Source organism: Novosphingobium sp. DS6-6 (genome assembly GCF_057784975.1).
This window is the reverse complement of the sequence record NZ_JBYNTS010000013.1, coordinates 1-53,818: the sequence shown is the minus strand read 5'-3', so window position 1 is coordinate 53,818 and position 53,818 is coordinate 1. Positions and strand designations below refer to the sequence as shown.

Here is a 53,818-nt window from a genome sequence, read left to right as displayed (position 1 = left end):
GAGCAAAGGTTTTCGGCGGTTGACCCGCCAGGTCCGCGTCGTGGGCGCGCGGGTGATCGGGATGAGGCGCCATCCGGCAAGGGCGGGGCCGGGGCCATGGCCGCACGGCGCACTATTTTCCACATTATGCGGGGGGAATGCGGTGCCTTGCGCCATGCTTGCTTGATTGGCACGGCGGCATGAGGCACAGGGCTGCGATGCCGGAATCCGGCAACCGTCGCTTGAGGCGGAACATGACGATTTCAGACGGGATGGCGCTTGGTGATGAATGAACGGTACGCGAGCCTGACCGCCCCCGCTTCCATGCGGGCATCGGTCCCGGCGACGGCGCGGGTTTCTACTCTCGCGGTGGCGCTGCTTGCCTCCACCACGCTCGCCCATCCCGCCTTCGCCCAGGTCGCGCCAGGGCAGCCCGCCGCGGCGCCGCCTACCGCCACCCCGGCCCCCGCTTCGGCCCCCGCTTCGGCCCCGGCTTCGGCAGCATCCGCCACCCCGCCGGCGCCCGTCGAACTCGTGCGCTCGATCACGATCGACGGGGCACAGCGCCTGGAGCCCGATACGATTCGGTCCTACATCCGTCTGCGCGAAGGCGATCGCTATACCCAGGCCGCCGCCGACCAGGTGCTGAAAGACCTGTTCGCCACCGAGCTTTTCGCCGATGTCCAAGTCCGCAACAATGCCGGCGCGGTGACGATCCAGGTCAAGGAAAACCCGGTCGTCAACCGCATCATTCTGGAAGGCAACAAGCGGCTCAAGGAAGACAAGATCCTACCCGAGATCAAGCTTGCGGCCCGGCAGATCTTCACGCGATCCAAAGTGCGCGCCGACGTGTCGCGCATTATCGAACTGTACAAGCGCCAGGGCCGATTCGCGGCGTCGGTCGAGCCCAAGATGGTCCTGCTCGATCAGAACCGCGTCGATATCGTGTTCGAGATCAGCGAAGGGCCGAAGTCCAAGGTTCGCCAGATCAACATCATCGGCAACCAGCAGTTTTCCGATACCGTGCTGCGCACCGAAATGGTAACCAAGCAATCGCGCGCTTTTCGCGTGTTCTCGTCGGGCACCAGCTATGACCCTGACCGGCTGGCGTTCGACCAGCAGAAGCTGCGCCAGTTTTATCTTACCAAGGGCTATGCCGATTTCCGCGTGGTTTCGGCCGTGGCCGAACTGACGCCGGACAAGAAGGACTTCATCATCACCTACGTGGTGGAAGAAGGGAAGCGGTACAAGTTCGGCGACATCAAAGTGGACAGCCAGCTGCGCGAGATCGACGGCGACAGCCTCGTCAAGAAGCTGTCGATGAAGCCGGGTGACTGGTACAACGCCAAGCTGGTCGAAGATACGGTCGACAGCCTGAGCGAGACCGCAGGCAGCCTTGGCTATGCCTTTGCCAACGTGCAGCCCGATTTCGCGCGCAGCAAAGACGAACTGACCATGGGCATCAACTTCCGCATCGCGGAAGCGCCGCGCGTCTATGTCGAGCGGGTCGAAGTCAACGGCAACACCCTGACCCAGGACAAGGTCATTCGCCGCGAGTTCCGCCTGGCCGAAGGCGACGCATTCAACTCCTATCAGATCAAGCGCTCGTCCAACCGCATCAAGTCGCTCGGCTATTTCCAGGAAAAGTTCGAGGTCGAGCAGAAGCCGGGCACCACGCCCGATCGCATTGCGCTGGAAGCCAACGTGGAGGAAAAGCCCACCGGGCAGTTGCAGCTTTCGGCCGGCTTTTCCAGCCTCGAAAGCTTCATTTTCCAGGCCTCAATCCGGCAGGACAATTTTCGCGGCCGCGGGCAGACGATCGGCCTCTCGGTCGATTATTCGCGCTATACCCGCAGCGTCCAGGTCAGCTTTACCGAACCCTATCTGTTCGACCGCAACATCTCGATGGGCGTCGATGTCTATCGGCGCGATTTCAACAGCTTCAACTATCTCAACAACAACCGCAACACGACCTACAAGCAGATCACCACCGGCTTCCAGATCCGCGCCGGCGTGCCGCTCACCGAATATATGTCGCTGATCGGCCGCTACACGTTCAACATCGACGACGTGACGCTGGACCGGGATACCTATTACCTCAACGACGAGTGCAGCCCGCTGCTTGCCGGCCGCTATCTGTGCGATGCCATCGGCAACCGCACCAGCTCCATCCTCGGGGCCTCGCTGGTCTATGATGCGCTCGACAACCGTCTGCGTCCGACGAAAGGCACGTCGTGGCTGCTCAGTTCCGATATTGCCGGCCTTGGCGGTTCGGTCAGGTTCGCGCGCATCACCGGCAATGCCGCGCATTACTGGCCGGTGGGCCGCGGTTTCGTGTTCAGCCTGCGTGCCGAAGGCGGGGCGATCCAGCCGCTTGCCAGCCGCTCCACCGATCCCTCCATCGACGATGTGCGCCTGACCGACCGTTTCTTCCTGGGTCAGCCGCAGATGCGCGGTTTCGACATTCGCGGCGTCGGTCCGCGCGTTCTGCGCAAGTATTACAGCCGCAATTCCAACGGCACGTTCGGGGCGATCACCACCGATCGCAATTCGTGGGCCGACGATGCGCTCGGCGGCCGTTACTACTATATCGGCCATGCCGAAATGGAGATCCCACTCGGCTCGGGCGCGCGCGAGCTGGGCCTGCGCCCGTCGATCTTCATGGATGCCGGCGCGGTGTGGGGCGTGCGCCGTCCCACCACCAGCGCGGGCGTGGTCCTGTACACCGACGCGATTACCGGCCGGATCACCACGTCGCCCAACGCGACCGATGGCACGACCAACAGCACGTATCAGAAGTACGACGAAGTCTTCGTCGGCAATTCGCCGCAGCCGCGCATTTCCATCGGCGTCGGCGTCAACTGGAACTCGCCTTTCGGCCCGTTCCGCATCGACTTCGCCAGAGTCTTGAAGAAGGTCGACGGCGACGACACCCAGCCCATCACTTTCAACGTGGGAACCCAGTTCTGATGAAACTCCGCATTGCCTCGGCCCTTATCGCGGGCCTGATGATTTCGGCCGCGCCTGCAGCCATGGCCCAGTCCCGCGCTGCCGCTCCGGCCGCTCCGTCTTCGGCGCCCGTCGCCAACGGCATCGCCTATGCCAATCCGCAGGCGATCGTCGGCTCGTCGTCGGCCTATCAGACCGCGATGCAGCAGCGCCCGGTCACCTACAAGGCCCAGCTCGATCAGGCCAAGACCCGCAGCGACCAGATCAACGCGCAACTCAAGCCGCTGGCCGACAAGTTCCAGGCCGATCAGAAGAATCCCAAGGCCGATCGCGGGGCGCTTCAGGCCCAGGTGGATCAAATCCAGCAGATCCAGGAAGACGGCAAGCGCGAGATCCAGCAAATCCTGGCCCCGCTGAACCTGGCCGAACAGTATGTGGTCGAACAGATCAGCGACAAGCTGGACGATGCCACCCAGCGCGCGATGGCCAAGCGCCGTGCGACGGTCGTGCTGGATGTGCAATCCGTGGTCAAGGGCGATCCGGCATCGAACATCAGCCAGGATATCCTGACCGAACTCAATGCCCTGATCCCCACTGCGCAACTGGTCCCGCCGGCCGGCTGGATGCCCCGCGCCCAGCGCGAGGCGATGGCGCAGCAGCAGGCCCAGCAGCAGCAGGCAGCCCCGGCCCAGGCAGGCGCAAGGCAGCCGGAAGGCCGCTGAGGCGAGGCTCGAGGGGGGAAGATGACCGAAGAAGCAGGGGCCGCCTCGGCCACGCCGCTATCGTTCGACGTGACCGGTGTGATGGCGGCCTTGCCGCATCGTTATCCGTTGCTGCTGGTCGATCGCGTTGTCGCGCTCGTGCCGGGCGAGCGCATCCACGCGATCAAGGCGGTGACCATGAACGAACAGTTCTTCCAGGGTCATTTCCCCGGCCGGCCGATCATGCCGGGTGTTCTCCAGATCGAAGCGCTGGCCCAGGCGGCCGGCGTTCTCGCGGTGGAGACGCTTGGCCTGGCCGGCACCGGCAAGCTCGTCTATTTTATGGCTATCGAGGAAGCCAAGTTCCGCACGCCGGTCGAGCCGGGATGCCTGCTCGATCTGCACGTGGTATTCACGCAGAAGCGTTCGCGGGTGTGCAAGTTCGCCGGCAAGGCCATGCTTGGCGACAGGATCGCCACCGAATGCAGCTTTACCGCGATGATCGCCGATAACTGATCACGGGCAGTTGATGACCGGGCGCGATCGCCGGCCGGCCAATGCCGGACTCGACAAGCGCCGCCCTTTGCATTAGGGGCGCCGCTTTCGAGGTTTCCCTACCGTTTCCCAGTTGCCGGTCGGAACCGGCAGCGTATCGGAGCAATCCCATGAAAGCCAACATCCACCCCGACTATCACTTCATCAAGGTGCAGATGACCGACGGCACCGTGTTCGAAACCCGCTCCACCTGGGGCAAGGAAGGCGACACGATGACGCTCGACATCGATCCCACGTCGCACCCGGCATGGACGGGCGGCAACCAGCGCCTGCTGGATCAGGGTGGCCGCGTGGCGCAGTTCAACAAGCGCTTCGGCGGGCTCACGCTCAAGAAGGGCTGAACGCTCGCTCGGCAGTGGCCGCCTGGCCATGTCGATGCTGCACGGAAGGGCGGCCCAGCCGCCCTTTTTCGTGTGCGCCGCCTTTTTCCGTGCGCTGTCTACAGGCACGTGCCATCGGGTGGTTGGCCCGGGCTTTTCGCTCCCCGGTGGCCTCAAAAAGTGGTCAGCCGTGCAAGTTTCCCCTTTTCAAGCGGGCAGGATTGTTGCAAGGGCAGCCACCCGCACGAAGCGCTTCGGGCGTGCCGTCGGGATGCGGAAAACCGGCCTCTGGCCGCCGCCGTGGCGATCGTAGCTCAGTTGGTTAGAGCGCCGGTTTGTGGTACCGGAGGTCGAGGGTTCGAACCCCTTCGGTCGCCCCATCTTTCCCCCGTAATCGTGTTCCAGGATTGTGGCCCGGGATTGTTTTCCGGCCAGGGCGGCCCGATCCCCGGATCGGGCGATGTCCCGCTGTTTCGCTTGCCCTTGTTCTGGCGCGATGGCACAGGACAACGGCTGCGCCGCGCCCGGCCAGAAGGACCCCAAGTTCGCCCTCATGCACGGTTTTGCCAATCCCGCCCGTTTCCTGCGTCTCGCCCGCTGGCTCATGCCGCTGCTGCTTGGGGTGGGCGTCGTGCTGGCGTTCGGTGCCTTGGCCTGGGGCCTGCTGATCGTGCCGCCCGATCGCCTGATGGGGCAGACCGTGCGCATCCTGTTCATTCACGTGCCCTGCGCCTGGTTGGGCATGGCCGGGTGGAGCACGCTTGCCATCGCCAGTTTCGTCGAACTGGTCTGGCGCCATCCGCTGGCAGCGATCGCCGCGCGCGGGGCCGCGGTGCCGGGCGCCGCGTTCACCGCGCTCTGCCTGATCACCGGATCGATCTGGGCGCGGCCTACCTGGGGCACCTGGTGGGTGTGGGACGGCCGGCTGACAAGCTATCTGATCCTGCTCTTCCTCTATTTCGGCTATATCGCCCTTGCCGGGGCCGCACAGCGCGATGCGGCGGCCGGCGATGGCGCCGGCCGGGTTGCGGCGATCTTCGGTCTGGTGGGGGCGATCAACATTCCGATCATCAACCGCTCGGTGGTGTGGTGGAACAGCCTGCACCAGCCCGCTTCCATCACGTTGGGCAAGTCTTCGATCGATGCCGTGTTCCTCTGGCCGTTGCTGATCAGCGCGCTGGGCTTTTCCTGCATATTCGCGGGGGTGGTGCTGGCGCGCATGCGCATGCTTCTGGCCGATATCCAGGCCGAGGCGCGCCTGCGCCGCAAGGCCATGGCCTGAGCCGGGACGGAACCGACCTTCATGCACGAACGGCTCGACCAATGGCATTATGTGGCCGCCGCGCTGGCCATCGGGGTGGTGGGAACGCTGCTGCTCGTGGCGATCTCGCTCTGGTCGATGCGGCGGGCCGAGGCGCGCCGCGATGCGGTGCGCGGCAAGCGGAACGACCAGGCATGAGCGCGATCAAGGCCAAGCATCAACGGCTGGTTTTGCTGGCGATCGCGCTTGTGGTCCTCATCGGCGCGGGGCTGCTGGCCGCATGGGCGCTTTCAAAGCAGGCAAGCTATTTCTATGTTCCCAGCGATCTCGTCGCGCATCCGCCCGAGCCGGGCCGCGCCGTGCGTTTGGGGGGCATGGTTCAGCGCGGCTCGATCAGGACCATGCCCGATGGCGTGACGATCACGTTCGTGGTGGGCGATGGCAAGGCCAGCGTGCCGGTGCGCTATTCCGGCATCACGCCCGATCTGTTCGTCGAGGGATCGGGGGTCGTGGCCGAGGGACGCATGGAGGGACGGACTTTCGTGGCCGACAATCTTCTGGCCAAGCATGACGAGAAATACGTCCCGCGCGAAATGAAGGACATGACGGCCGCCCAGGCCAAGGCCGTGGTGGCGCAAACGCAATGATTGCCGAACTCGGTCTTGCCGCCCTGTGGATGGCAGCGGCCCTTGCCGTGCTGCAACTGGTGGCCGGCGCTCTGGCGCTGCGGCCGCAAGGCGCGGCGATGCTGGGGGTGGTGCGCCCGGTGGCCATGATGCAAGGGCTGCTGGCGGGCCTGGCCTTTTGCGCCCTGATCTGGCTCTTCGTCGTCACCGATCTGTCGGTGCGGCTGGTGGCCGCCAACAGTCATTCGGCCAAACCCCTGATTTTCAAGATTGCCGGTACCTGGGGCAACCACGAAGGCTCGATGCTGCTGTGGGTCGCGATCATGAGCCTGGCCGGTGCTTTCGTGGCGCTGGTGGAAAGGCGGCTCGCTGAAAAGACGTTGATGGCGACGCTTGCGGCCCAGGCGTTCGTCAGCCTGGGCTTCTACGCGTTCCTGCTCGTTGCCTCCAATCCCTTTGCCCGTCTGGCCGAACCCGCGGCGGAAGGCGCCGGACTCAATCCGCTGCTGCAGGACATCGGCCTCGCGTTTCACCCGCCCACGCTTTATGTCGGCTATGTCGGGCTGTCGGTCGCATTCAGCTTTGCCGTGGGCGCGCTCGTCACGCGTGACGTGGGGCCCGCTTTTGCCCGGGCCATGCGCCCGTGGGTGCTCGGCGCCTGGATATTCCTGACGATCGGGATCACCGCCGGTTCCTATTGGGCCTATTACACTCTCGGCTGGGGCGGCTGGTGGTTCTGGGATCCGGTGGAAAACGCCTCGCTCATGCCATGGCTGGCGGCAACCGCGCTGCTGCATTCGGTTTCCGTGCTGGCAGCGCGCAATGCCCTGCGCGCCTGGACGGTGATGTTGGGCGTGATCGCCTTTTCGATGTCGATGGTCGGCACGTTCCTGGTGCGCTCTGGCATTCTCACCTCGGTCCATGCTTTTGCCGTCGATCCCACGCGGGGCAGCTTCATCCTGGCACTGCTGGCGATCTATATCGGCGGGGCGCTGCTGCTGTTCGCACTGCGGGCGGGCACCGTGACGGAAGGGGCGCGGTTCGCTTTCGTCAGCCGCGAGGCAGCGCTGGTGTTCAACAACGTGATGCTCTGCGGCATTCTCGGCATCGTGCTGGTGGGCACGCTCTATCCGCTGCTGACAGAGGCATTCGGAGTCAAGGTTTCGGTGGGGCCGCCCTATTTCAACCCGGTTTCGGCCATGTTCGCTTTCCCCATGATAGCGGTCATGGCGATAGGGCCGCTGTTGCGCTGGAAAGATGACCATGGCGGGCGCGTGGCCCCGGTCATGGTCGTGCCCGCCTTGCTTGCCGTGGGCGTGGCGGGCGCTGCCTTTGCCAACGGCGTCCACACCCTGCCGGCGCTTGGTCTGGGGCTGGGCGCCGGGCTTGCGCTCGCCAGCCTGCTGCCCTTGCGGGCGCGCGCCTTGCGCCGCACGCCGCTGCCGATCTGGGGCATGGTCGTCAGCCACTTCGGCCTTGCCGTGGCAGTCACCGGCATGGCCAGCGAAAGCGCGTTCTCGATCGAAAAGCTTGCCGCGCTGACCCCGGGGGAAACCCGCCAGGTCGGCCCCTATGCCCTCACGCTCGACCGCATCGATCCCGTGGCCGGCCCTAACTGGACGGCGCTGCAAGCCACGGTTTCGGCCCGCTATGCCGGGGGCGGTGCGGTGCTGCTCGTGCCGCAGGCCCGGGTTTTCGCCAACCCGCCGGGAACCCGCACCGAATCCGCGCTCAAAACCCGCTGGAACGGCCAGCTCTACGTGGTGCTGGGGGAAGAGGCCGACAACAACCGCTGGCAGATGCGCTTCTGGTGGAAGCCGTTCGTACCGCTGATCTGGCTTGGTGGCCTGCTGGTGGGACTGGGTGGGGTGCTGGCGCTGATCGGCCGCGTGGCGCGCGATGTGAAGCGCCTGATCGCCATCGACAAGATTGCCTTCCGCCGCGAAAGGCAGGGCCGGTGAGCGCGGCGGACAGCGCGGGGCGGGACAAGCCCGGGCGGGGCAGGCCGGGCTTGGCGCTGTGGCTGCCGCTGGCGCTGTTCGGCGGCTTCCTGGCGCTGGTGGTCTACGGGCTGCTGCGCCCGGACAATCGCGAGGTGGCCAGCGCGTTTATCGGCAAGCCTGTCCCGGCGTTCGATCTCCCCCCGGCCAGCGTCGACAGGCCCGGCCTTTCGAGTGCGCGTTTCGTGGGGCAGCGGCCGCGCCTGCTCAACATCTTTGCTTCGTGGTGCGGCCCCTGCGCCGTGGAGGCACCGCAGCTGGCAAAGCTGGCGGCCCTGGGGGTCGAGATCGACGGTGTGGCCATCCGCGACCGCAAGGACGATCTGGCGCGCTTTCTGGCGGCCAACGGCAATCCCTTTGCCCGCATCGGCCAGGACGATCTATCCAAGGTGCAGATGGGCATCGGCTCGTCCGGCGTTCCGGAAACCTTCGTCGTCGATGCCCGCGGGGTGATCCGCTATCAGCATATCGGGGCGATCATGCCTGATGACGTGCCGATCATCCTGGGCAAGCTGCAGGAGGCGGCGCAATGAAACGACTTCGTTTCATTATTCCGGCCATGGCCGCGACTGTCTGTTTTGTCCGGCCGCTGGCCGCGCAGGACAGCATGCCGCCCGCGCCTTACGCCTATCGCCAACTGCCCGATCCGGCGCAGGAGGCCAAGGCGCAGGCGCTGATGGAAACGCTGCGCTGTCTCAAGTGTCAGAGCCAGTCGATCGCCGATTCCGATGCATCGATGGCGGGGGACATGCGCAACGCAGTGCGCGTCCGCATCGCCGCGGGAGAGGAACCCGAAGCGATCCGTCAGTGGCTGGTCGATCGCTATGGCGATTATGTGAGCTATGCCCCGCAGGTAAAACCGCTGACCTGGCCGCTTTTCGCCGCGCCGCTCGTGTTCCTGGTGCTTGCCGGCCTGCTGCTGCGCGGGCGCTTTCGCCGCAGTGCGTCGGGCAAGAACGTCTCATGACCTGGATCGCCATCCTCGGGCTGGCGGGGGCCGTCTTCGCCGCGCTGGTATTGGTCTGCCGCCTGCCGCGCCGCGGCTGGGAAGTGGCGGGTGCGGCGCTGTTGTTCGGCCTGGCCGGCTATGCCCTGCAAGGCCACCCCGGCCTGCCCGGCGCGCCCACGCCCGATACGGAAAGCCCGGCCGTTGCCGACGCCGCGCTGCTCAAGGAACGGCAGCAGATGGGCAATGCCTTTGCCAAGGGGCGCAGCTGGTTGATCCTGGCCGATGGCCTGACGCGCCAGGGTCAATACCGCGCGGCGGCCGATGTGCTGGGAAGGGCGGCGCGCGAAAACCCGGACGACGCCGATATCGCGGTCGCGCTGGGCAATGCCCTGGTAGACCACAGCGAGGGGCTGATCACCCCGGCGGCGCAATATGCGTTTCGCCGGGCGGCCGCGATCGATCCCGCCCATCCCGGCCCGCCGTTTTTCATGGGGCTGGCGCTGGCGCAATCGGGCCGGCTGGCCGATGCCCGCGCGATGTGGGCCGATCTCCTGGCACGCTCGCCGGCCGATGCGCCCTATCGCCCCGACCTGACATTGCGCCTGGCGCGGCTCGACCAGATCCTGGGAACAGCCGGCAAGGCACCCCCCGCGTTGCCCGTTCCGGCACCAGGGCCAGGCGCCGGCGGGCCGGCGAGCCAATGAAAAGTCGGGAACCGCATGCCACAGCCGGCGGTTTGGGCACCATTGCTTCAGATCGGGCGCGGGTGCTAAGCGCCGCCCCGATTCGACCCTATTGCGGGCCGGATGCAGAAATGGGGCCGATGCGGCCGGGGGCACGTTTGCCATGAAAAATGCCGCGGATGATGCCTTGGGGGCGACTGGATCTGCCGGAAATCCCGATGCCTCCAATGCCGTCTCTCCTGCCGGAACGCAGACCGACGGGCATCGTCCCGGCCATGGCCAGGCTGGCGTGGTCAAGATGGCTGTGGGCGCGGTGGGCGTGGTGTTCGGCGATATCGGCACCAGCCCGCTCTATGCCTTGCGCGACACCTTTGCCGGGCACCATCGCCTGCCGCTGGACCAGACGCACGTCTACGGCATCATCAGCCTGATGTTCTGGTCGATGATGATCATCGTGACGCTCAAGTACGTTTCGGTGATCATGCGGGCCGACAACAAGGGCGAGGGCGGCAGCCTGGCGCTGCTGGCGCTGATCAACCAGCATACCGCCGGCAAGCGCTGGGGACGCGGCATCGTTCTTCTGGGCGTGTTCGCCACCGCGCTGTTCTATGGCGATTCGATGATTACCCCGGCCGTTTCGGTGATGGGCGCAATCGAGGGACTGGCCGTCTACCAACCCAGCCTGCAACGCCTGGTCGTGCCGATGGTGGTGGCCATCCTGATTGCCCTGTTCCTGATCCAGAGCCGCGGGACGGCGCGCGTCGCCACGTTCTTCGGCCCGATCATGCTGGTCTATTTCGCCACGATCGCGGTGCTCGGTGCGGTCAGCATAGCCTTGCTGCCCGGAGTGATCGGCGCGCTGTCGCCCCATCATGCGGTAACGATGTTCGCCGCCGACCCGTTTCGCGGCTTCCTGGCCATGGGCGCGGCGGTGCTGGCTGTTACCGGGGCCGAAGCGCTCTATGCCGATATGGGCCATTTCGGCCGCAATCCCATCCGCGTTTCGTGGCTGGCCCTGGTGCTGCCGGCCCTGGTGCTGAACTATCTGGGCCAGGCTTCCTTGCTGATGCGCGAGGGGCAGGCCGCGCTGGTAAGCCCGTTTTACTACCTTGCGCCCGACTGGTTCCAGTGGCCGTTGCTGATCATCGCCAGCCTTGCCGCGGTGATTGCCAGCCAGGCGGTCATATCGGGTGCCTTTTCCGTTACCCAGCAGGCTATCCAGCTGGGCTTCATTCCGCGCATGACGATCCGCCACACCAGCACATCGGCCGGGCAGATCTATATTCCGGTGATCAATTCGGCGCTGATGGTGGCGGTGATCCTGCTGGTGCTGATGTTCCGCCACTCGTCGAACCTGACCGCAGCCTATGGCATTGCCGTGACCGGCGCGATGATGATCGACAATCTGCTGCTGGGCGTGGTGCTGATCAAGCTGTGGCACTGGCGCCCGATGCTCGCCGCCAGCCTGCTGGCGTTGTTCATGGCGATCGACCTTGGGTACCTGGGCGCCAATCTCACCAAAATTCCCGACGGCGGCTGGGTGCCGCTGGTCATGGGCGTCACGATCTTCACGTTGCTCACCACGTGGTCACGCGGGCGGGCGCTGATGCGGGCGGGCATGGCCGAGGGATCGATCCCGCTCGAAGTGTTCACGAAATCAGCCCACTCCAGCGCCGCGCGCGTGGCCGGCACGGCCATCTTCATGTCATCGGCATCCAACGGCGTGCCTTCGGCGCTGCTGCACAATATCAAGCACAACAAGGTTCTGCACAATCGCGTCATCATTCTTACGGTGCAGATCCAGGACGAACCCTATGTCGATCCGGAGCGCCGGTCGGACGTCAAGGATTTCGGCAACGGATTCTACCGCCTCACGCTGCGTTTCGGCTTTCTTGAGGAAACCGACGTGCCGGCCGCGCTCAAGACCATCACCACCTGCGGCGAACCGTTCGACATGATGAAGACCAGCTTCTTCCTTTCGCGCCAGACGCTGATCCCTTCCGACAAACCCGGCATGGCGCTGTGGCGGGAAAAGCTTTTCGCCTGGATGCTGCGCAATGCGGCCAGCGCCATGGAGTTCTTTCGCCTGCCGACCAACCGCGTGGTGGAACTGGGCAGCCAGCTACGTATTTGATCGCTAACGGTCCGGATGGTTTGTTGCTGCTTGCGCAGCGCCTGCGAACCTGCAAGATCGGGTTGCTTTTTCGCGCTACAGGAGGGGCAGATCGCGCATGAACGAAGCCGATATCCTGCGCGATATTCTTGATGCGCAACTGGACATGGTTTGTCGTTTCACTAGCGAGGGCACCATTCTTTTCGCCAATCCGGCCTATGCGCAGACTGTGGCCCAGCCGCGCGAAGTGCTGATCGGGCGCAACGTCTGGGATTTCATTCCCGCCAGCGAACATGCCGGCATCCGCGCCGAACTGGCGCAGCTTACCCTCCAGAATCCTGCGCGCACGATCGAGAACCGGCTGGAGCTGAGCGACGGCAGCGTGCGCTGGACCCTGTGGCGCAACCATGCCCTGGATTTCGACGAAAGCGGGCAGTGGCTGGTGGCCCAGTCGACGGGCATCGACATCACCGAACGCAAGAACCTGGAAGATCGGCTGCATCTTCTGGTGGAGGAACTGAATCACCGCGTGAAGAACACGCTGATGGTGGTGCAGGCCATGGCCTGGCAATCTTTTCGCGGCAATCACGCCCCGGCCGATGCGTTGGAGAATTTCAACGCCCGCCTGCACGCCCTGGCCGCGGCGCACACGATTCTGAGCCGGGGGCAGTGGGCCGGGGCGCCGCTGGCCGACGTGGTGCGCCAGGGCTTGACAGTATGGAGCGGCGGGGAACCCCGCTGGGGCAGCGCGCAGCGCGTGACCGTTTCGGGGCCGGATCTGCGTCTTGCCGCCGCGCCCACGGTATCGCTGGTGATGGTGCTGCACGAATTGGCCACCAACGCGATCAAGTACGGCGCCTTGTCCAACGCTGCCGGCAACGTGACGATCCGGTGGGCGGTTGAAGAGGATGGGGATGTGATGCTGGAATGGCACGAGGAAGGCGGACCGCCAGTGGCGCCGCCCACGCGCAGCGGTTTCGGCACGCGGTTGATCCGCGATGCGATCACCCGCCAACTGGCCGGAGAAGCGGCGCTGGATCATGCCGTCAGCGGTCTGGTAGCGCGCTTCGTCCTGCCTGCCCCGCTGTTCGATCCCGTCGGCCTTGCGCCTGGCCCCGCTGCCGTGATCGACAGGACGCCATGAACGAACCTTCCATGCCTTTTCTGACCGGGCGCCGCGTGCTGGTGGTGGAAGACGAATTCATCGTCGCGGCCATGCTGGCCGACCTGCTGGAGGACGAAGGCGCCGATGTGATCGGGCCACTGGCCAGCCAGGCAGAAGGATTGGCGGCAGCACGCGACCAGACCATCGATGTGGCGGTGCTGGATTGGAATCTCAACGGTGAACCGGGTGCGCCGGTGGCGCGCGCCTTGCTGGAGCGGAACGTGCCTTTCGTGATCGCCACGGGCTATGGTGCGGTGGAAGCCGAATTTGCCGCCGTGCCGGTTCTGCCCAAGCCCTATGCGCCGGCTACGCTGATGAATTGCCTGGCCGCCCTGCTACGATCGTGACTCTGGCGTCGTGAAGGGGGCCGTCAACGCGCAGCAGCGATGACGGCCCATCATGCTTGCGGTTGCGCGGGGTTACTGCTTGAGCGTGTCAGACGCTTCGTCGGCGCCCTGCTTCACCCGGTTGCCGAACTTGTCGGCAGCGGTGTCGGCCTTGTCTGCAGCCTTGTCCAGCTTGCGACCGGCATCGTCGGCGGCTTTGTCGGCCGCCCGGCTGGCGTTGTCGACGGCCTTGGACGCCGCATCGGAAAGGTTGTCGGCGGCCTTGTCGGCCGCGCGGCCGGCATCCCGGGCGGCGTTCTGCGCGTCGTCTGCGGCGGAACCGGCCGCGGCGGCGGTCTGGTCCTGGGTCTTTTCTGAACAGGCGGCAAGGCTGGCCCCGGCCAGCAGCAACGCGGGAACGGCAAGGAAAGTACGGCGCATGAGACGGTCACTCCCATTGATGGTGATTGATCTGGCCAACGCCGGGTGACTGTGCCGGTTCCCCGGCCGGGGTGCGCGCTAATCGTGCGGGGTGGTGGTTTCGGCCTCTTCCACGGCCTGTTCGCTGCCCAGCCCGTGGCGCAGCAGCATGGGAATCTGGGTGAACGTGAACAGAAACGACAGCGCGCTGACGCCCCACAGCTTGGCGGAAAGCCAGCCATCGAACGTCAGGACATGGCGCAGCACTTCGTTGAGCACAGCCAGGAACAGAAAGAACCAGGCCCAGTTGCGCGAAAGCTTGCGCCAGCCTTCGGCATCGAGCCCGTCGAACGCGCTTTGCAGCAGCAGGCGCAGCACGGCTTTGCCGCGCGCCAGGCCGATGAACAGCCCGCCGGCGAACAGCAGATAGATCACCGTCGGCTTGATCTGGATCCAGAACGGATCGCCCAGAAACACCGTCAAGGTGCCGAAACCCAGGATCAGCGAGGTGGACAGCCACAGCATGGGCGACACCTTGCCCAGCCGCCATTTCGATACGATCAGTGCCACGACCGTCGCCGCCATGAACGCCATCGTGCTTTTGGTGATCGCCAGCACCGCGCCCAGCCCGGCATCGGCGGCCTGGCCTGGGCTGAAATGGCGATAGGCCAGGAAGAACACGAGCAGCGGCCCGTAATCGACCGCCAGATTGATCCATGAAGACCGGGGTGCCGCTTTGCCTTGCGCCGTGTTCATTGAAATACCCCTGCAATCACCTTGGCCACCAGATCGGGATCGAACGGGCGAAGGTCGTCGATGGTTTCGCCAACCCCGATGGCGTGAATCGGCAGCCCGTACTGTTCGGCCGCGGCAACCAGCACGCCACCCCGGGCCGTGCCGTCAAGCTTGGTCATGATCAGGCCGGTAACGCCTGCCACGTCCTTGAATATCTCGATCTGGGAAAGCGCGTTCTGTCCATTGGTGGCATCGAGCACCAGCACCACGTCGTGCGGGGCCTGCGGGTTGAGGCGGCCGAGCACGCGGCGTACTTTGGCCAGTTCGTCCATCAACTCGCGCTTGTTCTGCAAACGGCCGGCGGTGTCCACGATCAGTACGTCGGTGCCCGCCTCCGTGGCGGCCTTGACCGCATCGAAGACGATCGAGGCCGGATCGCCGCCTTCCGGACCGGTGACGACCGGAACGCCCAGCCGGTCTGCCCAGACCTTGAGCTGTCCGATCGCCGCGGCCCGGAACGTATCTCCGGCAGCCACCATCACCGAATAGTCCAGTTCCTGAAACAGGTGCGCCAGCTTGGCGATCGTGGTGGTCTTGCCCGAACCGTTGACCCCGATCACCAGGATTACCTGGGGCCGGGGAAAAGCCACGATATCGAGCGGCTTGGCCACGCCGCGCAGGATCGCGGCGATTTCGTCGGCCACCGCGTTGCGCAGGGCGAGATCGTCGAGCCCGGCCTCGAACCGGGCTGCGGCCAGCGTGTGGCGCACGCGGGCCGCGGCGCGCGGTCCCAGGTCCGCCATGATCAGCGCGTCCTCGATCTCGTCAAGCTGCGCATCGGACAGGCGCGTGGCCCCGCCAAAGCCCGCCAGGCTGCCGGCCAGGCGTTCCGACGTCTTGCGCAGCCCGCCGATCAGGCGGTCCGACCAGCTGTCGCTACTCATGCCAGCATTCCTTCTTCGATTCCCCGTGGGGTGAGCGTGACGAGGCTGCCGGGCGTGGTGCCCGGGGGCAGGCGATAGGGCGCGAAATCGGGGCCATGGCCGGTGCCGTCGCGTTCGGCAAGCACCTGGGCCTGCCGGCCTACCAGGCCTTGCAGCCAGCCTTTGCGGTTCTGCGCCACGGCATCGCGCAACTCTGCGGCGCGTTCACGCACCAGCGGGGGTGGCACCTGCGGCATGCGCGCAGCCGGCGTGCCTGGCCGGGGCGAATAGGGAAAGACATGGCCATGAACGATACCCGCTGCGGCCACGATCGACAGGTTGTCGGCGTGCATGGCCGCATCCTCGGTCGGAAAGCCGGCGATCAGATCCGCGCCGATCGCGATGTCGGGCCGGCGCGCGTGCAGGGTTTCCACCAGCGCGAGGGCCTGGGCCCGGGTGTGGCGGCGCTTCATCCGCTTGAGCACCATGTCTGCGCCCGATTGCAGGGAAAGATGCACATGCGGCATCACGCGCGGTTCGTGGCACAGCAGATCGAACAGCAGCGGGTCGATTTCCACGCCATCGACCGAGGACAGCCGCACGCGGGGCAAAGCGGGAAACGCACGGAGGATCGCGGCCACCAGATCGCCCAGGCGGGCAGGCTCGGGCAGATCGGCACCCCAGCTGGTCAGATCCACGCCCGTCAGCACCACTTCGCGCACGCCATGTGCGAGATGCCCGGCCAGCGTATGCAGAACCTGCGCGACGGGGATGGATCGGCTGGCGCCGCGCCCGGCGGGAATGATGCAGAACGTGCAGGCATGATCGCAGCCGTTCTGCACCGAAACGAACGCGCGCGTGTGCCGCTCCGAAGGCGCCGCGGGCAGGGCCGGGGCCGGCACCTGCCAGCGCGCGGGATCGAGCTTGGCCGCGTTGGGCACGATCCCGTCCACCTCGGCCATGGCCGCGAAACCGGCGGGATCGATCGTGGCGGCGCAGCCCGTCACCAGCAGGCGCGCGTCGGGATGGTCCCGCCGGAGGCGGCGCACGGCGCGGCGTGACTGGCGCACGGCTTCGGCCGTAACGGCACAGGAATTGACCACGACCGTCGGCGTCGGCGCGGCGGCCAGCAGGGCGCGGATCGACTCGCTTTCGGAGAGGTTCATGCGGCAGCCCAGCGTGACGACCTCGGGCAGGGGCATGGTGGCGAAATCGGGCAAGGCGGCCAGCGTCAGAGCGGATAGAGCGCGTCGTCGAAAGCGCCTTCGAAACTGGTGGTGGCAGGGCCGGTCATGATCATCGGCCCCCCTTCCGGCCAATCGATGCGCAACTGCCCGCCGGGCAGGTCCACCGCCACGCTGCGGCCCACCAGCTTGCGCCGGATCGCGGCCACTGCCGTCGCGCAGGCGCCGGTTCCGCAGGCGCGGGTAAGGCCCACACCGCGTTCCCACACCCGCAGGGCCAGATGGTCGGGGCCGATCAGGCTGGCGACGTTGACATTGACTCGTTCGGTGAAAACCGGATCGTTCTCGATCAGCGGGCCAAGCCGCGCAAGATCGACCGTTTGCGCATCGGGCACGAAGAATACGGCATGAGGATTTCCGACGTTGACCGCCACCGGGTTTTCCAGCGTCTCCCAGGCAAGCGGCATCATCAGCGTATCCATCGGATAGGCAAGGGGGATCGCATCCCAGGCGAACCGCGGGGCGCCCATGTCGACAGCGATGCCGGCATCGGTGGCCTGCGCTTCGATCAGGCCGCCACCGGTCTCAATGCGGGTGCGCCCGGATCGTTCGGCGCCCAGCAGCAGACCCACCGCCCGGCTGGCATTGCCGCAGGCGCCCACTTCGCTGCCATCGTGATTGAACACGCGCATCCGCAAGTCAGCGAGAGTTGATGTCTCCAGCACGATCAATTGATCGCAGCCGATGCCGGTGTGGCGATCGGCAAGCGCACTTGCCCGCGCGGGCGAAAGCGGCAGCGCGCGCGCGCGGGCATCGATCACCACGAAATCGTTGCCCAGGCCGTGCATCTTGACGAAAGGAATGCGCATGGCCGGCGATCTAGGCGCCAAAGGCCCCATGCGCAATGGCCCCATGCGCAATGGCCTGCGCGGATGTCAGCCGTTGGCGGCGCGATCCTGATTGCTGCTTTCGGGCGCGGGGCCGCGTGGCTCGTGTTCGCCGCCCGCCAGCAGGCTCTCCTGGGCAAGCGAGGCCCTCACGGTCTGTGCATCCTGCGGCTGGCCATAAAGGAACCCCTGGCCCTTGAACGAGCCCAGCTTGCGCAGTTCGCGCAGCACGCCCTCGGTCTCGATGCCTTCGGCCGTCAGCGGCAGCGCCAGGCCCTGGCCCAGCGAAGTGATCGCCGCGACGATCGTGGCGCTGTCCTTGCAGCTATCGAGCGTGGAGATGAAGCTGCGATCGATCTTGATGCGATCGAACGGCAGCGAGCGGAGCTGGGCGATCGAACTGTATCCCGTGCCGAAATCGTCGAGACTGACGCGGATGCCCTGGTTCTTGAGGCTGGCGACGAGCGAGCGCACCAGTGGCAGGTTTTCGTGCAGGCAGGTTTCGGTGATTTCCACATCCAGCCGGTGGGGCGGAAAATTGGCCTCGACCAGAAGCTTGAGCAGGCGCTGGGCGAACCACGGGTCGCGCAGCTGCAAAGGCGAGATGTTGACCGAGAGTGTCAGCGAAGAATCCCAGTCACGCGCATCGGCCAGGGCCTGGCGGATCAGATTTTCGGACAGTTCGGCGATCACGCCGATTTCCTCGGCCACGGGGATGAATACGTCGGGCGCGATCAGGCCATGACGCGGCGATTGCCACCGCGCGAGCATTTCAAAGCCGGAAAGGCGGCCGGTATCGATGTCGATCTGCTTTTCGTAATAGGGTACGAATTCGCCGCGCGCGATGCCCTCGCGAATGCCGCTTTCCAGCTCGGCGCGAAACCGCAGCTCCTTTTCCATGGCCGGATCGAACCAGCAGAACCGGTTACGCCCCCCGCTTTTGGCCTGGTACATCGCCAGATCGGCATGGTGCTGCAGACGCGCGGTCACTTTCGCGTCGTCAGCATCGGCCGGGATCAACGCGCCGTCACTGCGGGCCAGGCCGATCGAACCGGATATCTCCACTTCGCATTCGGGCAGGATCACCGGCTCTGCCAGCGCGGCGTTGAGCTGGCTGGCCACGTGTTCCACCAGGGCCGGGCGCGCCGGATCGAAGCGCATCGCGCAAGTGAACTCGTCGCCGCCGATGCGGGCGATGATCGTGCCTTGGGGCAGGATGGCACGCAGCCGGCCGGCCGTTGCCACCAGCACCGCATCGCCGGTCTGGTGACCGTGAAGATCGTTGGCGCGCTTGAACTTGTCGAGATCGATCATCAGCAAGGCGACCGCATCACCCTGCGCGCGGGCATCGTGCACGAGCGTTTCGATAGCGGCGTCCAGGCTGCGACGGTTGAGGCAGCCGGTAAGCGGATCGGTGAAAGCCAGGGTGCGGGCGGTCTGTTCGGCCCGGCGGCGCTCGCGCACTTCGCTGGTCAGTTCCACGTAACGGCGCCAGCCGAAAATGATCAACGCGATGTTGAGCAGAAGGGCATTGGCAAGAACCGCATCGACGCTGGCTTCCCCGAACAGCGCATGGCGCACCACCCGGGTCAGCACGGCAGAGCCCGACCCGACGAAAAGGATGATCGCTGCGGTAATGATGCCCAGCGCAATGACATCGCGTTCGGCGCGGGCGAATCCCGGCTGTCCGGATGCGGGTTTACCGCCGTCAATTACCGCGCTTGCCATACCCATACCTGTACGTGTCGCCCCCGGGTGACCTGGAAGGCCCCTCTGTTTCCCGCTCCGGGAACTTTTATGGCGGGCTATTGAAATATTGGTTAAGGCCGCCCGTCCGCCGGAAACGCGGCTTTTCCCGTCGCGCCGGGGTTGCAATCCGGCAGGGTGGCGGGTATGGGCCGCGCTCTGCATGGGCGGGCAGTTGCCGGCCCCGGCGCAGATTCGTTTCGTACGCCTCTTGTCGATGGCGCACGCTGGTCGGCGAGGTTTCGCCCACCGGCGTTTTTCGCGTTATCGGTCCGTGGCGTCTGTTTTGGCATTGGAGCAGCGCGTGTTCGACAGTCTTTCCGACCGGCTTGGCGGTGTATTCGACCGCCTGCGCGGGCGCGGCGCGCTTTCCGAGGACGACGTGCGCGCCGCCATGCGCGAAGTGCGCATTGCCTTGCTGGAGGCCGACGTGGCCCTGCCGGTGGTGCGCCGCTTCATCGACCGCGTGACCGAGCAGGCGATAGGCCAGTCGGTGCTCCGGTCGGTGACGCCCGGGCAGCAGGTCGTCAAGATCGTCAACGATGCCCTGGTCGAAATGCTGGGCAGCGAGACGGCCGACCTCGACCTTGCGGCAACCCCGCCGGTGGTGATCATGATGGTCGGCCTGCAGGGTTCGGGCAAGACCACCAGCACGGCCAAGATCGGCAAGCTGATCAAGGAAAAGCGCGGTAAGAAGGTGTTGATGGCGTCGCTCGACGTCAATCGTCCGGCCGCGCAGGAGCAGCTCAAGGTGCTGGGCGAGCAGGCCGGCGTTGCCACCCTGCCGATCGTGCCGGGGCAGTCTCCGGTGGAGATCGCCACCCGCGCGGTGCATGCGGCCAGGCTTCAGGCGGTGGACGTACTGCTGCTCGATACCGCCGGGCGCCTCCATGTCGATCAGGCGCTGATGAGCGAAATGAAGGCCGTGGCCGCCATTTCGGTGCCGAAGGAAACCCTGCTCGTCGTCGACTCGCTGACCGGCCAGGACGCGGTCAACGTGGCGCAGGCCTTTGCCGGTGAAGTCGATCTGACCGGCGTGGTGCTGACCCGCATGGACGGCGATGCCCGCGGCGGCGCGGCGCTTTCCATGCGCGCGGTGACGGGCAAGCCGATCAAGTTCGCCGCCACGGGCGAAAAGCTCGACGCCATCGAACAGTTCCAGCCCGAGCGCGTGGCGGGCCGCATCCTGGGCATGGGCGATATCGTCTCGATCGTCGAAAAGGCGGCCGCGACGATCCAGCACGACGAAGCCGAAAAGCTTGCCGCGCGCATGGCCAAGGGCCAGTTCGACATGAACGACCTGCGCATGCAGCTGCAGCAGATGCAGCGCATGGGCGGCCTCGGCGCGCTTGCCGGCCTGATGCCCGGCATGAAAAAGGCCAAGCAGGCGATGGCCGCGTCGGGCATGGACGACAAGGTGTTGCTGCACATGGATGCGATCATCGGATCGATGACGATCAAGGAACGCGCCAGGCCCGAACTGCTCAATGCCAAGCGCAAGATCCGCGTGGCCAAGGGATCGGGCACGACCGTGCAGGACGTCAACAAACTTCTGAAAATGCATATGGAAATGGCCAAGGCCATGAAGCAGATCAAGAAGATGGGTGGCCTCAAGGGCCTGGGGGCGCTGTTCGGCAAGGGCGGCCTTGGCGCGGCCATGCCGGGGCTTGACCAGATGGGCGGCCTTGGTGGTGGCCTGAGCGGTATGGGCGGCGGTGGTATGGGCGGCGGCGGTGCCGGTGGCCTGCCGGGGCTGGGCAATGGTGGCCTGCCCTCCAATCTGGCGGACCTGCTCAAGAAGAAATGATTTTTTGCGGATTTTGCGTTTAGTCGAAAGGTAATCGAATGTCTGTTTCTCTGCGTCTGTCGCGTGGCGGTTCCAAGAAGCGCCCCTATTACAAGATCGTCGCGTCCAACAGCCGCGCCCCGCGCGATGGCAAGTATCTTGAACAGGTGGGCACCTACAATCCGCTGCTTGGCAAGGACGCCGCGGATCGCGTGCGCCTGGTCGAGGACCGCGTGCGCTACTGGCTTGGCGTTGGCGCCCAGCCGACCGATCGCGTTGCCCGCCTGCTGGACAAGGCCGGCATCAAGGAGCGCGCCGCCACCAGCAACCCGCAAAAGGGTGAGCCCGGCAAGAAGGCCAAGGAACGCGCCGAGGACAAGGCTGAAAAGGCTGCCACTGCGGCCGAAGCCGCCGCCGCTGCCAGCGCCGAACCGACGGCTGACGCTGCCGAAACCGCTGAAGCCCCGGAAGCCACAGAAGCCACCGAAGCCTGAGGCTGAAACCGGCGACATGACGCACGATCGCCCGGTCACGCTTGCCGCCATCGCCGGCGCGCATGGCGTGGCCGGCGAAGTGCGTCTCAAGCTGTTTGGAGACGGCGTGGCCGCGTTGAAAGCTTACAAGGCGTTCAACGGCGGCACGCTTACGCTGCAAAAACTGCGCGACGACGGCAAGGGTGGCGCGATCGCGCGCTTTGCCGAAGTGACCACGCGCAACGCCGCCGAAGCCCTGCGCGGGACCGCGCTCACCGTGCCGCGCTCGGCCCTGCCGCCGCTTGGCGAGGGCGAGTATTATCACGCCGACCTGATCGGACTGCCCGCCCATTCCACCGACGGCACCGTGCTCGGCACCTGCGTGGGCGTGGACAACTATGGCGCGGGCGACGTGCTTGATATCGAACGCCCCGACGGCAAACGCTTCATGGTGCCCATGCGCGTGGAAGCCGTGCCGGAGTGGAATGCAAGCCGCCTGGTGATTGACGCACTTTACGCGGAATAGTATATCCGCTCGGGATATATGGAGGCTGTGACGGCGGAGCAATTCACGGTCCGAAGCTTCAAGTCCGGCAATTCGGTGGCCCTGCGCCTGCCAAAGGGGCTTGGCATCGAGGCGGGCGAGGAACTCGTCGTGGTTCCGCATGCCGATGGCAGCATGACCGCCTGGCGGAAAGCGCAATCGCGAGAGGCTTTCCTGCGGCTTTTCGGCAGCGTGTCCGAAGGCTTCATGGCGCAGGGGCGCGGCGATACCGAGCAGGGCGGCTATGACTGGCCCGAAACGGACTGGCCCGAAACGCCCGGGCATCCCGCAGCAGCCTGATGTACCTGCTCGACACCAACGCCTGCATCGATTTTCTGGCCGGGCGCAGCGAGCCACTCGCCGCGCGCATGGGTGAGAATTTCGGCAAGCTGTTCGTTTCCATGATATCGGTTGCGGAATTGATGGCCGGCATCCGCACTTCGACCGATCCTGGGCGGGATGCACAGAAGATCGATATCTTCGTGGCCGGCGTGGCAAAGCTCGATTTCGACATGGCCTGCGCGCGGCGCCATGGCGAGATCGTGCGTGCCATTGGCGTGCGGGGCAAAAGCTTTGATCGGCTTGTCGGGGTTCAGGCTGTGCATCACGGACTGACGCTGGTGACGCGCAATGCGCGCGATTTTGCCGATGTGCCGGGGTTGAAGATCGAGAACTGGGCGGAGTGATGATTGCGCTGTCTGTCTTGGCCGGCCTTTTTGGAATTCTGCTGGCGTTTCAGTTTATTGTTATGCGCATAGTGGCGGGGAAGCGTCCGAGTTGGTCGGTGCGTCGCCTGGTGGGTTTGGGGATTGCACTCGTTCCAATGGCCCTAACCTTGTTGTGGTTAGTGGGATTGATTGCGCTATTGGCACAACCTTCCGGTTCTCTTGATGATGCACCGCAGCGCTCGTTTGCCGTGCTGACGCCTCTGTCGTTGCTTATAATGTTGATTGCCGCGCCAAGTGGTGGAATGGCCGGCTGGCATGCTGGACGGTGCCACCCACGGCTTGAACCGCACGACACGTTTTCGTGATGTGTCGCTGTCAGGCAGCGAAATCGAACGAGAATTTTCCATGACCTTCCACGCTGCCGTTCTCACGCTATATCCCGAGATGTTTCCCGGGCCGCTGGGGGTGAGCCTGGCGGGGCGGGCGCTGGCGGAGGGCAAGTGGACGCTCGATCCCGTGCAAATCAGGGATTTTGCCGCCGACAGGCATCGCACCGTGGACGATACGCCGGCCGGTGGCGGGGCGGGGATGGTATTGCGCGTGGATGTGCTGGCCAGGGCGATCGACCATGCGCGCGAGATGATGGCGGAAAAGATCCTCCCTGATGCGGGGAGGGGGGCCAGAGCTGCAGGCGGTGGTGGAGGGGACTCTCCGCCTGAAACGGCGCTTGAGGATGCGAATCCCCTCCACCAGCCTGTGACTGGCCCCCCTCTCCGGGGCGGGGGGGAAACACCCGTCATCGCCATGACACCGCGCGGGCGACCATTGACGCAGGCGCGGGTGCGCGAACTGGCGGCGGGGCCGGGGGTGATCGTGGTGTGCGGGCGGTTCGAGGGGTTTGACGAGCGCATTTTCGCAGGGCGGCAGGTGGAGGAAGTCTCGGTTGGCGACATTATCCTTTCGGGTGGCGAATGTGCCGCGCTGATGCTGCTGGATGCTTGCATTCGCCTGCTTCCCGGCGTAATGGGCGCGGCTTCCAGTGGGCATGAAGAGTCGTTCGAAAACGGGCTGCTCGAATATCCCCACTATACCCGCCCCCAGGAATGGGAAGGGCGCACGATCCCGCAAGTGCTGCGATCGGGGGATCATGCGAAGATCGCTGCCTGGCGCCAAGCCGTGGCAGAGAACGATACACGGTTACGCAGGCCGGACCTTTGGGAGCGCCATGTCGGCGTTCGGGCCCAGCCTGCCTCTGGCGCGCGGCAAAAAGTGCAGGACGTTTGAAAAATGAACCTGATTCAGCAGCTTGAAGCTGAAGCCATCGCCGAATTCAAGGCGAACAAGTCCATTCCCGAATTCCGCGCCGGCGACACCGTCCGTGTGGGCGTGCGCGTTGTCGAAGGCGACCGCACCCGCGTTCAGGCCTATGAAGGCGTGGTGATCGCGCGTTCCAACCGTGGCCTGGGCTCGAACTTCACCGTGCGCAAGATTTCGTTCGGCGAAGGCGTGGAGCGCGTGTTCCCGCTCTATTCGCCCAACATCGATTCGATTACCGTCGTCCGTCGGGGCGTGGTGCGTCGTGCGAAGCTTTATTACCTTCGCGGCCGCACCGGCAAAAGCGCCCGCATTGCCGAACGGCGCGAAGTACGCGCCGGCCAGGAAGGCTGAGAAGCCACCGCCGCGACACGGAAAAGACCGTGAGAAAGGCGTCCTGGCAGATCCGCCAGGGCGCCTTTTTTGCTTATCGGGAACAGCCCATTGCCATGCGTTTTCGTCTCTCCCTGCTGGCCGCGGCGCTCGCCTGTGCGCCCGCTTGTGCTGATGCCGCCCCGGCGGACGCCCCGCCCGTGACCGCGGCCCGGTCCCCGGCGCTGACGTTCGAGCGCGTTTTCGCCAGCCCTTCGCTTAACGGGCCGAGCCCGCGCGGCGTGCAGGTTTCGCCCGACGGGCGTTATCTCACTTTGCTCAGGAACCGCAGCGACGACCGCCAGCGATTCGACCTGTGGGGCTTCGACCGCCAGACCGGCACATGGTCGATGCTGGTCGATTCGCTCAAGCTCTCGTCCGGCCGCGTGCTGAGCGAGGCGGAAAAGATGCAACGTGAGCGCCAGCGCATCGGCGATCTGAAAGGCATCGTCAGCTATGACTGGGCCAGCGATAGCAAGAGCGTGCTGGTTCCCCTCGATGGCGATCTGCTGCTTGCCGGGCTCGATGGCACGGTGCGCCGCATTGGCGGCACGACGGGCAACGAACTGAACCCGCGCCTGGGACCGCTGGCAAAGCATCTGGCTTTCGTGCGCGACCGGCGGCTGTGGACCGCGCCGGTGGATGGCAAGGATGCGCCGCGTGCGATCACCCCTGCGGAAACCGCCGATACCGTGCACTGGGGCGAAGCCGAATTCGTGGCCCAGGAAGAGCTTGGCCGCATGACCGGATTCTGGTGGGCGCCCGATGAACAGCGCCTGGCGGTGGAACGGTTCGACGAGGCGGCGGTGGGCGTGGTAACGCGTGCGGCGATCGGGGCCGACGGTACGCGTACTTACGACCAGCGCTATCCCGCCGCAGGGCAGGCCAATGCCGATGTCTCGCTGTGGCTGATGGACGCCGATGGTGACCACCGGGTGCCGGTGGATCTTGGCGCCGGCCTCGATCAAGGCGGCCAGGACATCTATCTGGCGCGGGTCGACTGGGCGCGCGATGGCAAGACGCTCTATGTCCAGCGGCTCAACCGCGCGCAGACCAGGCTCGACATGCTGGCTGTCGACCCGGCGACGGGCAGCGCGCGCATGCTGTTTACCGAGCGGGCGCGCGAGAAGAGCTGGATCAACCTGTCCAGCAATTATCGTTTCCTGCAGGACGGCAGCCTGATCTGGTGGTCGGAACGCGATGGCTTTGGCCATCTCTATCATTTCAGCAACGGGAAGTGGCGGCAGCTTACCAGCGGCGACTGGGTAGTGACCGATCTGGTCGGCGTGGACCAGAAGGCCGGGCGCGTGTTCTTTGCCGGCACCCGCGATGACGTGCTGGCCGGCCAGATCTATGCCCTGTCGCTGAAGAATCCCGAAAAGATCACGCGGCTGACCGACCCTGCCTTCGACAACGCGGCAAGCATGGACAGCAAGGGGCGGACTCTCATCGTCACGCGCAGCGCCGACACGCAGCCGCCGCAATCCTATCTGGCCGACGCGGACGGCAAGCGCCTGGCCTGGATCGAGGAAAACAGGCTGGATGGCGGCCACGCCTATGCCCCCTATCTGGCGGCGCATCGCCCGGCCACTTTCGGCACGATCCCCGCTGCCGACGGCACGCCGTTGCACTACATGATGATTGCCCCGCCGATGGAAGCCGGCAGACGTTACCCGGTGTTCACGTTTCATTACGGCGGCCCCAGCGCCAACGTGGTGCACAAGGGATGGCAGGGTGCGCTGGCCCAGGCGATCGTCGCCAAGGGCTATATCTATTTCGCGCTGGACAATCGCGGGTCGGAAAACCGCGGCGTCGATTTCGCCAGCCCGATCTGGCATGCGATGGGCACGGTGGAAGTGGAAGACCAGCTCGCCGGCGCGCAATGGCTGAAACGCCAGTCCTATGTAGACCCGGCGCGGGTGAGCACGTTCGGCTGGTCCTATGGCGGCTACATGACGATCAAGATGCTGGAAGCGCATCCCGGTGTCTGGGCGGCGGGCATTGCCGTCGCGCCCGTTACCCGGTGGGAGCTTTACGATACGGCCTATACCGAGCGTTACCTGGGCAATCCGCAAGAGGTTCCCGAGGTTTACCGGGCGGCCGGCGCGCTGGAGCAGACCGGGCAGATCCGCGATCCGCTGCTGCTGGTGCATGGCATGGCCGATGACAACGTGGTGTTCGAGAACAGTTCGGTGCTGATCGCCAGGATGCAGGCGCAGGCCGTGCCGTTCGAAATGATGCTCTATCCTGGCTATACCCACCGTATCAGCGGGCCCAAGGTAAGCCAGCATCTTTACGAAACCATGTTCCGCTTCCTCGACAGGAACGGTGCAGGGACAGGCAAATGACACGTTTCCAGGGCAATAGGCCCTTTCGCTTGGCTGGTTGGCACCAGCCGCTAAGGAACGGGCGCGCGCAAGGCGCCCGCAAGGGAGTGTAAGTTACCATGGGTTATCGGGTTGTAGTGGTGGGTGCGACGGGCAATGTCGGCCGCGAGATGCTCAACATCCTGGCCGAGCGCGAATTCCCGATCGACGAGATCGCCGCGCTGGCCTCTTCGCGCTCGCAGGGGACCGAGATCGATTTCGGCGAGACCGGCAGGAAGCTGAAAGTCCAGAACGTCGAGCATTTCGATTTCACCGGCTGGGACATCGCGCTGTTCGCCGCAGGCTCGGCGCCGACCAAGATCTATGCGCCCAAGGCCGCTGCGCAAGGTTGCGTGGTGATCGACAACTCGTCGCTCTACCGCATGGACCCGGACGTGCCGCTGATCGTGCCCGAAGTGAACCCCGACGCGATCGACGGCTATACCGCGCGCAACATCATTGCCAATCCCAACTGCTCGACCGCGCAGATGGTGGTGGCGCTCAAGCCGCTGCACGACAAGGCCAGGATCAAGCGGGTGGTCGTCGCCACCTATCAATCGGTTTCCGGTGCCGGCAAGGACGGCATGGACGAGCTGTTCGAACAGAGCCGTGCGATCTTCGTGGGTGACCAGGTGGAGCCCAGAAAGTTCACCAAGCAGATCGCGTTCAACGTGATCCCGCACATCGACACGTTCCTGGACGATGGATCGACCAAGGAAGAGTGGAAGATGGTGGCCGAAACCAAGAAGATCCTCGATCCGAAAATCAAGGTGACGGCAACCTGCGTGCGCGTGCCGGTGTTCATCGGCCATTCCGAGGCGATCAATCTCGAATTCGAAGACGAGATTTCGGCAACCGAAGCCCAGGACATCCTGCGTGAGGCACCGGGCGTCATGCTGGTCGATAAGCGCGAGAACGGCGGCTATGTCACGCCGATCGAATGCGTGGGCGATTATGCCACGTATGTCTCGCGCGTGCGCGAAGACCCGACGGTTGATTCCGGCCTGTCGTTGTGGTGCGTTTCCGACAACCTGCGCAAGGGCGCCGCGCTCAATGCCGTGCAGATCGCCGAATTGCTGGGGCGCCGGCATCTGAAGAAAGGCTGAGCGGGCCACAGCCAGCGTGAAAAGCCCCGGTACCCGCAAGTCACCGGGGCTTTTCGACCGCCTTTGCAAGAAGCGATCTGCCTTACTGGCTGATCCGCGTCGTCGTCGTCACCGTGCCGGCCGCCGAAGCTGTACGGCGCGCGGTTTTCTTGACGGTCACTTTCTTGGCAGGCGCGCGGGCAGCGCCCTGTGTGGTCACGGTGGTTTCGACCGTGGCCGGCGCGGGCTGCGGGGCCGTCAGTGCCACGGCTGCTGCCTGGCGGGCGGCGGCGGCATCGGCGGCAGACGACTGCGCCGCAACGGCGGCAGCGTCGGCCCGGGCGTTGGCCGCGTCAGCCTGCTGCTGCGCCACGGCGGCCTGCGTCTGCGCATTGGCGACAGCGGCGGCTGCAGCCGCCTGGTTGTCCGCCATTTCGGCCTTGCGCTTCTGCAAGAGGCCGATTGCGGTATCGGCAAGCGCCTGCGCGCGGATCGCCTCGTCGATCGCTTCGGGCTTCTGGCCTGCCGCCAGATTTTCCCTGGCATGGGCGAGCGCCGCCTTGGCTTCGGCGGTTTCGCCCGGATGATATTCCGCGGTGCCGAGCTGTTCGGCCGTGTCGATCTTGGCCTGGGCCGCGGCAATCGCCTGGCGGGCGCGTTCCGCCTTGCCGGCGGCGTGGGCAGGTGCCGAGTAACCGGCGATCAGTGCGCTGGCCGCCAGCAACGGCGCGACAAGCTTCGTCTTGGTCATGGGACCTCTCCATCTGTGGTGGGCATTGCAGCCATCGTGGGCGGAGAACCGCAACGCGGGCCGAACCGTTCCCCCGGCTTTTCGCTTTGTCTCCAGGGCGGGGCAGGCGGGCGCGGCGCCGTTTTCGGGGTGCGGTGAGCCGTTGGCGGCCGTGGTGTCAGGCGCGCCGCAAAAGAAAGAATGCCAACCCCCAAACTAGAGATTGATGCATCAGGCATTGCCCAGGCACACTCTGCCCCCGTATGGCCGCAGGCCAAGGGTCGGACCGGTCCTTGCACGTTGCGGGAGGCATAATGCTGGAACACTTCGACGCCCTGCATGCGGTTGCCGGCTTGCTGGTCGGCACGCTGGTGGGCCTTACGGGTGTGGGCGGCGGCTCGCTGATGACGCCGATCCTGGTGCTGATCTTCGGGGTCAATCCCGGAACGGCGGTGGGCACCGACCTGCTGTTCGCCTCGATCACCAAAGTGGTCGGTTCGGCGGTGCACGGCAAGCGTGCCAGCGTGGACTGGCGCATCGTGGCGCGGCTCGCTTCTGGCAGCGTGCCGGCGGCGGTGATCACTCTGGCGGTCATTTCCAGCCTGGGCAAGCCGCCGGAAGCCGCCAACAAGATCATGTTGCTGGTGTTGGGCGTGATGTTGATCCTCACTTCGCTGGCAACGCTGTTCCAAAAGCAGATCGCCGCTTTCGCGCGCCACCGCGAAAGCGAGGATGCAGCCGCTGCTCGTGCGCCGTGGGCCACGGTGCTGCTGGGCATGATGCTGGGGGTGGCGGTTACGCTGTCGTCCGTCGGCGCCGGCGCCATCGGGGTGACGGCGCTGCTTCTGCTTTATCCCGGTCTGCGCGTCGGCCGCATCGTGGGCAGCGACATCGCCCACGCCGTGCCGCTGACACTGGTCGGCGGCTTTGGCCATTGGCTTATGGGCGGCGTCAACCTGCCGTTGCTGGGGGCCTTGCTTCTGGGCTCCATTCCCGGCGTGATCATCGGCAGCCTGTTGTCCACCCGCGCACCGGATCGTATTCTGCGCCCGGCGCTTGCCGCGGTACTGCTGGTTTCCGGGATTCGGTTGCTGAGCTGATGGAACAGACCACCACTTCGTTCGAAAGTTTCGATGGCGCCATGCTGGCGCTGCACGAGATTGCCGCTCAGGCGGGGGCGGGGGCGGGGCGGCCGGTCGTCCTGCTGCATGGCCTGTTTTCCTCGGCCGAAATCAACTGGATCAAGTTCGGCACGGCCGCGCGGCTGGCGCAGGCCGGCTTCCGTTGCCTGATGCCCGATCTGCGCGCCCATGGGCAAAGCGCGGCCCCGCATGCGCCGGATGCCTATCCCGCCGATGTGCTGGTTCGCGATGTGCAGGCCCTGATCGGGCATCTGGGCCTCGATGCGTTCGATCTGGTGGGCTTTTCGCTGGGCGCGCGCACGGCGGCACGAGCCGTGATCGCCGGAATGGCCCCGCGCCGCCTGGTGCTGGCCGGCATGGGGCTGGAAGGGTTGGCGGGCTGGAACCGCCGCATGGCCTTCTTCCGTGACGTGATCGACCGGTTCGGCACGATCCGACCGGGCGATCCGGCCTATCTCTCGCAACAGTTCCTGAAAAGCAGCGGTGTGGACCGCGTGGCGGCGCGCCTGCTGCTGGGGGCCATGGAAGATACCGAGCCGGCCGCGCTGGCCGCCATCACCATGCCCACGCTGGTCTTGTGCGGAGACCAGGACAACGACAACGGTTCGGCCGACAAGCTGGCCGAGGTTTTGCCCGATGCGCGCCGGGCCACCATTCCCGGCACGCACCTGGGCTGTGTCACCCGGCCCGAACTGGGCGCGGAACTGGTTTCGTTTTTGGCCGGATCAGCTTGACCTGCCGATAGTTGGACGGCACCCAGCAGCCATGACCGGCCAGGGCCGGCACCCGCTTAGGGAGTGTTCGTTCATGAAAACTTTCGTTTCCACCCTTGCGCTTGCGGCGGCCGCACTGGGCGCACCAGTCGCGCAAGCCGCCACGATCGCCGCGCCTGCTGCGGCAACCCCGGCCGATGTCGATGCCTGGCTGGCCCAGGCGGACAAGGCCTTTGCCGCCCAGACCGTTGCGGCCGGCCGTGCCGACTGGGTTTATGAAACCTATATCAACGGCGATACGGCGCAGATCACTGCCGATGCCGGTGCGGCGACCAGCACGCTTCAGGTTGCCCAGGCCAAACAGGCCGCGGACTTTGCCAGGGTCCCGGGGCTTTCGCCCGAAACGCTGCGCAAGCTGACGATGATCCGCACCCAGATCACCAGCCCGGCGCCTTCGACGCCCGGTGCGGCGGAGGAGTTTTCCGCGCTGGAGGCGCGTGTTCAGGGGATCTACGGCAAAGGTCATGGCACGCTGCGCGGCCAGCCGATCAACGGCAGCGATATCGAGGAAGCGATGGCCACCAATCGCAACCCGGAAGAGCTGAAGGAAATGTGGCTGTCATGGCACGACAACGTCGGCACGCCGATGAAGGCGGACTATGCCCGGATGGTCGAAATTGCCAACGCCGGCGCGCGCGAACTCGGTTATGCCGATACCGGTGCCCTGTGGCGCGCCAACTATGACATGAGCCCCGACCAGTTCGCCGCGCTGACGGAAAAGATCTGGGGCGAAGTGCGCCCGCTCTATCAGCAGTTGCACTGCTATGTCCGCGGCAAGCTGAATGCCAAGTATGGCGATGCGGTGCAGCCTGGCAAGGGGCCGATCCGCGCCGATCTGCTGGGCAACATGTGGGCACAGCAGTGGGGCGGCATCTATGACATCGCCGTGCCGCAGGGCGTGGGCGACATCGGCTATGACCTGACCGGCCTGCTCAGGGACAAGGGTTATGACGCGATCAGGATGGTGAAGGCCGGGGAAGGCTTCTATACCTCGCTGGGGTTCAAGCCCCTGCCGGCCACGTTCTGGCAGCGTTCGCAGTTCACCAAGCCCCGCGATCGCGATGTCGTTTGCCATGCCTCGGCCTGGGACATCGACAATGTCGACGATCTGCGCATCAAGATGTGCATCAAGGTGGACGCAACCGATTTCGCGACGATCCACCACGAACTGGGCCACAACTTCTATCAGCGCGCCTACAATATCCAGCCTTCGCGCTGGTACATGGAAGGGGCCAACGACGGCTTCCACGAGGCGATCGGCGATACCATGGCGCTGTCGATCACGCCCGATTACCTGGTCAAGCTGGGCCTGCTCGATCCGGCCAAGGTGCCGGGGCCGGACAAGGATATCGGCCTTTTGCTCCATCAGGCGATGGACAAGGTGGCGTTCCTGCCTTTCGGTCTGTTGATCGACCGCTGGCGCTGGGGCGTCTTTTCCGGCCAGATCGCGCCGGCCGATTACGAAAAGGCCTGGAACGACATGCGCCTGTCCTATCAGGGCGTGGTGCCACCGGGGCCACGTGGAGCCGACGCCTTTGACCCCGGCGCGAAATACCATGTGCCGGCCGGCGTGCCTTATACCCGCTATTTTCTGGCCGCTATCCTGCAATTCCAGTTCTACGAGGCCGCTTGCAGGGAAGCGGGCTGGAAGGGACCGCTGCATCGTTGCAGCTTCTACGGCAACGCCAGGGTGGGTGCCAAACTCGATGCGATGCTCAAGATGGGTGCGTCGAAGCCGTGGCCCGACGCGCTGGAAGCGTTCGCCGGTACGCGCACGATGAGCGGCGATGCCATGCTGCGCTATTTCGCGCCGTTGTCTGCCTGGCTGAGGAAGCAGAACGCCGGGAAGGACTGCGGCTGGTAAGCCCGGCCGCATCAGGGATCATTGCCGCCGGAAGAGGGCGGGACTCGCTGAAGGGTCCCGCCCTTTTTCATGTCCGCGCTCTAAAGAGCTGGCAGCGCTGTGAATTTACCGGCTTGCCAGCATGGGGCGAATATGAGACCGTGATGTCAATAAATAAGTATGCATAAAGAGGATGCCGGGATGGAGATTAAACTCCCTGCCATAGCCTGTGCTGTCGTTGGCGGCGTCATGATCGCCACCGCGCCGTCTGCGCGGGCGGAAACGGTTTCGGCGATGACGCCGGCCAGCGTCGTCACCGCGCTCAAGGCGCAGGGCTATGATGCCGTGTTGAGTCAGGACCCGTCCGGCGATCCGCTGGTTACCGCGACCATCGGCAACTGGCGTTCGCAAGTGGTGTTCTACGATTGCAACGACGTGACTCACGGCGCCTGCCAGTCACTGCAATTTTCCAGCAGTTTTCATCCCGAACGGCCGTTCGATGCCGAAAAGGCGGTAGCTTTTGTCAACGCCAACCGTTTTGGCGCCGTCTCCGTCGCGGCGGACAAGTCGGTGACCGTTTCATGGGATGTCATCACCGGCAGCGGGATCGATACCTCGGTCTTTGCGATGGTCGTCAAATCCTATCGCATGGCGCTCGATACGATCGGCAGCGAAGTGTTTCCCACTACCGGCCACCCGCAATTGGCCAGCATCGCGCGCTGACCTCTTTTCATTGGCTTACCGGAACGGCGGCTCGTTGAACGCGCGCAACTTGCGGCTGTGCAGCCGCTCGCCTTCGGCGCGCAGCAGAGCGCAGGCGGTCGTGCCGATTTCAAGGTGGGCGGCAATCGCTTCCTCGTAGAACCGGTTGGCCTGGCCTGGCAGCTTGATTTCGCCGTGCAGCGGCTTGTCCGACACGCATAGCAGCGTGCCATAGGGCACGCGGAACCGATAGCCCTGCGCGGCGATCGTGGCGCTTTCCATGTCGATCCCCACCGCCCGGCTCAGGCTGAGGCGGCGGGCGGAATGGGCATAGCGCAGTTCCCAGTTGCGATCGTCGGTGGTCACGATCGTGCCGGTGCGCATGCGGGTCTTGAGATCGGCGCCGCCGCTGCCGCTGACTACTTCGGCCGCCTGGGCCAGCGCAACCTGCACTTCGGCAATGGCCGGCACGGGAATTTCCGGCGGCAGCACATCGTCAAGCACGTGGTCATCGCGCAGATAGGCGTGGGCCAGCACATAGTCGCCGATCTTCTGGGTGGGGCGCAGCCCGCCGCAGTGGCCGATCATCAACCAGGCTTCGGGGCGCAGCACGGCCAGGTGATCGCACACCGTCTTGGCATTGGACGGGCCGACCCCGATGTTGACCAGCGTGATGCCGGAACGATCGGGGCGGATCAGGTGATAGGCCGGCATCTGATGGCGCCGCCAGGCCGTGTCCGACAGCCGGTCACGCGCGTTGGGCGTATGGGCGTCCAGGGCAAGGCCCCCCGCGCCGGTCAGCGCGACGAAATCGTCCTGCCCCAGTTGCCGCCCGGCCCAGTCGACGAATTCGTCGACATAGCGGTGATAGTTGGTGAACAGGATATAGCGCTGGAAATCCGCCGGGTTGGTGCCGGTATAGTGCGCCAGACGCGCCAGGCTGAAATCCGTGCGCAGCCCGTCGAACAGGGCGAGCGGCGCGGCACCGGTGCCGCCATCCAGGCTGGGATCGAGCGCATCGGCGATTTCGTCGCCAATATGCGCGAGGTCCGTCGTCGGGAAATACATGGCCAGTTCGTTGGGCGAAACGGTGCCGAAGCCCAGGCTGCCATCGACGACATAGGGAAAGGGGATTTCCTGCGTCGACGTGGTCACTTCCAGCGTGACGTCGTAATCCACCATCAGCAGGCCCAGCTGCTCTGCCAGGTAATCGGCAAACAGCGTGGGGCGGGTGATCGTCGTCGCATAAGTGCCGGGCCGCGTCAGGCGGCCGAACGCGCGCCCGGCCGCGGTGCCGTGGCTGACCCCGGAAAAGTGCAGCCGCAGTTCGGGATAGCAATAGACCCCGGCCCGGCGCGCAGCAGGATCAGGCAATGTGCCATCCGCGATATAGCGGGTGATATCGGCCCTCAACCGCGCGCAGGCCGCATCGTGGCGGTCTGTCAGTTCGGCGATGATGGCGGAAGGAGAGGCGGCGGTGAAAGTTTCGCTTGCGGTCATCCAGCCGGTTTAGCGCAGCTTGGTGACAGCGCAAGGGCACGCGGCACCAAGAAAAAAGGCGCCCCGCCGGGACGCCTTTTTTTGCCGATACCGGAACGGCAGGAAAGGATCAGGCCTGCGCCTCGCCCTCTTCCAGCAGCTCGGCCGGGATCTCGCCCGGTTCGGCATTGGGATCATATTCTTCGGTAAAGCCGCCGGTCTCGCCTTCGAACATGGCGTCGATCACGTCGACACCCTTCGACTGCAGCTCGGCCTCGTCGGCAGAGCGGGCGACGTTGACCTTGACGTTGACCGACACTTCGGGGTGCAGGGATACGCGCACGTCGAACACGCCGATGCTCTTGATCGGGCGTTCGAGCACGATCATCGACTTGCTGACCTTGGCGCCGGCAGCGACCAGGGCTTCGACGATATCGCGCACCGAAACCGAACCATAAAGCTGGCCGGAATTGGACGAGGCGCGGATGAGCACCACTTCCTTGCCTTCCACCGAGCCGGCTTCGGCCCGGGCCTCGTCGCGGCGAGCGGCGTTTTCGGCCTCGATACGGGCGCGGTTGGCTTCGAAAACCTTGCGGTTGGCGGCGTTGGCGCGCAGCGCCTTCTTGTTCGGCAACAGGAAGTTGCGGGCGTAGCCGTCCTTGACGGACACTTCATCGCCGATGTGGCCGAGCTTTTCGATGCGCTCGAGCAGGATGATCTGCATGGCTGGCGCTCCTTACTTCACGATGTAGGGCAGGAGGCCGATGTGCCGGGCGCGCTTGATCGCCTGGCTCAGCTCACGCTGCTTCTTGGCCGAAACGGCGGTGATGCGCGACGGGACGATCTTGCCACGTTCGGACATGAAGCCCTGAAGCAGGCGCACGTCCTTGTAGTCGATCTTCGGAGCGTTCTTGCCCGAAAACGGGCAGCTCTTGCGACGGCGGAAAAACGGACGAGCCATGGCTTATTCCCCTTCGCGTTCGCGGCGGCGGCTGCGCTCGCGGTCGTTCTTGCGCATCATCACCGACGGGCCGGCTTCGTGTTCTTCGACGCGCACGGTCATGAAGCGGATGACGTCTTCGTTGATCGCGGTCTGGCGTTCCAGCTCGGCCACGACGCCCGCGGGAGCATCGATGTTGAGCATCACGAAATGCGCCTTGCGGTTCTTCTGGATCTTGTAAGCCAGCGAACGGAGACCCCAGGTTTCCGTCTTGGTGACTTTGCCCTGGTTCGATTCCACGATTTCGGTGGCGGTAGCGGCAAGCGCATCGACCTGAGCCTGGCTCAGATCCTGGCGCGCCAGAAACACATGCTCGTAAAGCGGCATGCTTCGCGTCCTTTATCAGTCTAACCGATCGCTGGCTTGTCCGCGGGATTGCGGGGCCCCTCCGGCTTTCTTCGGGTTTCCCGCGGCGATTCGCCGGCCGGGAGAGTGGCCCTTAGCCGTTCCCGGCCGGAATGCAAGACGTTCAGCCCGTAATGGCCGCGCCATCCGCCCGTCTGCGCGCGCCCGGGCGCTGCCCGCTGAACACCACCGAAAACACCGGCACGCGCCGCACCGCCAGGAACAGCAGGATCGAAAGGCCCAGCACCAGCACGCTGAGCGCCATCCATTGCACGGTGGGAAAAGGCCAGCTTGCCGCACCGAGCCTGACGATCGCCAGGATCGTCAGCATCGTCACGATCATGTGGAACAGGTAGATCGTCATCGCCCCGTCGACCAGGAACGAGACGGCACGGCTGGGGCGGTCGAACAGCCGGGCCAGCATGCGGAAGACGGCTAGCGACACGGCATAGCTCAGCGCACTGGCCAGCGCCCCGTCGAGCACGCGCAGCGGCGGGGAGAGATCGGGCGGCCAGCCCAGATGCGGGCGCACCAGCGGATCGAGCAGGAAGTGCCCCAGCAGCAGCGGCGCCGACACGATCCATGGCCAGCGGCCTTCGAATGCGAAAAGACGGTTGCCCAGCGCCAGCCGCCAGCCCAGCGCACCCAGCGTGAAAGCAGGCAGATACTGGCAATAACGCAGCAGGAGTTCCTGTTCGAAAACGGCTTCGTTATCCTGCAGGCCCAGCATCTGGGCTGCCCAGGCCAGCCACGCACCCCAGGCCGCGAGCGCCGCAAGCGCAACCACCCAGGTGCCGCGATCGAGCCCCAGCAGCAGGCGCCAGACGCTGTCGGGCACCCGGGCGCGGGCCGGGCGCAGGGCATAGGTGAAGACAAAGCCGAGGAGGACGATAAGGAACCACAGGTGCTCGAAAGCCAGTGGCCAGCCATAGAGACCCGGCGCCCACAGGTCCGAAAGCGCGACTTTCAGATAGTACTGGATCACCGCCAGGCTGGCGATGCTGGCGATGAGCGGCACGGCCACGCGCAGCATCCGGTCTTTCAGCCAGGGCAGGCGCCCGCGCCGTGCGCTGGCCATGCCCGAAAAATAGCCGGCGAGGATGAAGAAGGCCGACATGCGGAACGTGTGGATCAGCGAAAGGCCGATCCCCAGCAGCGGGTTGGCCACCCAAGCGGGCAGGCCGGGCGACAGCACCATCGTGGCCGTAGTGCCTACGTGATAGGGAATGCCCAGCAGCAGCAGCATGGCACGCGCCGCATCGAGATGATGAAGGCGTTGCATCATCAGAGACGCGGGGCGGGCGGGGCAGGGCGCATGGCCTGCCCCTAACTGCCCCGCGCCCGCGCGTCTATCGTCAAGCAGCGCGCTGCGTCCGATCGTTTGCTGCGGGCGCCGCATCGGCGGGCCGCATATCGGCCAGGGGCGCGGTATCGGCCATGTCGCGCATGCGGCCCATGGCCATGCGCCGATGATGGCCGACAGCGAAATCGCTGATCAGCGCGGCAAACACGGCCTCGTGCAGCGGGTGATCGAATTCCAGGCCCGACGTCATCGGTTCGGACCAGGCGATGAACGCCAGCTTGGGTTTCAACCCCGGCAGCATAAGCGTGATGGGCTCGCCGATGCGCTGCTTTGCCAGCCCCTCGATCCGCGCGCCGTATGGCGTCAGGTCCTTGAGCATGACCGTGCCGCGCACCGCCCCATGCTTGATCCGCACTGGCATCTGCACGCCGATCCGGGGAAAGCGGCGGGTTTGCGCTTCGTCTGCAGACATTGTGGCAGACGCGCCGGGGCCACCCTCACGCAACGCGGATTCGCTCAATTCCTGCTTGCGAAACATGATGTTCTCCGTTGCAAGGTGCGTCGTGCAACGGAAGAACGGCAACGGTGCCGAGCCTTTCAGAGCGGAAAAGCAATAAGGATAGCTGCGTAGCGTGGGGTTAACTTCTGGCAGCGTCCAACTGCTTTTGCACCAGCGCAATGGCCGCGGCGATGGCCGCTTCACGGCCCAGCGCAGACGTGTCGAGCAGCGCCGCATCGGGTGCCTGACGCAACGGTGCGGTGGCGCGGCCGGCATCGCGGGCATCGCGGGCGGCCAGGTCCGCTTCGATCTCTTCCCGGCTGACGCTGCGGCCCTGCGCCGTCATTTCCGCCCAGCGGCGCAGCGCGCGGGCAGCGACGCTGGCGGTGACGAACAGCTTGGCCTGGGCATGCGGCGCGATCACCGTGGCGATATCGCGCCCGTCGAGCACGGCGCCGCCGGGCTGATCGGCAAAGGCCTGCTGCCGCGCCAGCAGGGCGGCCCGCACCCCCGGGTGGATCGATACCCGGCTGGCAAGCCCGCCGGTCTGTTCGGAGCGCAGTTCGGGATCGGCAAGCAGGTTTTCGGGAAAGGCCGTCGCGGCCAGGGCGGCGGCAGGATCGTCGGGGTCGCCGCCGTTCAGCGCCACCTGGCGGCCCACGGCCCGGTAGAGCAGGCCGGTATCGAGGTGCGGCAGCCCGAAATGGGCGGCGAGCGCGCGGGCGATCGTGCCTTTGCCCGAGGCGGTCGGGCCGTCGATGGCGATGATCGTCATGATCGTTTTCCTTGCTCGCGCACCGGAATCATTGCCCGGTGGCCGTGGCGATCAGTTGTTCGAACGCGGGAAAACTGGTGGCGATGGGGCGGGTGTCGTCCACCTCCACGCCATTGGCGCTGGCAAGGCCAGCCACGGCCATGGCCATGGCGATGCGATGATCGAGATGCGTCGCCACCGGCTGGTCGGCACTGCCGCGCAGCGGTTCTCCGCCGCTGCCGTCGATGATCAGGCCGTCTTCGGTTTCGAGAACCCGCGCGCCGGCCTGTTCCAGCGCCACGCGCATCACCGTGATCCGGTCCGATTCCTTCACGCGCAATTCTTCCAGCCCGCGCGTGACGGTGCGGCCGCCGGCATGGGCAGCGGCGACGAACAGCACGGGAAATTCATCGACCATGCTGGGCACGACTGCCGGATCGACATCGATGGCCGAAAGGACCGATGCACGCACGCGCAGGTCTGCCACCGGCTCACCGCCCACGTCGCGACGGTCGAGTTCCTCGATGTTGCCGCCCATCTGGCGCAGTACGTCGAACAGCCCGGCGCGGGTGGGATTGAGGCCGACGTTTTCGATCACCAGATCCGATCCCGGCACGATGAGGGCCGCCACCACGAAGAATGCGGCAGACGAAGGATCACCCGGCACGGTGATCGCCTGCGGCTGCAGGTCGGCCTCGCCACGCAGGCGGATCACGCGTGCGCCGTCCGCCGCGATGTCGACCGACAGATCGGCGCCGAAGCCCTTGAGCATCCGTTCGGAATGGTCGCGGGTGGGCACCGGCTCAACCACCGTGGTGATCCCCGGCGTGTTGAGCCCTGCGAGAAGCACCGCGCTTTTGACCTGCGCCGAGGCGATCGGCAGGCGGTAGGTGAGCGGAACCGGCGTTGTCGCGCCTTCGACGAGCAACGGCAGGCGCCCGCCGGGATAGGCGGTGAAGCGCGCGCCCGCCTGCGACAGCGGATCGATCACCCGGCCCATCGGCCGCCGCGACAGGCTGGCATCGCCAATGAAGCAGGTGGTGATGGGATGGCTGGCAACCAGGCCCATGAGCAGGCGGGTGGACGTGCCCGAATTGCCCATGTCGAGCGCACCCGCCGGTTGCAGCAGGCCGCCCACGCCAACCCCCGCCACCAGCCAGTCGCCATCCGGCTGGCGTTCGATAGCGGCGCCCATGGCCCGCATGGCCGCAGCAGTGGACAGCACGTCTTCACCTTCGAGCAGGCCGGTCACGCGGGTTTCGCCCACCGCCAGCGCGCCCAGCATGATCGAGCGGTGGCTGATCGACTTGTCGCCCGGCACGCGAATCCGGCCCTTGAGTGGCCCCTGGGCAGCAAAGCGGCGAGGGCGCATGAGGGCGGGATCGGCGTGGCTGCTCAAGAGATCGCTCTTTCCTGCTTGCAAAAGGAAGCTGCAAAAACGCGCGGCTTTTGACAGCGCGCGGCCACTATGGCAAGGCGCGCGCCGCCGTCTGTGTTGTGCACGCTTGATTTCCGGGCGATGCGCCCCCAAGAGGCTTTTTTGGTTTCGGTCCGTGCCACGGCAGCGGGCGAACTTTTCGAGGATTTTTCATGGTCAAGCCTGAATGGGGCGCCAAGCATAGCTGTCCGAAATGCGGCACCCGCTTTTACGACCTCGGTAATGCCGATCCGGTAACGTGCGTTGAATGCAAGTATGCCTGGCATCCCGAGCCGGTGCTGAAATCCAAGCAGCCGATTCCTTATGAGGAAATTCAGAAGGAGAAGGTCGAAAGCGTTGCGGACGTCGATCTGGCCGACGAGGATCTGGACATCGACGATGACGGCGATTCGCCCGACAACGATGTGGATCTGGGCGGTGACGACGATCTGGGCGTCGGCGCGCACGACGGCGAGGACGAAGAGAACTGACGCGATGGCACCGGCCGCCGCGCGTGTCCCTGCGACAGGTGCGGCCGGCCCGGGCGAAAAATACCCGGCAGCCCAAAAAAGGCTCTTGTCAGTCGCAAGCCCGTCCCTTAGAGGCGCGGCTTCCGCCGGCTGTCGCCACGGGCAGGGTGCCTCCCAGGGCGTCCTGGCAGATATCTTGGGGCCGTAGCTCAGCTGGGAGAGCGCTACAATGGCATTGTAGAGGTCAGGGGTTCGATCCCCCTCGGCTCCACCATTCTGCATAAGCCTTTGTTTTTTATCGAGGATGTGATCCTCACCGCGTTGCCGGAACACGTGGGGCCGTAGCTCAGCTGGGAGAGCGCTACAATGGCATTGTAGAGGTCAGGGGTTCGATCCCCCTCGGCTCCACCAGTCCTCTCCCCGAAATAGCCCCACAGATCACCGGGCTTTTCGCGTCCCATCAGGCTTTTCGCGTCCAGCGGCCTATTCGCGTTCGGGCACCGGCACATTGAAGCCGTTGAGCGTGACCGAGACCATCGCATAGAGCCCGACCAGGAAAATCAGCTCGTTGGCCCCGTCCTGGCCGAACGTCTTGACCGCCAGGGCATAGACCGGCTCGGGCAGCACGCCGCCGCGCACCAGAGCATAGGCAAGATCGAATGCCACGCTTTCATCGGGCGCGAGGTCGGCCGGCTTGAGATCGGCTGTCAGCGTCGCCAGGCGCTCGGCGCTCATGCCTTCCTTTTCAGCCACGGCGACATGGGCATAGATTTCGTAAGCCGCGTCGAACCGCGCGCCGACAGCCAGGATCACCACCTGCCGCACGCGATCGGGCACGGTGGCTTCTGCCGTCAGCGCCAGCGTCAGATCCCAGATCGCCTTGCCGATGCGCGGGGAATGCAGCCAGGGATTCCATGGTCCCATCAGCGCGCCGGTTTCGTCGATGGCCTTGAACGCATTGAAATTACCGGCAATGCCCTGGCGCATCGCCTCGTAAAGCGGTTTCTGCTCGTCGGTAAGATCGGATGGGGGGATCAGCGGTAAGCGCATCGGCATTCCCTTTGTGCAGTGCAACAGGTCCCCCTCGCGTAATCCGCCCGCTGTTTGACAACGCGGTTACAGAACCGTGTCGCACTTACGTTTTCAGGCCGATTTCGCGCAAACGTTCCTGCAGGTAATCGTCGGCCGTGATCGAAACGGGATAGCGATCGGGATTTTCCGGGGTCACGCATTGCGGCAGAGTCTGGAAAGCGAAATCGCTGCGCAGGTGCAGGAAAAACGGCATCGAATAGCGGCTGAAACCGGCGCGCGCGCCTTCGGGATTGCGCACGCGGTGGGTGGTAGAGGGCAGCACATGATTGGTCAGGCGCTGAAGCATGTCGCCGATGTTGACGACCAGCGCACCGGGCGGTGGCGAGACTTCGATCCAGCGCCCGTCACGCGCGAGAAGTTCGAGCCCGGCTTCTTCCGCGCCGAGCAGCAGGGTAATGAGATTGATATCTTCGTGTGCCCCGGCACGGATCGCGCCATCCGGCGCTCCTGGCACGGGCGGATAGTGCAGCAGGCGCAGCACCGAATTGCCATCCGCGATGGCCGGATCGAACCAGCGCTCGTCAAGCCCCAGCCACACCGCGATGCGCGAGAGGATACGGGCGCCGACCGCATCGAACGCGGCGTAGAGGGCGGTGAACGTCTCGCGAAAGTTGTCGGGCTCTGCGGGCCAGACGTTGGGGGGCATGGTGCCGGCCAGCCGGTGCCCGGCCGGCAGATCGCGCCCCACGTGCCAGAATTCCTTGAGATCGCTGACCTTGGCCCCCTTGGCGATTTCGGTGCGAAACGGCGTATAGCCGCGCGCGCCGCCGATGCCTGGAATGGCATAGGCGCGCTTCTGCGCGTCCGGCAGGGCAAAGAAGGCCTGCGTCAGGGCCCAGGCCCGTGCCACCAGGTCGGCATCGAGGCCGTGATCCTCGACCAGGGCGAAACCGAACTGCCGGAAACTGGCGCCGATATCGCGCGAAAGGTCTGCCGGATCGGCAGCGAGAGACAGGACGGGCAAACTATCGCGGTTCATTTGGCTCCCCATGGGAAAATACGGTATGGGCGCGCCTCTACTCTCATTTGCCGCAAGGTTTCCATGATCGAGATAAACGCCGATACGCAGCTTTGGCTGATGAAATCCGAACCCGACGTTTACAGCTGGGACGATCTGGTCAGCGAAAAGGAAGGAACTTGGGACGGCGTGCGCAACCATATGGCCGCACGCAACCTGCGGACGATGAGGAAAGGCGATCTGGCGTTCTTCTATCATTCCAACATCGGCAAGGAAATAGTTGGTATTGCAACCATAAGCGCGCCGGGATTGACCGACCCGACCGATCCGGAAGGCAAATGGGCGGCGGTCAAGGTAAGGCCGGTGGCAAGGCTCGCCAGCCCCGTCACGCTCAAGACGATCAAAGCGACGCCTGCCCTTGCCGGAATGGACTTGCTGCGCCTGTCGCGCCTTTCGGTATCGGCCGTGCGGCGGGAAGAGTGGGATCGCATCGTGGATATGGCCGGGGGAACGGCCTAGCACGCCCATCCGCCCGGCGCGGAACCAAGTGCTTGCATGGCGCGTAGTTGCTGCATGGGATGCGGCCCTATTCCATTTGTTTGCGGCCGTTTCCGTCCCTTATCTGCAAGGAGATGCACCATGGGTGAGCTCAAGGATCGGGCCAAGGGCCTGGCGAACGAAGCGGTCGGCAATGTCAAGGAAGCGGCCGGCCGGACCAGCGGCAACGCGCGGCTTGAAGCCGAAGGCGATGCGCAGCGGGCCAAGGGCAAGGGTCAGCAGGCCGTGGGCAAAGTGAAAGGCGCGCTGGGCAACGACATCTGATCGCGCCAGCAGCCAATACGATCGCCAAGGGCGGGTCACGCTTCCGGCGTGGCCCGCCTGTTCTTTGGGGCTGTCCCAGTGCGGAACGGTGGCCCAAGTTCCTGCTCTCAGCTTGGTGCCATCATGGTTAAATTCGCGTTACACGCAGCGACCATGCCCGATCAAGCGCCCTTTCCCCCATGCCCATCGGAACCGGCCACGCGCCATCCCTTCCGTGCCAGCTTGCCGCGCCGCGTGCTGTTGCCCATGCCGGTGTTCGAACCGGAAGTGATTGCGGCGATTGAGCGCGCCGCACTGCGTTCCCGGCCGGTGGACTGGAAACGGATCACGCTGCAGGACGTGAAGGACTTCCTGATGGCCTATTGCGCCTGCTTCATGGCCATTGTCGCCTTCGTCAGTTGACCATCTCGTCGAACGTGTGTGCTTCGCGTTGGCCCTCATGGGCGATTTCGGCGCGATAAAGCAGCCAGGCCGGCCAAGCCGAAACCAGGCATAACAGGCCGGTAACCAGCAACTGATCGACCAGCCGCACGCCGGCCGCGGTCAACACCATGGCCAGCAGCGAGCCGCAGAGCATCGCCGCCGAATTGACCACGTTGTTGGCGGCGATCGTGCGGGCCGCTTCGCATTTTTCGACGACCGTGGTGAGAAAGGCGTAGAGCGGCACGATGAACATGCCGCCGGTGATCGAAGTGCCCAGCAGCGTGGCCAGGAGCGGCAGGGCCAGCGGCGTGGTGATGAACTGGGTAAGGTCAAGCAGGTTCTGCCCCTGCGGCGCCGGCCAGGCGGCACAGACGAAATGAAACGCGGCCACGAACAGCCCTGTCCCCACCACGCAGGCTGGTGCATAGCGCGCCGATACCGTGCCCTTGAGCAGGCGGTTGATCGACATCGAGCCGATCGCGATGCCGACCGAGAAAACCACCAGAAACAGGCTGGCCACTTCCTTGCTGCAGCCCAGCACGTTCTTGGCCAGCGGCGGAAATTGCACGAACAGGATCGCCGCCACGGCCCAGAAGAAACTGATCGCGGCAATGGCCAGAAACACCCGCGGATGGCGCGTGGTGGCGTGGACCAGGCGATAGAGCGAAACGACCTGATCCGCGATCACCACCGGCACCATCCCGAGCGCCCGGACGATGCCGCGCGGACGCGCCAGGAACGGCCGCAGCAAAGGCAGGGCAAGCGGCTGGGCAGGCACTTCGGGCGGCGCATCGGGCACCCGGCGCCCGGCGACAAAGCCGATCAAGGCGGTGACGATCACGGTGATCGCCGCCGCGGGGGCCGAAATATAGCCGGCCACGATCGTGCCGGCCAGAATGGCGAGATAGGTGCCGGCCTCGACCAGGCCGGTGCCCGCCAGCACTTCTTCGGCATGAAGATGCTGGGGCAGGATCGCATACTTGATCGGGCCGAAGAACGTGGAATGCACGCCCATCGCAAAAAGCGCCAGCAGCATCAGCGGAATGGCCAGTCCTTCGATATGGATGCCTTTCCACGCCAGCAGCAGGCCGGCCGCGCCCACGACCATGATCGCGATTTCGCAGGTCTTGACGATGCGGATGATCCGGGCCTTGTCGCGCATGTCGGCCAACTGACCCGATAGCGCCGAAAGCGCCACGAACGGCATGATGAACAGCGCCGTCGCCAGGCCGGAAAAGTGCGCTTCGGCCTGTTCCGAACTGTAGACGTTGAACACGACGAACAGCACCATCGCGTTCTTGAACAGGTTGTCGTTGAACGCACCCAGCAACTGGGTGATGAACAGCGGCAGAAAGCGGCGGGCGCGAAGCAGATGCGTGGAAGTGGTCATGCGAAGCGGTGCCGGGCATCCCAGGTCGGTGTTCCGCCTGCCTTAGCGCCCCGTGCGAGACGAGCAAGAGGCAAGCTTGCAGTCGCGGCGTTTGGCCGCGGCCTAAGCAAGATGGGTGGCGGCGCGCCGTGGGACAAGATGGTGCACAAACTGTTTCCATGTTGGCCACCGGCGTCTTATTGCAAAACGATCATGTTGACGCTGCCCAACCTCCTGACGCTTTCGCGCATCGTGACCGTACCGTTGCTGGTGGCGCTTCTGTGGTGGCCCGGCTGGCCCACCGGCTATGGCCTGGGCTTTGCCATGTACTGCCTGATGGGCGTGACGGACTATTTCGACGGCTATCTGGCGCGGGCCCAGGGCACCGTGTCCAAGCTGGGCGTGTTCCTCGATCCGATCGCCGACAAGATCATGGTTGCCGCGGTCATCCTGGTGCTGACCGCGCAGGGCGTGCTGACCGGCCCCTATGTGGGCGACATGCACGTGATTGCCGGACTGGTGATCCTGCTGCGCGAAATCGCGGTTTCGGGCCTGCGCGAATTTCTGGGCGGCATCCAGGTTTCGGTGCCGGTGTCCAAGCTGGCCAAATGGAAAACCACGTTCCAGATGGTGGCGCTCGGCGCGCTGATCCTGGGCGGGGCGATGCCATGGTGGACGTTCACGCTTTCGGGCATCGTCATCAACGTGCCGCACACCGTGGGACTGACGACATTGTGGGGCGCCGCGATGCTTACCCTGATCACCGGCTGGGATTATCTGCGCGTCGGCCTCAAGCACATGGATTGAACGCCAGCCGGGCTTTGGGCGGCATGGACAGCCTCAGTTGGCGCTCAGTTCGCCGGCCAGCAAGCGGAATTCATCGGCGCGCGGCGAGTTCTTTCGCCAGATCAGCGCGATTTCGCGATAGGCATGATCCGATTGCAAAGGGCGCGCGACGATGTGGGTATCATGCAGGATGCCGGCATTGAGCGCCATTTCCGGCAGCATCGTAAGCCCCAGGCCATTGTCGACCATTTGCACCAGGGTGTGCAGGCTGGTGCCGATCATCGTCGCGCTGGCGCGCAGTTCGGGCCGGTTGCACGCGGCCAGCGCATGCTCTTTCAGGCAGTGCCCGTCTTCCAGCAGCAGCAGGCGGTTCTGATCGATCAGCGAGGGCGGCACCGAATCAGGGGGATCGCGCGGATCGTCCTTGGGGAAAGCCACGAAGAGCCGGTCGTCGAAGAGCGGGGCGACGTCCACATCGCCGGTGGCAAAAGGCAAGGCGAGCAGCACGCAGTCGGCACGGCCATGGTGCAGCGATTCGATGGCTGCGGCACTGGGCTCTTCGCGCAGAAACAGCTTGAGATGCGGCCGTTCATGGCGCAGCCGGGGCAGGATGCGCGGCAGCAGGAACGGGGCGATGGTCGGGATGACGCTCATCCGCAGTTCGCCGGCCAGGGGTACGCCGTGCGATCGCACCAGTTCGGAAAGTTCTTCGGCTTCGCGCAGCAGGCGGTGGGCCTTGGCCACCACCTGATTGCCCAGCGGCGTGAAACGCACGACCCGGCGTGTCCGCTCCACCAGCGTTACGCCCAGCAGCGATTCAAGCTCGCGCAGGCCGGCCGAAAGGGTGGACTGCGATACGAAGCAGAAATCGGCCGCCTTGCCGAAATGGCCATGCTCGTGCAGCGCCACCAGGTATTGCAGTTGCTTGAGCGTGGGCAGATAGGTGCTCATTGCTCCGCCTGTTCGGCCGGACCGGCATCGGCGCTACCGCCTCCACTGCCGCCGATATGGTCGATATGCGCCATCTTGAGCTTGCCGTTCACCACGGCAAAGGCCAGGCGTCCCTCCACCAGTTCCAGCGCATCGCGGCCGAACTGGTCGAAACGCCAGCTTTCCAGAAGCGCAAGGCCCTTGCGCTGCCCGGCGGCGAGCGCTTCCAGATCGTCGCTGCGGGCCAGCAGGCGGGATGCCACGTCGATCTCGCGGCTGCGAATCTTGAGCAGCAGCTTGAGGAGGTCGGCCACGAGCGCGCCTTCCTTGCCCAGCGGTGCCCCGCGCGGCGCGCGCGGCGGCATTTCGGCCTCGCTCAACGGCCTGGCATCGGCCAGGGTCTGCATTAGGCGGCGGCCGATGTCATTGTCCTTCCAGCCGGCGGAAAGACCGCGCACTTTGGCCAGATCGTGCTGTTCGCGCGGCGGATGGCTGGCAATGTCGGCCAGGGTTTCATCGCGCATGATGCGCCCGCGCGGAATGTTCTTGTCCATCGCCTCGGTTTCGCGCCAGGCGGCCAGCGCGCGCAAGCGGCCCAGCACGGCGGGATTGCGGCTGGGCGGGCGGATTTTTTCCCAGACCTGGGCCGGATCGTTGCGATAGTTTTCCGGGTCGGCCAGCTTTTCCATCTCGATGTCCAGCCACTCGCCGCGCCCGGTCTTGATCAGGCGCTTGAGCATGCGGGGAAAAATCTTGGCAAGATGCGTGACATCGCCAATCGCATATTCGATCTGGCGGTCGGTCAGCGGCCGGCGCGACCAGTCGGTAAAGCGCGCGCCCTTGTCGATCGACAGGCCGAGCCAGGCTTCGACCAGGTTCGAATAGCCGATCTGTTCGCTTTGCGAGAGGGCCATCATCGCGATCTGGGTATCGAAGATCGGGTGCGGCGTGCGGCCGGAGAGGTTGTAGACGATTTCCACATCCTGTCCGCCGGCATGGAAGACCTTGAGCACGTCTTCGTTGTTCACCAGGAGATCGAGCAACGGCGCCAGATCGATGCCCGGGGCCAGGGGATCGATCGCCGCGGCCTCCTCTTCATTGGCGATCTGCACCAGGCACAATTCAGGCCAGTAGGTGTTCTCGCGCATGAATTCGGTATCGACGGTCACGAACTGGGACCTGGCCAGCCGCGCGCATAGTTCGGCAAGGGCGTCGGTGGTGGTGATCAGCGGGTGTATCTTCATCGTTCTTTTCTGTATGGCCCGTACCGCCCGCACGTGGCTGACGCCCGCGGACGGCTGGGGCCGGTGGTGCCCCCGTCCGGGAGCGGCGGCTTGACAAACGCGCGGCCATCGCCTCTTGGCCGCGCCTGACCATTGACCCTGCCTCACCTGCCTTATTGCAGACCGATTGGAAAGAGTTTCGATGCATCCTTATCGTTCCCACACCTGCGGCGCCCTTTCGCGCGAGCATGTCGGCGCAGACGTGCGCCTTTCGGGCTGGGTGCATCGCAAGCGCGACCACGGCGGCGTGCTGTTCGTCGATCTGCGCGATCACTACGGGATCACCCAGATCGTCGCCGACAGCGACAGCGCGGCATTGCCCCTGCTGGAAGCGGTACGCGTGGAAAGCGTGGTGACGATCGAGGGCGTGGTGAAAGCCCGCAACGCGGCGACGATCAATCCCAATCTTGCGACCGGCGCCATCGAGGTGTTCGCCAGGACGGCAACCGTTCTTTCGGCGGCGGAAGAGCTGCCGATGCCGGTGGCGGGCGAGCAGGACTATCCCGAGGATATCCGCCTGCGCTATCGCTTTCTCGATCTGCGGCGCGAAACGCTGCACGCCAATATCGTCAAGCGCACCCGGATCATTTCCGACATGCGCCGCCGGATGGAAGCGGCGGGCTTCACCGAATATTCCACCCCGATCCTCACGGCATCGAGCCCCGAAGGTGCGCGCGATTTCCTCGTGCCCAGCCGTATCCACGCTGGCCGTTTCTATGCCTTGCCCCAGGCGCCGCAGCAGTACAAGCAACTGCTGATGGTCGCGGGCTTCGACCGTTATTTCCAGATCGCCCCGTGCTTTCGTGACGAAGACCCGCGCGCCGACCGCCTGCCGGGCGAATTCTACCAGCTCGACCTGGAAATGAGTTTCGTCACCCAGGAAGAAGTCTGGGAAACGATGGAACCGGTGATCGGCGGCGTGTTCGAAGCCTTTGCCGATGGCCGGCCGGTCACCCCGATCGGACAGTTCCCGCGCATTCCCTATGACGAAGCGATGCTGAAGTATGGCTCGGACAAGCCGGACCTGCGCAACCCGCTGATCATCAGCGACGTCTCGCATCACTTTGGCCAGTCCGGCTTTGGCCTGTTCGAAAAGATCGTGGGGACGGGCGGCGTGGTGCGCGCGATTCCCGCGCCGAACACGGCGGACAAGAGCCGCAAGTTCTTCGACGAAATGAACGACTGGGCACGCGCCGAAGGCCATGCCGGGCTTGGCTATGTCACCCGCAAGGGTGGCGAATTCGGCGGGCCGATCGCCAAGAATCACGGGGTTGAAGGCATGGCCGCGCTCTATGCCGAGCTGGGCCTGGGCGAAAACGACGGACTGTTCTTTGCCGCCGGCAAGGCTGATCAGGCCGCCAGGCTGGCCGGGCTGGCGCGCAACCGCGTGGGCGCGCAGCTTGGTGTGGTGGACGAAGACGCGTTCAGGCTGTGCTGGATCGTCGATTTTCCGTTCTACGAATGGGACGAAGACAGCAAGAAAGTGGAATTCAGCCACAACCCATTCTCCATGCCGCAGGGCGGGATGGACGCGCTGGCAGGCCGGGACCCGCTGACGATCAAAGCCTTCCAGTACGACCTGGTGTGCAACGGCTATGAAATCGCCTCGGGCTCGATCCGCAACCAGTCGCCCGAAACGATGGTCAAGGCGTTCGAAATCGTCGGCCTGACCAAGGCCGACGTGGAAGAGCGTTTCGGCGGGCTCTATCGCGCGTTCCGGTATGGCGCGCCGCCCCACGGCGGGATGGCGGCCGGCGTCGATCGCATCGTCATGCTGCTGTGCGGGGCGCAGAACCTGCGCGAAATCACCCTGTTCCCGATGAACCAGCGGGCCGAAGACCTGCTGATGGGCGCGCCTTCGCCGGCCGAACCCAAGCAGTTGCGCGAACTCAACATTCGTGTCGTCGAGCAGCTCAAGGGCTGATCGGCGGCGCGTTCCGACCGGCGCTTGTGCCCCACGGCTGAAAGGCTGGGATGCGGGCGCCTCTTGCCAGCGGTTCAACAGCCTATTAGGGCGATGGCTGAGCTGCGACGACCTATCAAGTTTCCTGCCAACCTGTTTCCTGCGAAGGGGCATATAATGAGCGATACCGCCGACCGCGTTAAGAAGATCGTTGTCGAGCACCTCGGCGTCGAGGCCGACAAGGTTACCGAAGACGCCAGCTTCATCGACGATCTCGGCGCTGACTCGCTCGACATTGTCGAGCTGGTCATGGCCTTTGAAGAAGAATTCGGTGTCGAAATCCCGGACGATGCGGCGGAGAAAATTTCCACCGTCTCGGACGCGATCAATTACATCGACGAAAACAAGGGCTGATCGCCCCGCTTCCCCCTGACGTCCGCGGCCTGTTGGAAGGCAGTGGCAGCAGGGGAGGATTTCGGCAGGCTCAGCCCCTTTGCATGCGGGGCTGGGCCTGTTCGTTTGCGATTTTGCGGAGAATGCAATGCGTCGTGTCGTCGTAACCGGCCTTGGCCTCGTCACCCCGCTGGGCGCGGACGTGGAAACCACCTGGGCCAATCTGCTCGCCGGCAAGTCTGGTGCCGGGCCGATCACCCGGTTCGACGCCAGCAACCAGAAGTGCCAGATCGCCTGCGAGGTCAAGCCGGCCGATCACCCTTACGGGTTCGATGCGTCCAGGCGGGTCGATCACAAGATCCAGCGCCAGGTCGATCCGTTCATCGTCTATGGCATCGATGCGGCCGGTCAGGCTCTAGAAGATGCGGGCCTTGCCGAGATGGACGAGGATCTCAAGCAGCGCACTGGCTGCTCGATCGGTTCGGGCATCGGCGGGCTGCCGGGGATCGAAAGCGAATCGATCGTTCTGCATGAAAAAGGGCCGGGCCGGGTTTCGCCGCACTTCGTGCATGGCCGGCTGATCAATCTGATTTCGGGCCAGGTTTCCATCAAGTATGGCCTCATGGGCCCCAACCACGCGGTCGTCACCGCCTGTTCCACCGGCGCCCATTCGATCGGCGATGCCGCACGGATGATCAAGGACGGCGATGCCGACGTCATGCTGGCCGGTGGCGCGGAAAGCACGATCAACCCGCTGGGCGTGGCCGGCTTTGCCCAGGCGCGCGCGCTCAACTGCAGCTTCAACGACAGGCCGGAGCAGGCCAGCCGCCCTTATGACAAGGACCGCGACGGTTTTGTCATGGGCGAAGGCGCGGGCGTGCTGGTTCTCGAGGAATACGAGCACGCCAAGGCGCGCGGCGCCCGGATCTATGCCGAAGTGGTGGGCTATGGCCTGTCTGGCGATGCCTATCACGTCACCGCGCCGCATCCCGAAGGCAAGGGGGCGGAACTGGCCATGCGCATGGCCCTGCGCAAGGCGGGGCTTCAAGCCGGTGAGATCGATTACGTCAATGCCCACGGCACCTCGACCATGGCCGACACGATCGAGCTTGGCGCGGTCAAGCGGGTGCTGGGCGCCGATCTGGGCGGTGCCTCGATGAGCAGCACCAAGTCGGCTATCGGCCACCTTCTGGGTGGCGCGGGCGCGGTCGAAGCGATCTTCTGCATTCTGGCCATTCGCGATCAGATCGTGCCCCCGACGCTCAACCTCGACAATCCCGATGAAGGGACCGAAGGGGTGGACCTGGTGCCGCATGTCGCGAAAAAGCGCCCGGTGCGGGCCGTGCTCAACAATTCGTTCGGCTTTGGCGGCACCAACGCCAGCCTCGTTCTCAAGGCGCTTTGAGCCGCAGGATCCGGCGGCGTCGCAATCGAAGGAGGCGCTTCCCCATGGTCGCCCGCGTCGGCAAGGTTCGGTTGGCAATCCTGGGGGTGCTGCTTCTGGCGATGGGCTGGGGCGTCCATTTCCTGTGGGGCTGGTACGGCCCGGGGCCGCTTGACAAGGATACCGCTTTCATCGTGCCCGATGGGGCCAGCGTCTATACCATCGCAACCAAACTGGAAGCCGAAGGGGCCGTCGCGTCTGCCGCCACTTTCCGGGCGCGGGCACGCCTGCTGGGCGATGCGGCGCCGATCAAGGCCGGGGAATTCAGCTTGCCGGCGCGGGCCAGCGGATCGGCTATCCTCAGGATCCTGCAGGGTGAGGAGGGCACGCTGCGTCGGCTGGTCGCCATACCGGAAGGCATGCCGGCGATCATGGTGCAGGAAAGGCTGATGGCGCAGCCACTGCTGACCGGCACGGTCGCCGTGCCGGAAGAAGGCACCGTCCTGCCCGACAGCTATGAATTCCGCCGGGGCGAACCGCGCAAAGCCGTGCTGGCGCGCATGCAGGGGGCCATGGCCAGGACCCTGGCCGCCTTGTGGGCCAAGCGCAGCCCCGATACCGTGGCCAAGACGCCGCAGGAAGCGCTGATCCTGGCGTCGATCGTGGAAAAGGAAACCGGCAAGCCCAGCGAACGCCGCATGGTGGCCGGCCTCTATTCCAACCGCCTGCGCCAGGGCATGCTGCTTCAGGCCGATCCCACGATCATCTATCCGATAACCCGGGGCAAGCCGCTGGGCCGCCGCATCCGCCAGTCGGAAATCCAGGCGGTCAACGATTACAACACATATGCCATGACCGGTTTGCCCAAGGGCCCGATCACCAACCCCGGGCGCGCCTCGATCGAGGCCGTGCTGCACCCGGCCAGAACGGAAGCGCTGTTCATGGTGGCCGATGGCACCGGGGGGCATGTCTTCGCGGATACGCTGGCACAGCATAATGCCAATGTTGCCAAGTGGTTTGCCATTCGCCGTGCGCGTGGTGAACTGTAATCCCGCGGCGGCGCACGCCGGGTGAGCGGGCCTCTGGTTCTGGCAGCCCGGTTGCCCGCCGCGCTTTTCGGCGAGATGGATGGCCTGCGCCGCGCCCACTATCCGCCTGAGCGCAACCACGTGCCGGCGCACGTCACGCTGTTCCACGCGCTGCCTCCCTCTGCGGAAGCCGAAGTACGGCGCCTGCTTGCCCGGCTATGCGCCGCGACGCCGCCGCCCATGGCCGGGCTCGCCGGCGTGATCGACCTGGGCAGCGGCACGGCCATAGCGGTACGGAGCCCGGCGCTCGAAGCCGTGCACGCCGATCTGTCTGCCACGCTGCGCGGATTGCTGGGCCAGGCCGACCAGGGCCGGCCGCGCTTTCACGTCACGATCCAGAACAAGGTGCCCCGTGCCGAAGCCCGCGCGCTGCAGGTTGCGCTGGCAGGCCGCTTTGAAGCCGTGTCGTTCGCGTTCGCCGGCCTTGACCTGCATGCCCTGCAACGCCTGCCCCAGGGCGGCGGGAACTGGCATCTGCTGGGGCAATGGACGTTTCGCGGGCGGTAACCGCACAAGGCTTTCCCCGCGCCGGGGAGGATCATCCGGTCGGCACCGCGGCGAACGCGATGTTGAGCCTTCTTTCCCGCCCCGGCAGGTGCCGGCAGCAGTGGCGCCAGTGAAGCGCTCGCGACGAGTGACAGGAGAGGAATCGTGAAAAATGCCTGGCCGACAAGAGCGACTAGAGCATAATCCGACCTGATAGAGTCGTTTGCGATTCCCTTGGCGCTGAAAATCTGATTCATCCTGTTTGCTGGATAGGAGGCCAGCAGGCATGGTGAGACCGATATCCGAGGATTTGC

Annotated in this window: 59 protein-coding genes and 3 tRNA genes (1 of these 62 cut by a window edge); 42 read left to right on the top strand and 20 right to left on the bottom strand. The window is 65.1% G+C overall.

Annotated elements, in window-relative coordinates; translation table 11 throughout:
• The 16 genes from rseP to AC3EDY_RS14020 all read left to right on the top strand — a co-directional run.
• A protein-coding gene (gene rseP, locus AC3EDY_RS14095) for an RIP metalloprotease RseP (RefSeq protein ID WP_488573133.1) crosses the window boundary here: on the top strand, positions 1-23 show its end. Its footprint begins 1,126 nt before the window's first position; the window shows 23 of its 1,149 coding nt (coding positions 1,127-1,149); the start codon falls outside the window, past its left edge; its stop codon occupies positions 21-23.
• A gap of 280 nt (positions 24-303) precedes the next feature.
• Entirely contained in the window at positions 304-2,949 is a 2,646-nt protein-coding gene (bamA, locus tag AC3EDY_RS14090; protein WP_488573132.1) for an outer membrane protein assembly factor BamA, read from the top strand.
• The gene (locus tag AC3EDY_RS14085) at positions 2,949-3,650 is read left to right on the top strand and encodes an OmpH family outer membrane protein (RefSeq protein WP_488573131.1); all 702 of its coding nucleotides are present in this window, start codon (positions 2,949-2,951) and stop codon (positions 3,648-3,650) included. Before bamA ends, AC3EDY_RS14085 begins: the two co-directional genes overlap by 1 nt.
• Before the next feature lie 21 nt (positions 3,651-3,671).
• The gene (gene fabZ / locus AC3EDY_RS14080; protein ID WP_488573130.1) at positions 3,672-4,145 is read left to right on the top strand and encodes a 3-hydroxyacyl-ACP dehydratase FabZ; all 474 of its coding nucleotides are present in this window, start codon (positions 3,672-3,674) and stop codon (positions 4,143-4,145) included.
• Positions 4,146-4,294: 149 nt separating this feature from the next.
• On the top strand, positions 4,295-4,525 hold the full coding sequence (gene rpmE / locus AC3EDY_RS14075; protein ID WP_488573129.1) for a 50S ribosomal protein L31: 231 nt from the start codon (positions 4,295-4,297) through the stop codon (positions 4,523-4,525).
• 282 nt (positions 4,526-4,807) lie between these two features.
• Positions 4,808-4,884 (top strand) — tRNA-His (locus tag AC3EDY_RS14070).
• Between the two features lie 173 nt (positions 4,885-5,057).
• Complete coding sequence (gene ccmC, locus AC3EDY_RS14065; RefSeq protein WP_488573163.1) at positions 5,058-5,786, top strand: heme ABC transporter permease CcmC; 729 nt, start codon at positions 5,058-5,060, stop codon at positions 5,784-5,786.
• A gap of 21 nt (positions 5,787-5,807) precedes the next feature.
• A complete protein-coding gene (locus AC3EDY_RS14060) occupies positions 5,808-5,963 on the top strand; it encodes a hypothetical protein (protein WP_488573128.1) in 156 nt (51 codons plus the stop codon).
• Positions 5,960-6,412: a cytochrome c maturation protein CcmE gene (ccmE, locus tag AC3EDY_RS14055; RefSeq protein WP_488573127.1), complete on the top strand. Its 453-nt coding sequence runs from the start codon at positions 5,960-5,962 to the stop codon at positions 6,410-6,412. The genes AC3EDY_RS14060 and ccmE overlap by 4 nt, the downstream gene beginning before the upstream one ends.
• Entirely contained in the window at positions 6,409-8,352 is a 1,944-nt protein-coding gene (locus tag AC3EDY_RS14050) for a heme lyase CcmF/NrfE family subunit (RefSeq protein WP_488573126.1), read from the top strand. The genes ccmE and AC3EDY_RS14050 overlap by 4 nt, the downstream gene beginning before the upstream one ends.
• Positions 8,349-8,924 carry a redoxin family protein gene (locus tag AC3EDY_RS14045; RefSeq protein ID WP_488573125.1) on the top strand — a complete coding sequence of 192 codons (576 nt, stop codon included), beginning with the start codon at positions 8,349-8,351 and terminating at the stop codon, positions 8,922-8,924. The genes AC3EDY_RS14050 and AC3EDY_RS14045 overlap by 4 nt, the downstream gene beginning before the upstream one ends.
• A complete protein-coding gene (locus AC3EDY_RS14040) occupies positions 8,921-9,358 on the top strand; it encodes a cytochrome c-type biogenesis protein (RefSeq protein WP_488573124.1) in 438 nt (145 codons plus the stop codon). Before AC3EDY_RS14045 ends, AC3EDY_RS14040 begins: the two co-directional genes overlap by 4 nt.
• Complete coding sequence (locus AC3EDY_RS14035; protein ID WP_488573123.1) at positions 9,355-10,044, top strand: tetratricopeptide repeat protein; 690 nt, start codon at positions 9,355-9,357, stop codon at positions 10,042-10,044. Before AC3EDY_RS14040 ends, AC3EDY_RS14035 begins: the two co-directional genes overlap by 4 nt.
• A 142-nt stretch (positions 10,045-10,186) precedes the next feature.
• Positions 10,187-12,157, top strand: a complete 1,971-nt coding sequence (locus tag AC3EDY_RS14030; protein ID WP_488573122.1) for a potassium transporter Kup — start codon at positions 10,187-10,189, stop codon at positions 12,155-12,157.
• A 97-nt stretch (positions 12,158-12,254) separates the two neighbouring features.
• Positions 12,255-13,280 carry an HWE histidine kinase domain-containing protein gene (locus AC3EDY_RS14025; protein WP_488573121.1) on the top strand — a complete coding sequence of 342 codons (1,026 nt, stop codon included), beginning with the start codon at positions 12,255-12,257 and terminating at the stop codon, positions 13,278-13,280.
• Positions 13,277-13,648, top strand: coding sequence for a response regulator (locus AC3EDY_RS14020; protein WP_488573120.1), 372 nt, complete (start codon positions 13,277-13,279; stop codon positions 13,646-13,648). Before AC3EDY_RS14025 ends, AC3EDY_RS14020 begins: the two co-directional genes overlap by 4 nt.
• Before the next feature lie 72 nt (positions 13,649-13,720).
• Here the strand turns inward: AC3EDY_RS14020 and AC3EDY_RS14015 are convergent, their stop codons facing one another.
• From AC3EDY_RS14015 to AC3EDY_RS13990, 6 genes are all read right to left on the bottom strand, one after another.
• Positions 13,721-14,068: a hypothetical protein gene (locus AC3EDY_RS14015; RefSeq protein WP_488573119.1), complete on the bottom strand. Its 348-nt coding sequence runs from the start codon at positions 14,066-14,068 to the stop codon at positions 13,721-13,723.
• A gap of 78 nt (positions 14,069-14,146) precedes the next feature.
• Positions 14,147-14,803 (bottom strand): inner membrane-spanning protein YciB, encoded by a 657-nt coding sequence (locus AC3EDY_RS14010; RefSeq protein WP_488573118.1) that lies wholly within the window; start codon positions 14,801-14,803, stop codon positions 14,147-14,149.
• Positions 14,800-15,726 carry a signal recognition particle-docking protein FtsY gene (gene ftsY, locus AC3EDY_RS14005; protein ID WP_488573117.1) on the bottom strand — a complete coding sequence of 309 codons (927 nt, stop codon included), beginning with the start codon at positions 15,724-15,726 and terminating at the stop codon, positions 14,800-14,802. Before ftsY ends, AC3EDY_RS14010 begins: the two co-directional genes overlap by 4 nt.
• The gene (locus AC3EDY_RS14000; RefSeq protein WP_488573162.1) at positions 15,723-16,907 is read right to left on the bottom strand and encodes a MiaB/RimO family radical SAM methylthiotransferase; all 1,185 of its coding nucleotides are present in this window, start codon (positions 16,905-16,907) and stop codon (positions 15,723-15,725) included. The genes ftsY and AC3EDY_RS14000 overlap by 4 nt, the downstream gene beginning before the upstream one ends.
• 29 nt (positions 16,908-16,936) lie before the next feature.
• The gene (gene dapF / locus AC3EDY_RS13995; RefSeq protein ID WP_488573116.1) at positions 16,937-17,758 is read right to left on the bottom strand and encodes a diaminopimelate epimerase; all 822 of its coding nucleotides are present in this window, start codon (positions 17,756-17,758) and stop codon (positions 16,937-16,939) included.
• A gap of 66 nt (positions 17,759-17,824) precedes the next feature.
• A complete protein-coding gene (locus AC3EDY_RS13990; protein WP_488573115.1) occupies positions 17,825-19,504 on the bottom strand; it encodes a putative bifunctional diguanylate cyclase/phosphodiesterase in 1,680 nt (559 codons plus the stop codon).
• Positions 19,505-19,826: 322 nt separating this feature from the next.
• On the opposite strand from AC3EDY_RS13990, the gene ffh reads away from it, so the two are divergent.
• From ffh to AC3EDY_RS13940, 10 genes are all read left to right on the top strand, one after another.
• Positions 19,827-21,329: a signal recognition particle protein gene (gene ffh, locus AC3EDY_RS13985; protein WP_488573161.1), complete on the top strand. Its 1,503-nt coding sequence runs from the start codon at positions 19,827-19,829 to the stop codon at positions 21,327-21,329.
• 38 nt (positions 21,330-21,367) lie between these two features.
• Complete coding sequence (gene rpsP / locus AC3EDY_RS13980; RefSeq protein WP_488573114.1) at positions 21,368-21,802, top strand: 30S ribosomal protein S16; 435 nt, start codon at positions 21,368-21,370, stop codon at positions 21,800-21,802.
• A gap of 16 nt (positions 21,803-21,818) precedes the next feature.
• Positions 21,819-22,307 (top strand): ribosome maturation factor RimM, encoded by a 489-nt coding sequence (rimM, locus tag AC3EDY_RS13975; protein WP_488573113.1) that lies wholly within the window; start codon positions 21,819-21,821, stop codon positions 22,305-22,307.
• A gap of 27 nt (positions 22,308-22,334) precedes the next feature.
• The gene (locus tag AC3EDY_RS13970) at positions 22,335-22,625 is read left to right on the top strand and encodes an AbrB/MazE/SpoVT family DNA-binding domain-containing protein (protein WP_488573112.1); all 291 of its coding nucleotides are present in this window, start codon (positions 22,335-22,337) and stop codon (positions 22,623-22,625) included.
• Positions 22,625-23,011, top strand: coding sequence for a PIN domain-containing protein (locus AC3EDY_RS13965; protein ID WP_488573111.1), 387 nt, complete (start codon positions 22,625-22,627; stop codon positions 23,009-23,011). The genes AC3EDY_RS13970 and AC3EDY_RS13965 overlap by 1 nt, the downstream gene beginning before the upstream one ends.
• The gene (locus tag AC3EDY_RS13960; RefSeq protein WP_488573110.1) at positions 23,008-23,358 is read left to right on the top strand and encodes a hypothetical protein; all 351 of its coding nucleotides are present in this window, start codon (positions 23,008-23,010) and stop codon (positions 23,356-23,358) included. The genes AC3EDY_RS13965 and AC3EDY_RS13960 overlap by 4 nt, the downstream gene beginning before the upstream one ends.
• 40 nt (positions 23,359-23,398) lie before the next feature.
• Complete coding sequence (gene trmD / locus AC3EDY_RS13955) at positions 23,399-24,277, top strand: tRNA (guanosine(37)-N1)-methyltransferase TrmD (protein WP_488573109.1); 879 nt, start codon at positions 23,399-23,401, stop codon at positions 24,275-24,277.
• 3 nt (positions 24,278-24,280) lie between these two features.
• Complete coding sequence (gene rplS, locus AC3EDY_RS13950; RefSeq protein ID WP_488573108.1) at positions 24,281-24,661, top strand: 50S ribosomal protein L19; 381 nt, start codon at positions 24,281-24,283, stop codon at positions 24,659-24,661.
• Positions 24,662-24,756: 95 nt separating this feature from the next.
• Positions 24,757-27,027: a S9 family peptidase gene (locus AC3EDY_RS13945; protein WP_488573107.1), complete on the top strand. Its 2,271-nt coding sequence runs from the start codon at positions 24,757-24,759 to the stop codon at positions 27,025-27,027.
• Positions 27,028-27,125: 98 nt separating this feature from the next.
• Complete coding sequence (locus AC3EDY_RS13940; RefSeq protein ID WP_488573106.1) at positions 27,126-28,151, top strand: aspartate-semialdehyde dehydrogenase; 1,026 nt, start codon at positions 27,126-27,128, stop codon at positions 28,149-28,151.
• 82 nt (positions 28,152-28,233) lie between these two features.
• On the opposite strand, the gene AC3EDY_RS13935 is transcribed toward AC3EDY_RS13940, so the two are convergent.
• Positions 28,234-28,881 (bottom strand): hypothetical protein, encoded by a 648-nt coding sequence (locus tag AC3EDY_RS13935; protein WP_488573105.1) that lies wholly within the window; start codon positions 28,879-28,881, stop codon positions 28,234-28,236.
• 293 nt (positions 28,882-29,174) lie between these two features.
• Between AC3EDY_RS13935 and AC3EDY_RS13930 the strand changes: the two genes are divergently transcribed.
• From AC3EDY_RS13930 to AC3EDY_RS13915, 4 genes are all read left to right on the top strand, one after another.
• Complete coding sequence (locus AC3EDY_RS13930) at positions 29,175-29,960, top strand: sulfite exporter TauE/SafE family protein (protein WP_488573104.1); 786 nt, start codon at positions 29,175-29,177, stop codon at positions 29,958-29,960.
• Entirely contained in the window at positions 29,960-30,736 is a 777-nt protein-coding gene (locus tag AC3EDY_RS13925) for an alpha/beta fold hydrolase (RefSeq protein WP_488573103.1), read from the top strand. The genes AC3EDY_RS13930 and AC3EDY_RS13925 overlap by 1 nt, the downstream gene beginning before the upstream one ends.
• A gap of 73 nt (positions 30,737-30,809) precedes the next feature.
• Complete coding sequence (locus AC3EDY_RS13920) at positions 30,810-32,639, top strand: M2 family metallopeptidase (protein ID WP_488573102.1); 1,830 nt, start codon at positions 30,810-30,812, stop codon at positions 32,637-32,639.
• A gap of 180 nt (positions 32,640-32,819) precedes the next feature.
• Positions 32,820-33,341 (top strand): YbjN domain-containing protein, encoded by a 522-nt coding sequence (locus AC3EDY_RS13915; protein WP_488573101.1) that lies wholly within the window; start codon positions 32,820-32,822, stop codon positions 33,339-33,341.
• Between the two features lie 15 nt (positions 33,342-33,356).
• Here the strand turns inward: AC3EDY_RS13915 and AC3EDY_RS13910 are convergent, their stop codons facing one another.
• From AC3EDY_RS13910 to aroA, 8 genes are all read right to left on the bottom strand, one after another.
• Positions 33,357-34,820, bottom strand: a complete 1,464-nt coding sequence (locus tag AC3EDY_RS13910) for an AMP nucleosidase (protein WP_488573100.1) — start codon at positions 34,818-34,820, stop codon at positions 33,357-33,359.
• A 109-nt stretch (positions 34,821-34,929) separates the two neighbouring features.
• Positions 34,930-35,523 carry a 50S ribosomal protein L9 gene (rplI, locus tag AC3EDY_RS13905; RefSeq protein ID WP_488573099.1) on the bottom strand — a complete coding sequence of 198 codons (594 nt, stop codon included), beginning with the start codon at positions 35,521-35,523 and terminating at the stop codon, positions 34,930-34,932.
• 12 nt (positions 35,524-35,535) lie between these two features.
• Positions 35,536-35,760 carry a 30S ribosomal protein S18 gene (rpsR, locus tag AC3EDY_RS13900; RefSeq protein WP_011445073.1) on the bottom strand — a complete coding sequence of 75 codons (225 nt, stop codon included), beginning with the start codon at positions 35,758-35,760 and terminating at the stop codon, positions 35,536-35,538.
• A gap of 3 nt (positions 35,761-35,763) precedes the next feature.
• Complete coding sequence (gene rpsF, locus AC3EDY_RS13895; protein ID WP_488573098.1) at positions 35,764-36,126, bottom strand: 30S ribosomal protein S6; 363 nt, start codon at positions 36,124-36,126, stop codon at positions 35,764-35,766.
• Positions 36,127-36,268: 142 nt separating this feature from the next.
• Positions 36,269-37,429, bottom strand: coding sequence for an acyltransferase family protein (locus tag AC3EDY_RS13890; protein WP_488573097.1), 1,161 nt, complete (start codon positions 37,427-37,429; stop codon positions 36,269-36,271).
• A 70-nt stretch (positions 37,430-37,499) separates the two neighbouring features.
• Entirely contained in the window at positions 37,500-37,985 is a 486-nt protein-coding gene (locus tag AC3EDY_RS13885; RefSeq protein ID WP_488573096.1) for a PilZ domain-containing protein, read from the bottom strand.
• A gap of 100 nt (positions 37,986-38,085) precedes the next feature.
• The gene (locus AC3EDY_RS13880) at positions 38,086-38,721 is read right to left on the bottom strand and encodes a (d)CMP kinase (RefSeq protein ID WP_488573095.1); all 636 of its coding nucleotides are present in this window, start codon (positions 38,719-38,721) and stop codon (positions 38,086-38,088) included.
• A 28-nt stretch (positions 38,722-38,749) separates the two neighbouring features.
• Positions 38,750-40,072, bottom strand: a complete 1,323-nt coding sequence (aroA, locus tag AC3EDY_RS13875) for a 3-phosphoshikimate 1-carboxyvinyltransferase (RefSeq protein WP_488573160.1) — start codon at positions 40,070-40,072, stop codon at positions 38,750-38,752.
• A 218-nt stretch (positions 40,073-40,290) separates the two neighbouring features.
• Between aroA and AC3EDY_RS13870 the strand changes: the two genes are divergently transcribed.
• From AC3EDY_RS13870 to AC3EDY_RS13860, 3 genes are all read left to right on the top strand, one after another.
• Positions 40,291-40,608 (top strand): FYDLN acid domain-containing protein, encoded by a 318-nt coding sequence (locus AC3EDY_RS13870; protein WP_488573094.1) that lies wholly within the window; start codon positions 40,291-40,293, stop codon positions 40,606-40,608.
• A gap of 177 nt (positions 40,609-40,785) precedes the next feature.
• Positions 40,786-40,861: transfer RNA gene (locus AC3EDY_RS13865), tRNA-Ala, on the top strand.
• A 61-nt stretch (positions 40,862-40,922) separates the two neighbouring features.
• Positions 40,923-40,998, top strand: a tRNA-Ala gene (locus AC3EDY_RS13860).
• A 72-nt stretch (positions 40,999-41,070) separates the two neighbouring features.
• Here AC3EDY_RS13860 and AC3EDY_RS13855 read toward each other — a convergent pair.
• Positions 41,071-41,637, bottom strand: a complete 567-nt coding sequence (locus AC3EDY_RS13855; protein ID WP_488573093.1) for a carboxymuconolactone decarboxylase family protein — start codon at positions 41,635-41,637, stop codon at positions 41,071-41,073.
• Positions 41,638-41,722: 85 nt separating this feature from the next.
• Positions 41,723-42,658, bottom strand: coding sequence for an isopenicillin N synthase family dioxygenase (locus AC3EDY_RS13850; RefSeq protein WP_488573092.1), 936 nt, complete (start codon positions 42,656-42,658; stop codon positions 41,723-41,725).
• A 63-nt stretch (positions 42,659-42,721) separates the two neighbouring features.
• Here AC3EDY_RS13850 and AC3EDY_RS13845 point away from each other — a divergent pair, with 63 nt between their 5' ends.
• From AC3EDY_RS13845 to AC3EDY_RS13835, 3 genes are all read left to right on the top strand, one after another.
• Positions 42,722-43,156 carry an EVE domain-containing protein gene (locus AC3EDY_RS13845; protein ID WP_488573091.1) on the top strand — a complete coding sequence of 145 codons (435 nt, stop codon included), beginning with the start codon at positions 42,722-42,724 and terminating at the stop codon, positions 43,154-43,156.
• A 120-nt stretch (positions 43,157-43,276) separates the two neighbouring features.
• Entirely contained in the window at positions 43,277-43,459 is a 183-nt protein-coding gene (locus tag AC3EDY_RS13840) for a CsbD family protein (protein WP_488573090.1), read from the top strand.
• Between the two features lie 153 nt (positions 43,460-43,612).
• On the top strand, positions 43,613-43,861 hold the full coding sequence (locus AC3EDY_RS13835) for a hypothetical protein (RefSeq protein WP_488573089.1): 249 nt from the start codon (positions 43,613-43,615) through the stop codon (positions 43,859-43,861).
• Here AC3EDY_RS13835 and AC3EDY_RS13830 read toward each other — a convergent pair.
• On the bottom strand, positions 43,854-45,272 hold the full coding sequence (locus AC3EDY_RS13830) for an MFS transporter (RefSeq protein WP_488573088.1): 1,419 nt from the start codon (positions 45,270-45,272) through the stop codon (positions 43,854-43,856). The genes AC3EDY_RS13835 and AC3EDY_RS13830 overlap by 8 nt on opposite strands.
• Before the next feature lie 192 nt (positions 45,273-45,464).
• Between AC3EDY_RS13830 and pgsA the strand changes: the two genes are divergently transcribed.
• The gene (gene pgsA / locus AC3EDY_RS13825; RefSeq protein WP_488573087.1) at positions 45,465-46,058 is read left to right on the top strand and encodes a CDP-diacylglycerol--glycerol-3-phosphate 3-phosphatidyltransferase; all 594 of its coding nucleotides are present in this window, start codon (positions 45,465-45,467) and stop codon (positions 46,056-46,058) included.
• Positions 46,059-46,091: 33 nt separating this feature from the next.
• On the opposite strand, the gene AC3EDY_RS13820 is transcribed toward pgsA, so the two are convergent.
• Both AC3EDY_RS13820 and rnd read right to left on the bottom strand, forming a co-directional pair.
• A complete protein-coding gene (locus AC3EDY_RS13820) occupies positions 46,092-46,988 on the bottom strand; it encodes a hydrogen peroxide-inducible genes activator (protein WP_488573086.1) in 897 nt (298 codons plus the stop codon).
• A complete protein-coding gene (gene rnd / locus AC3EDY_RS13815; protein WP_488573085.1) occupies positions 46,985-48,211 on the bottom strand; it encodes a ribonuclease D in 1,227 nt (408 codons plus the stop codon). Before rnd ends, AC3EDY_RS13820 begins: the two co-directional genes overlap by 4 nt.
• A 181-nt stretch (positions 48,212-48,392) precedes the next feature.
• Here rnd and aspS point away from each other — a divergent pair, with 181 nt between their 5' ends.
• The 5 genes from aspS (at position 48,393) to AC3EDY_RS13790 (ending at position 53,525) form a co-directional block, all read left to right on the top strand.
• Entirely contained in the window at positions 48,393-50,174 is a 1,782-nt protein-coding gene (aspS, locus tag AC3EDY_RS13810; RefSeq protein WP_488573084.1) for an aspartate--tRNA ligase, read from the top strand.
• Positions 50,175-50,330: 156 nt separating this feature from the next.
• Positions 50,331-50,567 (top strand): acyl carrier protein, encoded by a 237-nt coding sequence (locus AC3EDY_RS13805; protein WP_488573083.1) that lies wholly within the window; start codon positions 50,331-50,333, stop codon positions 50,565-50,567.
• 127 nt (positions 50,568-50,694) lie between these two features.
• Positions 50,695-51,951, top strand: a complete 1,257-nt coding sequence (fabF, locus tag AC3EDY_RS13800; protein ID WP_488573082.1) for a beta-ketoacyl-ACP synthase II — start codon at positions 50,695-50,697, stop codon at positions 51,949-51,951.
• Positions 51,952-51,995: 44 nt separating this feature from the next.
• Positions 51,996-52,979, top strand: coding sequence for an endolytic transglycosylase MltG (gene mltG / locus AC3EDY_RS13795; RefSeq protein WP_488573081.1), 984 nt, complete (start codon positions 51,996-51,998; stop codon positions 52,977-52,979).
• A gap of 21 nt (positions 52,980-53,000) precedes the next feature.
• Complete coding sequence (locus AC3EDY_RS13790) at positions 53,001-53,525, top strand: 2'-5' RNA ligase family protein (RefSeq protein ID WP_488573080.1); 525 nt, start codon at positions 53,001-53,003, stop codon at positions 53,523-53,525.
• Positions 53,526-53,818: the final 293 nt, after the last annotated feature.

What these genes read in the sequence shown, in the direction of transcription:
- AC3EDY_RS14085 (WP_488573131.1), top strand. Translation starts at nt 2,949, where the DNA reads ATGAAACTCCGCATTGCCTCGGCCCTTATCGCGGGCCTGATGATTTCG.
- fabF (WP_488573082.1), top strand. Translation starts at nt 50,695, where the DNA reads ATGCGTCGTGTCGTCGTAACCGGCCTTGGCCTCGTCACCCCGCTGGGC.
- ccmC (WP_488573163.1), top strand. Translation starts at nt 5,058, where the DNA reads ATGCACGGTTTTGCCAATCCCGCCCGTTTCCTGCGTCTCGCCCGCTGG.
- AC3EDY_RS13880 (WP_488573095.1), bottom strand. Translation starts at nt 38,721, where the DNA reads ATGACGATCATCGCCATCGACGGCCCGACCGCCTCGGGCAAAGGCACG.
- rnd (WP_488573085.1), bottom strand. Translation starts at nt 48,211, where the DNA reads ATGAAGATACACCCGCTGATCACCACCACCGACGCCCTTGCCGAACTA.
- ftsY (WP_488573117.1), bottom strand. Translation starts at nt 15,726, where the DNA reads ATGAGTAGCGACAGCTGGTCGGACCGCCTGATCGGCGGGCTGCGCAAG.
- AC3EDY_RS13965 (WP_488573111.1), top strand. Translation starts at nt 22,625, where the DNA reads ATGTACCTGCTCGACACCAACGCCTGCATCGATTTTCTGGCCGGGCGC.
- AC3EDY_RS14060 (WP_488573128.1), top strand. Translation starts at nt 5,808, where the DNA reads ATGCACGAACGGCTCGACCAATGGCATTATGTGGCCGCCGCGCTGGCC.
- AC3EDY_RS13845 (WP_488573091.1), top strand. Translation starts at nt 42,722, where the DNA reads ATGATCGAGATAAACGCCGATACGCAGCTTTGGCTGATGAAATCCGAA.
- AC3EDY_RS14040 (WP_488573124.1), top strand. Translation starts at nt 8,921, where the DNA reads ATGAAACGACTTCGTTTCATTATTCCGGCCATGGCCGCGACTGTCTGT.
- AC3EDY_RS14015 (WP_488573119.1), bottom strand. Translation starts at nt 14,068, where the DNA reads ATGCGCCGTACTTTCCTTGCCGTTCCCGCGTTGCTGCTGGCCGGGGCC.
- rpsF (WP_488573098.1), bottom strand. Translation starts at nt 36,126, where the DNA reads ATGCCGCTTTACGAGCATGTGTTTCTGGCGCGCCAGGATCTGAGCCAG.
- rplI (WP_488573099.1), bottom strand. Translation starts at nt 35,523, where the DNA reads ATGCAGATCATCCTGCTCGAGCGCATCGAAAAGCTCGGCCACATCGGC.
- rpmE (WP_488573129.1), top strand. Translation starts at nt 4,295, where the DNA reads ATGAAAGCCAACATCCACCCCGACTATCACTTCATCAAGGTGCAGATG.
- rplS (WP_488573108.1), top strand. Translation starts at nt 24,281, where the DNA reads ATGAACCTGATTCAGCAGCTTGAAGCTGAAGCCATCGCCGAATTCAAG.
- AC3EDY_RS13930 (WP_488573104.1), top strand. Translation starts at nt 29,175, where the DNA reads ATGCTGGAACACTTCGACGCCCTGCATGCGGTTGCCGGCTTGCTGGTC.
- trmD (WP_488573109.1), top strand. Translation starts at nt 23,399, where the DNA reads ATGACCTTCCACGCTGCCGTTCTCACGCTATATCCCGAGATGTTTCCC.
- AC3EDY_RS13835 (WP_488573089.1), top strand. Translation starts at nt 43,613, where the DNA reads ATGCCCGATCAAGCGCCCTTTCCCCCATGCCCATCGGAACCGGCCACG.
- AC3EDY_RS14010 (WP_488573118.1), bottom strand. Translation starts at nt 14,803, where the DNA reads ATGAACACGGCGCAAGGCAAAGCGGCACCCCGGTCTTCATGGATCAAT.
- AC3EDY_RS13850 (WP_488573092.1), bottom strand. Translation starts at nt 42,658, where the DNA reads ATGAACCGCGATAGTTTGCCCGTCCTGTCTCTCGCTGCCGATCCGGCA.
- AC3EDY_RS13840 (WP_488573090.1), top strand. Translation starts at nt 43,277, where the DNA reads ATGGGTGAGCTCAAGGATCGGGCCAAGGGCCTGGCGAACGAAGCGGTC.
- aspS (WP_488573084.1), top strand. Translation starts at nt 48,393, where the DNA reads ATGCATCCTTATCGTTCCCACACCTGCGGCGCCCTTTCGCGCGAGCAT.
- AC3EDY_RS14050 (WP_488573126.1), top strand. Translation starts at nt 6,409, where the DNA reads ATGATTGCCGAACTCGGTCTTGCCGCCCTGTGGATGGCAGCGGCCCTT.
- AC3EDY_RS13940 (WP_488573106.1), top strand. Translation starts at nt 27,126, where the DNA reads ATGGGTTATCGGGTTGTAGTGGTGGGTGCGACGGGCAATGTCGGCCGC.
- AC3EDY_RS13915 (WP_488573101.1), top strand. Translation starts at nt 32,820, where the DNA reads ATGGAGATTAAACTCCCTGCCATAGCCTGTGCTGTCGTTGGCGGCGTC.
- rimM (WP_488573113.1), top strand. Translation starts at nt 21,819, where the DNA reads ATGACGCACGATCGCCCGGTCACGCTTGCCGCCATCGCCGGCGCGCAT.
- AC3EDY_RS14025 (WP_488573121.1), top strand. Translation starts at nt 12,255, where the DNA reads ATGAACGAAGCCGATATCCTGCGCGATATTCTTGATGCGCAACTGGAC.
- AC3EDY_RS14000 (WP_488573162.1), bottom strand. Translation starts at nt 16,907, where the DNA reads ATGCCCCTGCCCGAGGTCGTCACGCTGGGCTGCCGCATGAACCTCTCC.
- aroA (WP_488573160.1), bottom strand. Translation starts at nt 40,072, where the DNA reads ATGCGCCCTCGCCGCTTTGCTGCCCAGGGGCCACTCAAGGGCCGGATT.
- AC3EDY_RS13945 (WP_488573107.1), top strand. Translation starts at nt 24,757, where the DNA reads ATGCGTTTTCGTCTCTCCCTGCTGGCCGCGGCGCTCGCCTGTGCGCCC.
- rpsP (WP_488573114.1), top strand. Translation starts at nt 21,368, where the DNA reads ATGTCTGTTTCTCTGCGTCTGTCGCGTGGCGGTTCCAAGAAGCGCCCC.
- AC3EDY_RS13830 (WP_488573088.1), bottom strand. Translation starts at nt 45,272, where the DNA reads ATGACCACTTCCACGCATCTGCTTCGCGCCCGCCGCTTTCTGCCGCTG.
- fabZ (WP_488573130.1), top strand. Translation starts at nt 3,672, where the DNA reads ATGACCGAAGAAGCAGGGGCCGCCTCGGCCACGCCGCTATCGTTCGAC.
- dapF (WP_488573116.1), bottom strand. Translation starts at nt 17,758, where the DNA reads ATGCGCATTCCTTTCGTCAAGATGCACGGCCTGGGCAACGATTTCGTG.
- AC3EDY_RS14020 (WP_488573120.1), top strand. Translation starts at nt 13,277, where the DNA reads ATGAACGAACCTTCCATGCCTTTTCTGACCGGGCGCCGCGTGCTGGTG.
- AC3EDY_RS13890 (WP_488573097.1), bottom strand. Translation starts at nt 37,429, where the DNA reads ATGATGCAACGCCTTCATCATCTCGATGCGGCGCGTGCCATGCTGCTG.
- AC3EDY_RS13920 (WP_488573102.1), top strand. Translation starts at nt 30,810, where the DNA reads ATGAAAACTTTCGTTTCCACCCTTGCGCTTGCGGCGGCCGCACTGGGC.
- ccmE (WP_488573127.1), top strand. Translation starts at nt 5,960, where the DNA reads ATGAGCGCGATCAAGGCCAAGCATCAACGGCTGGTTTTGCTGGCGATC.
- AC3EDY_RS13805 (WP_488573083.1), top strand. Translation starts at nt 50,331, where the DNA reads ATGAGCGATACCGCCGACCGCGTTAAGAAGATCGTTGTCGAGCACCTC.
- pgsA (WP_488573087.1), top strand. Translation starts at nt 45,465, where the DNA reads ATGTTGACGCTGCCCAACCTCCTGACGCTTTCGCGCATCGTGACCGTA.
- AC3EDY_RS13885 (WP_488573096.1), bottom strand. Translation starts at nt 37,985, where the DNA reads ATGTTTCGCAAGCAGGAATTGAGCGAATCCGCGTTGCGTGAGGGTGGC.
- AC3EDY_RS13925 (WP_488573103.1), top strand. Translation starts at nt 29,960, where the DNA reads ATGGAACAGACCACCACTTCGTTCGAAAGTTTCGATGGCGCCATGCTG.
- AC3EDY_RS13910 (WP_488573100.1), bottom strand. Translation starts at nt 34,820, where the DNA reads ATGACCGCAAGCGAAACTTTCACCGCCGCCTCTCCTTCCGCCATCATC.
- AC3EDY_RS13820 (WP_488573086.1), bottom strand. Translation starts at nt 46,988, where the DNA reads ATGAGCACCTATCTGCCCACGCTCAAGCAACTGCAATACCTGGTGGCG.
- AC3EDY_RS13855 (WP_488573093.1), bottom strand. Translation starts at nt 41,637, where the DNA reads ATGCGCTTACCGCTGATCCCCCCATCCGATCTTACCGACGAGCAGAAA.
- AC3EDY_RS14035 (WP_488573123.1), top strand. Translation starts at nt 9,355, where the DNA reads ATGACCTGGATCGCCATCCTCGGGCTGGCGGGGGCCGTCTTCGCCGCG.
- AC3EDY_RS13870 (WP_488573094.1), top strand. Translation starts at nt 40,291, where the DNA reads ATGGTCAAGCCTGAATGGGGCGCCAAGCATAGCTGTCCGAAATGCGGC.
- AC3EDY_RS14030 (WP_488573122.1), top strand. Translation starts at nt 10,187, where the DNA reads ATGAAAAATGCCGCGGATGATGCCTTGGGGGCGACTGGATCTGCCGGA.
- AC3EDY_RS13990 (WP_488573115.1), bottom strand. Translation starts at nt 19,504, where the DNA reads ATGGCAAGCGCGGTAATTGACGGCGGTAAACCCGCATCCGGACAGCCG.
- bamA (WP_488573132.1), top strand. Translation starts at nt 304, where the DNA reads ATGCGGGCATCGGTCCCGGCGACGGCGCGGGTTTCTACTCTCGCGGTG.
- AC3EDY_RS13935 (WP_488573105.1), bottom strand. Translation starts at nt 28,881, where the DNA reads ATGACCAAGACGAAGCTTGTCGCGCCGTTGCTGGCGGCCAGCGCACTG.
- rpsR (WP_011445073.1), bottom strand. Translation starts at nt 35,760, where the DNA reads ATGGCTCGTCCGTTTTTCCGCCGTCGCAAGAGCTGCCCGTTTTCGGGC.
- mltG (WP_488573081.1), top strand. Translation starts at nt 51,996, where the DNA reads ATGGTCGCCCGCGTCGGCAAGGTTCGGTTGGCAATCCTGGGGGTGCTG.